Source organism: Brasilonema sp. UFV-L1, from assembly GCF_012912105.1.
Taxonomy (GTDB): domain Bacteria; phylum Cyanobacteriota; class Cyanobacteriia; order Cyanobacteriales; family Nostocaceae; genus Brasilonema.
The window spans coordinates 1-57,671 of record NZ_QMEA01000023.1 but is presented as its reverse complement, the minus strand read 5'-3'; the positions used below and the strand labels follow the sequence as shown (position 1 = coordinate 57,671).

Sequence of the window (57,671 nt, the reverse complement as noted above, 5' to 3'; positions counted from 1 at the left end):
CAACCTTGCATATCCAAAGAAGTAACATAAGGACCAATAAGGTTTCGCACTATTTGCAGTCCCTTCTTTTCGCAGATTTCAGCTAATTTCCGGTAAACAATGTAAAGTTCAGAAATAGGAGTACCCCCCATACTGTTAACAAAAGCTAAGACTTTATCACCTTGCTGAAAAACCGGATTCGTCAATTCTACATCCACCCATTCGCCTTTTTCTTCATCCCACTCGCGCATTGTCCGGGTGTAAGGTGAATCCTCAATAATTGATAGCGCCAATATTTCAGTGATCTCATCAGCTGATTTCAGGTTCATGCGTTCCCGTCCTGGTTCACCGTGGATACCAATACCCATTTCTATTTCCTGGCTTCCCAATTCAAATGTAGGCGTTCCTCTGGCGGGTACCGTACAGGAAGTCAGCGCTATCCCCATACTCCGACCATTTCTATTGACAAAACGACACAAATCTGCTGTTTTCTGTAAATTATACCCTTGCTGTGCCGCAGCACCACAAATTTTCTCTGCTAGCACTGTCGTACCTACACCACGACGTCCCTGAGTATAGAGGCTGTCTTTCACCGCCACATCGTCATCAATCAATATACTTAATACCTGGATACCTTCACTACGGGCTAATTCCGTTGCCATTTCAAAATTCATCACATCGCCACTATAATTCTTAACGATATAAAGGATACCAGCACCACCATCGACTTTCTTTGCAGCTGACAACATTTGGTCAGGTGTAGGAGAAGTAAAAACCTCTCCCGGACAAGCAGCATCCAACATTCCCATCCCTACAAACCCAGCGTGCATTGGTTCGTGACCGCTACCACCACCTGAAACAATTGCGACTTTACCTTGTATAGGTACATCGGCTCGATAAACAAAAGCAGGTTCATAATTTACTTTAATAAAATTGGGATGAGCCGCAGCCATACCCTTCAGAATTTCATGTATAAAGTCTTCCGGTTTATTAATAAGCTTTTTCATAGTCTTGTCGCTCCTCATTCAGAAGTTTCTAAAATCAAGAATAAAGCACCGTTGCTGCTTCGTCTTTTCTGAGGGATTTGTAAAGTTACGTAAAAGTCAAGGAATTTTGTTAATAAATGTTGCAGATAGTTGATCCCCTTGCTAGCGTATGCAAAGAAAGTTGGTTCTGGTAGACACTTAGTATCAAAAAGAGGTGCCATCCATGCTACGCGTCAATGTTGGCTTTTCACTGATTCACTGATTCTAGTATTGTCCAAAAGATATTTCTCTGCTTTATACCCATTTTCCCGCAAGATAGCTAAGAAATATCTTTGTTGCTCGTTTGACTACACTAAGGACAACTTAAGACGGTTGCTTAATTCGCTTGACTCCTACGTATTGCCAGTCCAACTCAAGGTTTACTGAAATCTGACTAAAGACATATCCAAAGTTTTTCTCCAAAAATGCGGTAAGACAAGCAAGTTTTCTCAGAAATTTCTTACTGCCAAGGGTTTAATTCAACTTATACCCCAATCACAAGTCTCTTTCGTCTCACTCCACGCTGAGGATGTCATAGGTTGCACAATCTTTCTACTCGGCACTGGCGTGTCAGCACAGTGAGACTTCAAATCTGGAGGTTTTAGCGATGAATATTCAAGGAAAGACGGCTCTTGTTACTGGAGCCTCACGTGGTATTGGGCGGGCGATCGCCATCGAATTAGCAAGGCAAGGAATCAAACGCTTATTGTTGGTAGCACGGGACAGTGCTTGGTTAGCCCAAGTCGCTCATGAAATAGAGATGCTTGGTGTGGAAGCTGTCACCCTGCCTTTGGATTTGTCGCAAGTGGTAGAAGTCAATATTGCGATCGCCCAAGCTTGGCGAGATCACGGGCCAATTGATCTACTTGTGAACTGTGCTGGAGTTGCACACCAAACACCCTTCTTAAAGTCTCGACTGCCAAATGTACAGGTAGAGATAAACGTTAATTTAATCGGAATGTACACCATGACTCGTTTAGTTGCCCGACGCATGGTGACACAAGGCTCAGGAACAATCGTTAACGTTTCTAGCTTAATGGGTAAAGTCGCTGCACCAACAATGGCAACTTATTCAGCCACTAAGTTTGCAATTGTGGGCTTCACTCAAGCCTTGCGCGGCGAACTCGCCGCACACAACATCCGAGTCATAGCTTTGTTACCATCCCTGACCGACACTGATATGGTGCGAGATTTACAGTGGTTTCGGTGGGTGGTACCGATGACTCCCCAGAAAGTGGCTCAGGCACTTATTGCTGGACTACAAAGAGATTCACCTGAAATCTTAGTAGGATGGCAAAGTCATTTAGCCGTGTGGTGTAACCGCATTGCTCCTTGGTTGTTGGAAAAAGTTTTACTAATGGCGGCTCCGCAAGAGAGACAACCGCGTTATCAAAGATTCAGAGACGCCAGAACAGCTTCACGTTGAGGCTTTTTTAGAGCTTCTTATTCCGTTGGTTATACAGTCGGAATCCCTCCCCGGCTTTTGTTGTTTCCATGCTCCGCTTGGGAATGAGTTAAAAGAGGCTCTGCCTCAAGTTATACATTTCCACTACCCTGCTCCAAACTTCGGGCAGGGGTTTTTTGAAGCTTGCTAATTATGTTAATTGATTAACTTTGATTCCTTAAGAAATAGCCTTTCAATTAGAATTTTTTTTATAAGATAAACAACCATTTTAAATTTATGAAATATAATTGGCGATCGCGCCCTGCGCGGCTCCCAAGGGGAGGATCGCGTAGCGGCTGCTTTGCAGTATTGCCCCTGTCAAGCGGCTCTTTTGGAGCATCGTGTAGCGTAGGCAAAGTGCATTTGCTCTTCTTACTCACTTTACCCCTGTGCATCATAGGGAGTTTCACTTTTATAAATACAGTCACAGCGCAACAAGTGACTTCTGATGGAACTGTTTCTACCACAGTTACTACTCCTGATGGCAAAAATTTCAACATTGATGACGGAACCAGAAGGGGAGGAAACCTTTTTCACAGCTTCAAAGAATTTTCTGTTCCCAATGGTGGTTCGGCTAATTTTAATAATGCAACTGATGTGCAAAACATCATCGGTCGAGTGACAGGTGGTTCTGTTTCTGATATTAACGGTTTGATTCAAGCGCAGGGCAAGGCAAACTTATTTTTACTCAATCCAGCAGGGATTATGTTTGGACCAAATGCACGTTTGCAAATTGGTGGTTCATTTTTGGGGAGTACGGCGAATAGTTTCGTGTTTGACAATGGATTTGAGTTTAGTGCTACAAATCCGCAAGCACCACCGTTGTTAACTATCAATATTCCGATTGGGTTGAGATATCGGGACAATCCTGGAAACATTACCAATCAGTCTGCCGCTCTTAAGGTAGATCCGAATAAAACCTTAGCACTTGTGGGTGGCAATGTGCAGCTTGATGGAGCACGTTTACTGACTCCAGAGAGTCGTGTCGAGTTGGGAGGAGTGTCAGGCGCAGGGACAGTAGGACTAGAAGTTAATAACAATGCCTTACGTTTGAGTTTTGCAGATAACGCAGTACGAGCTGATGTATCTCTAACCAAAGGGGCGGAAGTGAATGTACGCGGTGGAAGTGGCGGTAGTATTGCTGTCAATGCCCAAAATTTCAAGATGACGCAAGTAAGTAAACTGCGAGCTGGGATAGCATCAGGGCAAGGTTCACCTGACAGCAAGGCGGGAGATATTGACATTGATGCGACAGGAGCAATCACTCTTTCTGATGGGAGCTTTATTGCGAATGCGGTGCTCGGTGTAGGTAAGGGAGGTGACACTAACATTAAGACGGGATCGCTTTTCTTGACAGATGGTGGTCAAGTAAGTACTTCTAGCGCTGGGAAGGGAAATGCAGGTAACGTGACGATTCAAGCTAGGGATGAAGTCTCTGCTAATGGTGTGGGTAATGGATTTTCCAGTGGTGTATTTAACTCAGTGAATCCTGGAGCGGTGGGCAACAGTGGTGCTATTAATATCACGGCTGGTTCTCTCTCTTTAACTGGCGGCGCTCAAATCAATGCCAGTACTTCTGGACAGGGAAATAGTGGTGAAGTGAATATTGATGTGCGTGATGCTGTCAACATGGCTGGAGAAAAAAATGGGTTCTTTCCTGAAATTGTCACCGCAGTCTTTCAGGGAGGCAAAGGAAATGGTGGCAACATTAGTATTAAAGCTCGCTCTCTTTCCCTCACAGATTACGCTGTAATAGATCCTATGGTTTATGGAGAAGGAAATGCTGGCAGCGCGTTTATCGAGACTAAGGACTTTGTCTCTCTCTCCAATACGGGACGCATCTACAGCAGTGTAAGTTTTCCGCCAGCTAAAGGTAATGGTGGCGACATCAACATCAAAACTGGAACACTTTCCCTCACTGATGGTTCTTTCTTGAGTGTTAACACGTTTAGCGAGGGAAATACTGGTAGAGTGTTTGTCGAAGCTAGGGACGCCGTCTATATCTCTAATGCCAGTATTGAGAGCAATGTAGGCAACTATAATGACTCTGGCAATACGAATGTCAGAATTGATAGTAATGTAGGCAATGTATACAAAGCAGTAGGTGATAGTCGTGATATCGATATCACGACTGGATCACTTGTTTTGACTAATGGTGGTCAGCTAACTGCTAACACCTATGGACAAGGAAATGCAGGTAATGTAAGAATTACTGCCAAAGATATTGTTTTTGATGGGCAGGATAGTCAGGGAAATCGCAGTGGTGTGTACAGCACACTACAACCTGGAGGTATAGGTGATAGTGGTAACATCAAGATTACCAGCAGGTCACTTTCTATCACCAATGGCGCTAGACTATCTGCTAGCAGTGAAGGAAATGGCACAGCAGGCAACCTAGAAGTTTCAGCAGACTCTATCCGTTTAAATAACCAAGCAGCCATCAGCGCCGACACCACAGCGGGGCTGGGTAATATTAACTTGCGTTCTGGAGATTTGGTATTGCGTCGCGGCAGCAATATTACCACCGATGCTACTGGCACAGCTACTGGCGGCAATATTACTATTGACACTAATGTCTTAGCCGCCTTGGAAAATAGCGATATCCGTGCCAATGCTCAAGGCGGTAGTGGCGGAAAAATTACAATTAAAACTCAAGGTTTGTTTGGATTAGTGCTACGTACTCAGACAGATATGCAAAGGTTACGTCCTGATGATTTAGATCCCAATCAATTACCAACAAGCGATATTACTGCTATTTCCCAAAACAATCCAGACTTGAGTGGTACTGTCAACATTAATATCCCAGATGTTGACCCCACCCGTGGGTTATTTGAATTATCAGAAACTGTCATTGACCCTGCACAGCAAATTGCTCAAAATCCTTGTCTACGAGGAGGTGGCGAATTTATCATTACTGGACGTGGCGGATTTCCAACTGATCCAAATAAAGTCCTTAGTGGTGACAATGTGCGTGTTGATTTAGTCAAGCCTGTCGCCAGTAAAGTGAGTTCAACAAGTACAACACAAAAGCAATCATCTACCAGTGCAACTGCCAAAGAGATAGTACCGGCTCAAGGATGGATATTCAATGAAAAAGGTGAGGTCGTGCTGGTAGCTTATGATCCCACCAAGACTGGTATACAACGGGAGCAGCCAACACCTGCAAGTAGTTGTGCTGCACTGAGATAATAATGAACGCGAATCCAATGTAGGATGAGGACTCTACCTACTTTCCTCGTTCCTTGGCTCTGCCAAGGAATGCATAACTTGAGACTCCGCTTCAATATAATAATTGGGAGGTGGAGCCTTCTTTCAGGCATTCCCATGCAGCTTAAGGGGCAAAGTCTAAATCAAGGCTCTTTAGTTGACTGTACTTGACTTGTAGCGTGCAGTTTTATAAAACTATCAAAAGCATACCAAGCCAACACATACCAAGGAATAATTTCTAACTGCAACCCTCTAGTCACTAACTGCCGAATAGAAAACATACCCAGTCCTAAAGGAAAAAGAAAGCGCAAATCAACAGCATTATTTGTTGCTTGTCTAACTCGCTTATTCAAGTCAACAACTGCATTTGATACTTCTGCTGCTGCTTCGGATTTTCCTAGTGTAATATCACCAAAAATAATTCCTAAATCACGCAACGTCGCTAAAACATCCTTCAGACTATCCTTACCATCGTGATTGATGACAATACTGCCATTTTGAACATTAGTCCGTACCTGATTAATATTAGGATGTGCTTGTAGCGCATTGGCAATTTTTTCCATCTGCTCAGATTGACGATGGGAATGTGCAACTCTCAAACGCAGCCTTCCTGGGGTAGAACTGACAACCCGTGTAGATATAGGTTGAAAAGCTTTTTTTATAGATTTTTCATCAAGAATTTGTGGCATTTTAGTGAGATTAATATAACCATTTTTTGACACTTAACTACCCTCCTAATTAAGAAATTCGTAATTCACAATTGAGCAGAAAAATGATTACGAATTACAAATTTCCTTGAGTGTTCCCTGGCTCAGCCAAGGAACACCAAATGAATCAAAAGTTATGCACCGTTATCGGACACATTGTCCATAGAGGTACTAGCAACATCAACTGCTGGTAGCTGTCTTCCTTCGGCAAGTTCTGCTCTTGCTTCAGCTACCATGTCTTCCCAACTTTCACCAAATTCTGCAACAGCTCCCTTGCTTTTTTCAAAAAGAACAAGTCCGCCTTTGATGATTGACTTGGCAATAGGTTTACCAATACCTGCGACAACTGGAATCACGACAGGTGCTAGAAGTACTGCTCCAATACCGGCTATAATGCCAGGTGCGCCAGCGTCTTCAACAAAATCAGTAATTTTGGGTGCCATGATTATTTTCCTCCTGTGATCTGAAAAATTTTACAAAGTTTTTAAGTGTACTGCCGTTAAGACAGCCATCTCATCTTGCTGATGGTAGAGTTTTTTGCTTGCGGCTTTTGAACATTGGGCGCAAACCATTCACTCCCGCCACAACTGTCGAGCCATTGTTAACCATCGTTGCTGCTAGAGGGTTAAGACCAAACAAAACTGCCGTCACTAATGCTGCTATGTTAGGAACAGCAATCAGACCTGTATTTTGGTGAATCAATTGCCTAGCATTACGGGCAATTTCAAGAGCCTCCAACAAACCATGCAAGTCATTCTGCATGAGTACTACGTCTGCTGTTTCGCGAGCGATGTCAGAACCGTTGGCGAAGGAAACAGAAACATCAGCGTAAGCTAAAGCTGGCGAGTCGTTGATTCCATCTCCAACAAAGGCAACTGTCTTACCTTGTTCGTGCAGTTGACGAACAACAGTTGCTTTTTGCTCAGGAAAAGCTTCTGCATGGGTATTGCTTGGAGGAATTCCAAGTTGAGCAGCCACAGCGCTTGCAGTTCGTTTGTTATCCCCAGTCAGCATGTGAACTTCCACACCTTCGACTGTTAAAAGCGCTGTGATAACTTCTTGGCTTTCTGGACGAGGTATATCACTATATTCTATTATACCTTGAAGTTGACCATTGCTAGCAACATAAATTGCCGAAGTTGCCTGCTTTTGATACCCATTGAGATTCATCTCAACGCCTTCTTGACGCAGATAGCGTTCACTACCCACATAAACAGTTTCCCCATCAATCTCTGCGCGCACACCCAAGCCAAGTTGATAGTCCCACTTACTACGAGAAGGCGCTTCTACTCCTTGTTCTTGAGCATAGCGTACGATCGCCTCTGCTACTGGGTGAGTCAGACGTTGCTCAGCAGCCGCTGCGAGTTCTAGCACTCGTGTGATTGATGTTGCTTCATTCAGACTTGCGACACCAACAACTGCCACTTCACCTTTGGTCAGTGTGCCTGTCTTATCAAACACGATGGTGTCAACTTCTGCAAGCTTTTCTAGCGCTCGTCCGCTACGGATCAGAACACCACGCCGCGCTGCATAAGTTAACGCTGCTAAAACTGTTGTCGGAACTGATACACGAATACCGGTAGCAAAGTCTAGAGTCAAGACGCTGGCTGCTCTTGCTGGATTACGAGTTACGGCAAATACTGCTCCGCCAAGTAGCAATGTTGGCACGACTGCTTTTTGAGCCATTTTCAAGGCATGGTTTTCCAGTCGGGTATCGTGGACGGGAGCTTCTTGCATTAACCGAATGCTCTGTCCAGCGCAAGTATCATTACCCACCCGTTCTGCCGAAATATAAATTCGTCCCTCACGCATGAGAGTTGAAGCATAAACGGTTTGTCCCTTTTTCTTTAAAACTGGCATAGATTCACCAGTCAATTTCTGCTCATCTAGGAGTGCTTGACCCCGCACGATGGTACCGTCAACTGGGACTTGTTCACCGGGGTAAACAATAACTGTATCGCCTGGTTGTACGTCTTGGATAGGAATTTCCACTTTTTCGCCATCACGTTCCACCCAGACAAACTGTCCGAGAGAACTTAACAAATCCAAAGTTTGCTGAGCTGAAGAACGAGCTGTGCGATCGCGTATATTCTCACCTATTTCAATTAAACTCAACATCAGCGCAGGCGTGAGAAACTGACCCTGGACTGTGGTAATGGCAATAGCCATAAAATCTAGAAAGTCAATATTCAGTTTTCGCTCATCCCAAATCCCCTCCCAAGCTCGTTTGACAACAGGTAATGTCGCAAGGGCTATGCTTCCTGCAACCATGATAGGCGGAATAGACAATCCGAAAGGTCCACCCAATACAGCTAAAGCCGTAGCTAAAACCGAAAATTGCATTCCTGGCCAAGATTTTTCTTCTGCATTTGATGCAGGTTGTGGCTTGGGGGGTTTGAGAACGATGACGTCACTAGCTGCTTGAATTAAATAACCCAGGTGCAAACGTATTTTAGTCTCTGAAACTTTGCTGGATTTATAAGTCACCGTGAGTGACGCCGCTGCACGTTTGATCCGTACACTTGTTACAAGGGCGTCAGCTTCTAACAAGACTTGAAGACGCTGTGCATAATCTGCATCACGACGCAAGCGAGGTACTCGCAACCTAACTCTTCCTGGAAGCGTATGCACAAGATTGTATGGAACTTTGGCAGATTGGCTCTGTGAGTGTCCATTTGAGTGTCCATTGCTCTCAATAACAGACATCCCATTTTTTGCTGCTACAGCTACTTGGGATACATGGCTTCCGGAAGATGGTAGTTGCACACTAAGTTTTGGCATTTCTTATCTCTCATACAAGATTGGTTCAATTTGGAATTTTTGAAAGTCTGCTCAGCAAGACCCAGATAGAGTGCATAAGGCAGCTCAAAGACAACAGCCTTCAAGCATGGGACTTGAATTCAAAACTCAAAGTTATAAACTCAAAAATTTTGAATGTGTTAGTAGCGTGCCGTAGGCAGCGAATGCGTGAATGCGTGAATTTGAAGTGCTCTACTCCCAAAACAGAGCTTGTTTATTTTCTAGTTAACTGATAGAAACTACAGCATCACTAGCAGCAGACTGAATCAGACTGGATAAATACGATGTGACTTGTTCGAGAAGGCTCAAAGAACGCTTTTTGGAATTGGGTATTGTTCCAGAGTTGTAGGTAATGACAATTGAGGCTGCATTCGTATTAATGCGATCGCCACTGACTAAAGGATCTGCTTTCAGCAACGCTTTTAACCTTTGGACGTATTTTGAGTCTTTGGCTATTCGAGGTATACGAAAACGTATTCGTCCTGGAATTGCATGAGCAATGCTGTATGCTACTTTTGCTGGTTGCTTTGCTCTTGGCGAAATTTTTTGTGGAGAATGATTGGACTGGTTTTGTGGAGTCGGGATTTTGCACGCCTCCTCGAATTTAGGTTCAGGAGATACTCCCTCGCTGACGAGTTTGGGAGCACAACAAATGCCTGTCCATTCTAATTTAGAGTCTAACGATGTTTTGATCCCAACTAATTCGGGCTCAAACAAGACATTTGCCTCTACAGGTTGTTCACCATTCTCTTTTTCTTGTGCAACACTTGGACGAGTGGCTGTTTGGGATACAGAGGATGAACTGACTACGTTTTCAGGTTCTGGTATTGTCACTTCATTGCTCGCAGATTGAATCAGACAAGCTAAATACAGACGCATTTCACTATCTGACATGATCCCAGGTTTGTAGTCTATGACAACAGATCCTGCAATTTCATTGATTTGCTGAGTGATAACTTGAGGATCACAAGCAAGCAAAGTCAGCAAGCGCTGCACATATGTGGGATCTATCGATATCTGAGGCACACAGAACCCTACTCTGCCAGAAGTTGCATAAGTTATGCTGTAAACGACTGTAGAGTGTGGCTTTGCGATTGAATGACTATTCTGTTGTTCTACAACCTGAGATTTTCCGTTTGAGTCGAGTGCCAATTGCATTGCCTTTTGGGGGGCTGCTTTTGTCACTTCGTTGCTAGCAGATTGAATCAGACGAGCTAAATACAGACGCATTTCACCATCTGACATGATCCCAGATTCGTAAGTAATGACAATAGAACCAGCGATGTCATTCACTTGCTGAGTGATAACCTTTGGTTCACTAGCCAGCAAAGTCAGCAAGCGCTGCGTATATGTGGGATCTATCGATATCTGAGGAATACAAAATCCCACGGTACCGCTCAGCGCATAGGTCATACTGTAAACGACTGCAGGGTGTGACTTTAGTGTTAGATGACTAGTCTGTTGTTCTACAACCTGAGATTTTTCGTTTGAGTCGAGTGCCAATTGCATTGTTAAACCAGCCATTTTCGTCCTCCAGTGTTCCTCAGTATGGAACTAGGTTTAATGGAAAATTCGCCATGAAGGATAGAGCCGCACCTAAAGCTGGAGACTTGAAATCAGACCACATACCAGCTGTTTCCAATGTAGTCGGTTGCTCTTTTTGCCTTGTTGATTCTACTGGTTTTACAAGTTGATGAACTGGCTGTGAAGGTGGTTGCTCTGTTGTTGTCGCTGTCTTTGTGAAGTTTGTTTGATCAACTGGCTCGCAAATTGATTGCTCTGTCGTCGTTGTTTTTATGGGCTTTATTTGCGGGATTGTTTCGTCTGCCAATTGCATCAAACCAACCCAATGAGAGACTGGAACCTCTGATTGATAGGTAATTGCAATGGATGCAGCATCGCAATTGACGCGTACGTTTGTCACTTGGGATTCTGTTTTGAGTAACCTTTCGAGTCGTCGCGCATAGGCGCGATCGCCTGCAACTCGAGGCACATTCAACCGGATACGTCCTGGAATGGCATGAACAACACTATAAGTAATTTTTGAAGTAATTTTTGCCGGCTGTGCTGCGGCTGCGACAGATGTATGCTCCACTTTTGATGATGAAAGTTGGTCAGTTGTATTATGTTTTGTAGAAGATTTCTGCTCGTTCTTTATTGGTTGGGAAGAGCGAGGCGCACTTGTTTGTGATTTTGGCTGTTGGAGTTCGTCAATTACCCGACGAGTGGCATTTGTTGTGATCAAGTAAACTGGAATCGATGCTAAACCGCTGATTCCCAGTCCTCCCGTGACTGCTAATCCCGTAAATAAGGGAATAAACGAAATGCCTTGCTCCTTCCAAAAATCAAGAGATTTCCAAGCGGCAAAAGGGTCTTTTTGACTCCCTGCTTGAGGCGAAGCTTGCAACTGGTATATGTTAAATTGCTGGAGTTGCTCCAACATTTGGGGCAAGGGCAGTTTTTTTGCATCAAAGTGAATAACTAAACTGCTTGTTTCCTGATTGACGGATGCTTCCTTTACCCCATTTTTTTTTCGTAATTTTTGAGAGATGGTTTCAAGTATCGAGTTATGACTACCGTCAGTAGCACGGATTCGGACGCGCCCTGCTGTTGCATGAACAACTTGCAATCCACCCACAGGCGGCTGCATGGGTGACTGTGCAACAGATTTTCTGGTAGTTTCACTTGATTCATCGCTTTGTTGCTGAGACGAAAATAAATCCACAGGCTGCTTTTCCCGAGGACTTAATCTCTCGCGACTACTGAGAGTTTTGGTCATTTACCCGATAACTGCGTCAAGCCAGATGGTTAACATTAGGTTAAGTGTATCTTAATTTTCCGGGTAAATTCTCATTCTTTAGAATTATTTATAATTGGGTATTGTTAACCAGTTATTAGTTATAAGTACACAGGCTAATAATTACTGTGTACTATGTGCTGTGTACTGTTTGAAGAATTTGTTTTTTATATTCCTGCTCTGTGATTATGTCTAGAGTATCTTTTAACCTATCTAAAAAGATGATACCATCTAGATGGTCATACTCATGTTGAAAAATACGAGCGACAAAATCACTTAACTCTTGTTTTTGTAGTTTGCCATTTCGGTCAGTATATTCGACTTCAATGGCTTGATATCTGGGAACTAGTCCCCTAATCCCTGGAACACACAAACAACCTTCCCATCCTTCGACTATCTCCGTTGAATGAGCAATGATTTTGGGATTAATCATAGCACTCGGTTCCATTTGCGGAGCATTAGGATACCTGGGATTTGGGCGCGAAGCAACAATAAATAAACGACACGATTGAGCAACTTGAGGTGCAGCAATACCGACACCGTTAGCCTGAACAACTGTCGTCATGAGATCATCAATGAGTTTTTGAAGATTCTCATCATTGATATTTTCAATCAAGGAAGCTTTTTGACGCAGTACTGGATTGCCTAATTGAAGAATTGATAGCAATTCACCCATAATAACTCCTATAGATAAATTTATGAAATATAAAATATGAATCAGAAATAGTTTTTCTTCATAATTTATACTTCATGTTTTTTACTTTAGCTGCCACGTTGAATCGGTAAAAGTGCAGGTTTAACGGCTATTTGTGTGGTTTGCCCATTACGTAGTACTTGCAATTCCAAAGGAGAACCAATTTTACTATTTTCAACTATTTTTTGCACTTCTTCTATTTTAGTAACTGGCTGGTTACTAATGCTTTGAATCACATCTCCTGCCTTTAGTCCAGCAGCTTCTGCTGGAGAACGTGGTACAATATCAATTAACAAAACTCCCTTATCCGTTGCTAAATTAACACCTAATCTAGAATTAATTTTTTCCTTGACATCTGGAGTCAAAGTCACCATTTGAATACCTAAATAAGGATGGTCAATCTTACCTTTTGCGATTAATTCCTGAGCAATCCGCTGTGCTGTGTTGATAGGAATGGCAAATCCTAAGCCTTGAGCGCCACGGATGATAGCCGTATTCATCGCAATGACATCTCCACGATTATTTAACAGTGGTCCACCAGAGTTACCAGGGTTAATAGCAGCATCAGTTTGAATATAATCAACACGTTTATCAGTCACACCAATATCACTGCTAGAACGACCAGTCGCGCTGATAATCCCAGATGTGACTGTATAGTCCAAACCAAGAGGGTTACCAATCGCAATCACAGCTTCTCCTGGTTGTAAGACCTCAGAGTTACCTATAGAAACAGTTGGCAGGTTATTTGCTTCTATTTTGATGACAGCAACATCTGTAACTGGGTCTTCGCCCAGTACGCGTCCCTTAAAAGAGCGACCATCTTTCAATTTTACTGTCACGCTTTGGGCACCGTTTACCACATGAGAATTAGTCAAGATTTGACCAGCAGAATTAATAATAAACCCAGAACCGCTACCCTGCTCAACTCTTGGTCTTGGCTGTGAGCCAAAAAATCGCCGAAAAACTGGATCATCAAACTCGTCAGAAGCAATAGTTCTTGCAGCATCAATCCGAACAACAGCAGGTCCTACCTTTTGTACAACTCCAACGACGAAGTTAGGATTATCGGATGAAGAAGTAACAGGTAAAATATTTGAGGAAGTCTTATCTGTTGGCTCTTGGGTTGGCTTTTGAGACTGAGCATCTGTTTTTCCAGCATCAAGAGTACCAGTAGGTATGGAACAACCCCCAACAGATATCACTACCGTACCACCAAGCAGTACAGCCAAAATACCATTTATTGACCTCCTTTGGGACAACTTCTTTTCCAAAGAAGTCCAGATGGGGAATAAGGAGGATAGGGAGAGAACTGCTCCCCAGCTCAAGAGTTCTTGAGCTCCTCTTGTTGGCTGAGAGTCATCATGGTTTGTCGTTTTCATTTGTTTTTACTTCTCCGTATGAATCTATGGGTGTTAAGATCTTGGCTACCGAGGGAAGACCAAGAAGAATGACAACTCAAAGGCTGATTTGAGGTCTAGAGTATTGTTTGCTAGATTGGTGCTTGCTCATATCTTCATTATTATTGTGACGATTGCCGAGCATTGGTGGTAAATCATGGAAATGCCCATAGAAAGTCTGTGGAGTCAGGTGTTGGAGCGCTTACAGCTAGAGCTATCCCGTCCCACCTTTGAAACTTGGATCAAAACAGCGAGCGCCGAACGATTGGAAAATAATTGCTTGGTCATTTGTACTCCCAATCCATTTGCTCGTAATTGGTTACAGAAATATTACATAAGAACAATTGCTAATGTTGTACAAGATATTCTTGGTTCTCCCGTAGACATTTATATCACTGTTACTCAAGGTGATGAAGCTTCTGGTGTCAGCGAACAAGAAGTTTCTTGGGAATTTCCAACTCAAGCCAGTTCCTCAGAAATCCTTCCTCAAAATCGATTGAAAACGACAGAATTAAACCTCAAGTATGTTTTCTCTCGATTTGTTGTCGGTGCTAACAACCGTATGGCTCATGCTGCGGCGTTAGCAGTTGCTGAATATCCTGGAAGAGAATTTAATCCTTTATTTCTGTGTGGTGGTGTGGGTTTAGGGAAAACTCACCTTATGCAGGCGATTGGTCATTATCGATGGGAAATTAGTCAAGATTCAAGAATATTTTACGTTTCTACTGAGCGATTTACGAATGATCTCATTACTGCTATCCGTAGGGACAGTATGCAAAGTTTCCGAGAGCATTACCGTGCTGCTGATGTCCTTTTAGTGGATGATATTCAGTTTATTGAAGGTAAGGAATATACTCAAGAAGAATTTTTTCATACTTTTAATACTTTACATGAAGCTGGTAAGCAGGTGGTTTTGGCTTCTGACCGTCCTCCTCACCAAATTCCTCGGTTGCAAGAACGTCTGTGTTCCCGATTTTCTATGGGGTTAATTGCTGATATTCAACCGCCAGACTTGGAAACGAGAATGGCAATTTTGCAAAAAAAAGCTGAGTACGAAAATATCCGTCTACCGAGGGATGTCGTTGAGTATATTGCTTTTCACTATACTTCTAATATTCGCGAGTTAGAAGGAGCCTTAATTCGTGCATTAGCGTATATTTCTATTTGGGGTTTACCGATGACGGTTGAAAATATTGCACCCGTTTTACAACCATCAACTGAGAAAGTAGAAGCAACACCAGAAGCAATTTTATCAGTTGTATCGGAAGCTTTTAATCTCTCAATAGAAGACCTGAAAGGGAGTTCGCGGCGACGAGAAATTAGCTGGGCACGTCAAATCGGAATGTATCTCATGCGGCAGCATACGGATCTCAGTTTACCAAGAATTGGAGAAGAATTTGGTGGAAAAGACCATACAACGGTTATGTACAGCTGTGAAAAAATTACCCAACTGCGAGAAACAGATCAAAACTTAATACAAACGCTACGTCAGTTGAGCGATCGCATTAACATAGCTAACCGTCCCCACAAATCATATTGATACAATCAAAATATCTCAGAGTGTGGAAGAACAAGAAATAAAACATTGTGTTTTCCACAAGAAGCGGCTTATGACAAATGTTGAGTTAAGACAAATGTTAACTTCAGTCTAAAAAATCTTTAAGATAAGATTACCTTTTAAAACTTTTTTTATTTTTTGTGGAAAACTTACAAAAAATCTGTGGAAAACTTGTTCGTTTCAGTGGAAAACTTTATCTAAGTATAAGTACTCTGTGGAAAACCCCCCTTGTTTTTCCACAAGTTTTCCACAGCTAACAACTTGCTAAAACATGGTTGAAAAGGATATGCATGAAGTTTTCCACAATTTCCACACCCGATGACGACTTTGAATAAAAAATAGTGATGTTTGGTACTCGTTTAGCACTGAAGGACACGCATTACAAGCGCAATACCTTGCGCTCGTGCAAGCTTAATCCGACTTTGCAACAACGGTGCTAACATATCCAACACAGAAGCCACAGTTGATCATGAAATTAGTTTGCACCCAAAGCGATCTCAGTACTAATCTTTCACTTACGAGCCGTGCTGTACCCTCCCGTCCAACACATCCGGTACTTGCTAACGTGCTACTACAAGCGAACGCTGAAACGAACCAAGTCAGCTTAACAGCCTTTGACCTTAGTTTGGGTATTCGCACTAGTTTTAGCGCCGAGGTGTTACATTCTGGAACAATAGCAATTCCTGCTAAGCTGCTGAATGACATCACAACTCGCCTTGGAGAAGGTGAAATCACTCTAGAAAACGAATCAACTTCCACAGATGATCCCCTAGGAGAAGGCTCAATTGTGACTTTGACACCCCAAAGCGGGCGTTATCAAGTGCGAGCAATGGGACCACAAGAATTTCCAGAACTCCCCGTCATCGAAAATGCTCAAGCGCTACACATTGCTGCTGGTGCATTAATTGAAGGATTGAAAGGTTCTTTGTTTGCAACGAGTGCAGATGAAACAAAACAGGTTCTCACCGGCGTGCATTTAACACTTCGACAAGATACGCTCGAATTTGCAGCAACTGACGGACATCGTTTAGCTGTTGTACAGACGATGAATGAAAGTTCAGATACAAATACGGAAACTCAGTTAGAAGTCACAGTACCAGCTAGAGCATTAAGGGAACTAGAGCGAATGCTGGCTCATACAAACTCACAAGATGAACCTGTGGCGTTGTATTTTGACCAAGGTCAAGTTATTTTTGAGTGGCAAAATCAACGTCTGACAAGCCGCACTCTTGAAGGACAGTATCCTGCTTACCGTCTACTCATTCCTCGACAATTTGAGCGAGAATTGATTTTAGATAGACGACAATTCTTGAGCGCTTTAGAAAGAATTGCTGTGTTCGCAGACCAAAAGAATAATGTCGTTAAAGTCAGTATAGATAGTGAAGCACAGGAAATGACTATATCCTGTGAAGCTCAAGATGTTGGCAATGGACGAGAGTTAATGTCAGCACAGATATTAGGAGAGAGTATAGATATTGCCTTTAACATTAAGTATTTAATGGAAGGTTTAAAAGCACTGTCCTCGACTGAAATTCACATGCAGCTCAATGGAAATTTAACCCCAGTGATTTTCACTCCAGTTGGTGGTTTGAAGATGACTTATTTAGCTATGCCTGTTCAACTTAGAAATTAAAATCTTGACGTTGTTTGCGTCTTTGTTTCTTATTCCCAGGCTAAGCCTGGGAGTGCTATCCAAAAGTTACATATCTTGAAGATATGCTTAAGCGATCCCGCCGTTTACACGGATGTTTTGCCCAGTTATCCACCGCGCTTCATCGCTAGCAAGAAACGTTACCACATCGGCGATGTCTTGCACTTGTCCCAATCGTCCCAACGCCGCCATTTGAGCGAAACGATTGATTTGTTCTTCTGTTTTGCCTTCTCTGAACAATTCTGTATCGGTTGGACCTGGAGAGATAACATTAACTGTAATACCCCGTCCTCCCAACTCTTTTGCCACAACCCTTGTGATTTGTTCAACAGCACCTTTTGTTCCCACATAAGCACTATAAGTGGGGAGCATCATAGCAGTTGTTGATGAAGAAAAATTGATAATCCGTCCACCATCTGCCATGTGGTGTGCAGCTTGTTGACAAGTAAAATAAGTGCCTTTGACATTAATGGCAAAAATCTTGTCGAAATCTTCTTCTGTCACCTCAATCATTGGCTTATAGAAGGCGACGCCAGCGTTGTTGATCAAAATATCGACTTTGCCAAAATGTTTAATTGTCTGCTCAAAAAGTCGCTGGATATCAAGAACTTTGCTCACATCGGCTTGGAGTGCAATTGCTTGTACTCCAAGATTTTCAATTTCTGTAACAACTTCCTGTGCTTTGTCTACATTACCTGCATAGTTAACCACAACTGATGCACCATTACCAGCTAATTTTAATGCAATTGCACGTCCAATTCCTCGTGATGCGCCTGTCACGATTGCAACTTTTTCTGCAAGAAGTGCCATAGATTATTTCCTTTACTTACCTTTACTAAACATTAATTTTGCTCCTAGGTTAAACCTAGGAGCAAAGTTGGGAACTTTTATGTCCCTAGAAAATTATAAAGAATGAGTGACTGCTGATGAAGAGTTTTTATTTCTTCAAATGCATCTCATGCCAAATCGAAAAGCAAGATTTCTGAACCGATGTTAGTGGTGATTTCAAGTTGTTCTTCGCCACTTATTTGCACTCCATCGCCTGCTCTAAGTTCTTCACCATTTAAGGTGACTATGCCTTGAGCTATTTGCAACCAGGCATGACGATTGGGTTTCACGTGATAATTGATAACGTCACCAGGTTCCAAAATAGATGTGTATAAGTCAACATCTTGATAAATAGTGATAGCACCATCACGTCCATCTTTGGCACCAATTAAACGTAGTTTTCCACGTCTTTCTTCAAGAGAAAAAGCTTTTTGCTCATACCTTGGTTGCAATCCTTGTTGCTCAGGAAGAATCCAAATTTGTAGAAAGTGGACTGGTTCAGTTTTAGATGGATTGTATTCGCTGTGCATAAGACCAGTACCAGCACTCATAATTTGCGCTTCACCCGGACGTATGACTGAACCATTTCCCAAGCTATCTTTATGTTCTACAGCTCCTTCTAAAACATAGGTGAGGATTTCCATATCTCGGTGTCCGTGGGTTGGGAATCCAGCACCAGGAACAACACGATCATCATTGATGACTCGTAGAGAACGAAATCCCATGCGATTTGGATCGTAAAAACTACCAAAGGAAAATGTGTGGTAACTATCTAGCCAGCCTACCTTGGTATGACCACGTGCATTTCTATCATGAATGAGGTGAGTTTTGGTATGAGAAGTCATAAGTTGTACCTCCATTTTTGATGTTTTTTGTGACAAAATCAAGACAGTGTTTGGCGACTAATCATCAATTTTTGTTAGTAATGTTCAGTCATAAATTTTTTTATTTAGTGAGATTCCTGTACAAAAAATTATCCTTGATTAACTGAAAAACTAAGAGACTTTGTAAAGAAATACTCCACATTAGTCTTGTTGAATACTAGGTGACAACAGAACGATTGACATAACGAGGAAAGAAACTTTTTCTTGAAACTTCTTCAATCGCACTTAGTTTTTAACTATCTCAATCTTAAAATACTTATATATAAAATGAAAAGTACGCACAAAAAAGTGCCATACTTACCAAAAAGATACCAGTAAATTATTGAGTTTTCATTTAACAATAACCATTATTCCGGCTGAGATTAAGCTAAGCGTTTTCTAACAGATAAGCTGGGTTTTACAACAAAACCCAGCCTACAAAAATCATTCTGTTAATGACTATTAGCTATTAACAATAACAGACTTATCTAACAGCAGCAGCTTGCTCTTCAGTTTTAATAGTGGCTGTACTACCATTTCCAGCCTGGGTAACAGCAGCTTGCAGATGCGCTTCTAAGAACCACAGTCGCTTGTCAATTGTGCGAGACACTTCGGTGTACAAGTCAGCAGTATCCAAATCACCTAAGTCATCGGTTTTTTCAATAGCTTCCCTAAGGTGCTTAGCATAAGGTGCAAAACGATCTGCCAAAGCTGTGACATGATCCATACCCATCAAAATATCAACAGGATATTCTGGCAATATTGAAGCCGCAGCAGACATACGAACAGTTCCACAAGCATAACCACCTAAAGCGGTGATGCGTTCGGCTAACATATCAATGTATTCTTCCAACTCTCCTGCCATCTCATCAAACATTTCGTGCAACTGGTAGAAGTCTGTACCTTTGACATTCCAGTGCGCTTGCTTAACTTGGGTTTTTAAATCCAAAGTCGCTGCTAAAGTCTGGTTGAGAATTCCAGCAATTTGCTTGCGCGCCTCAGCAGGAATGTCAATGCGGGTTGGATATAGACGTGTTGATAGGTTCTTGTCGCTCATGGTTCTGCCTCTCTCATTAGCTCTCATTAGTAAGACAACACAAGTTTACAGATACTATCGTGGTGTGGGAAACCCTCTACCGACAGATGGAATTTCTGCGCAAATAATTATAATTTTTCTTAATCATTTGTTGTTTTTTGAATTGCGGTGTTTATCTATGGCATTAAATTTACTACCGTCAAAGCGTTCTTTGTAGCGTGCGTTAAGGTGTACTTAGCTCACAGGAAAAATATCTAGACTTTGGAGGCACAGATTATGATGTTAAATTTTAATCGTTCTGAGCGTGTGGTTAATGATAACATGGGAGAAGTTAGAGATAGAAGGACGTGAGACGACTGAATCTGCTCTGGTTGCAGGTGATGAGGTGCTGATTGGTCAGACTGTGTTAGAATCATCAGACTTACTGGTAGATTGCAATAATCAAAGGTTAATTCCAAATCCGAAAAATCCTGAGTATCCAGTATTCAGAATATAGTCAAAATCATGCCAGAGTTGCAAAGTTTATACTTTAACTTGTTTTCTATACGCTTTTGGTGTTGTACCTATAAATTTGCGAAAGACGTTTGTGAAATGGCTTTGACTCTGAAAACCTACTTGCTGACAAATTTGATCTATTGCTTCCTCTGTTTTCGTTAATAACCTTTTCGCTCTCTCTATTCTACAATTCATAATATATTGGTGCGGCGAAAAACTCGTGGATTGTTTAAACAGGCGCGAGAAATGATACATACTCATTCCAACTGCTGTCGCAATCTCAGCTAAGCCTAAATCTTTTTCTAAGTTTTGATTGATATATTCAATGGCTTGTCGTAACTTCAAACGGGAAAGTCCTTCCGCTTGTATGTCTATATTTGGGGAAGATACAGAATAGTGTTTGAGTAAATGAATGCACAAAGTTGTTGCCAGGGATTCTATATAAACACGGCTACCCATGCCATCTGATTTCAGTTCTGACTGGAGTGCTAATCCAATTTGTTGAATTAACGGATCTGAGTCAGCAAAATGTGGTATGATTTCCATCTGTTGTAATTCTACTGAATCATAAGCAGCACGGGCAAACAAAGCTTTTTCTAGACTCAGGACTAAAAATTCAGCTTCTGTGTCCCAGCTTAATTTGTGATAGCTACTTGCTGGAATGACTACAACATCGCCGTATTTAATACACTCATGCTGGATGTGTCCATTCAACGCCCGTTCTACATTGATAGGCTGCTTTGTAAGGCTGACACTGATGACGTGCTGTTGAGGACTATGTTCTGGTGTCTCGTAAGCAGGCTGTTGGTGATAATCCAGGCGAAGACTATCCCAATTAGCATCGTAACTGCTCCTGAGAGGCGATCGCGGAAGAATCTTAGAATATGGATCTTCTTGAGCAAAATCAACACTTATGATTTCCTCTATTGGCATCGCTTTCACCCCAGAAACGATTGCTTTTAAGATAGACTTTAATGCTTGCTTTCTTGAACAACTTAAATGCTGTCTTCAAAAGCAAAAGTTTAATGCTATAAATGTTAACACACTAACTAACACATCTAGTGCTTGAATAAAATCTGCGACTTTTATGAGTTACTTAGTTATCTACGATGGGAATTGCAATCTCTGTGTTACAGGAGTGCAAATACTGGAGACTCTTGATAAAGGACAACTTTTTCGCTACGTTCCCATGCAAGACGAGTCAACTCTCCAACAATGGGGAATTACACCCCAAGATTGTGAGTTGGGTATGATTCTCATAGATGTAGATGCACCAGAAAGACGTTGGCAAGGCAGTGCAGCTGTTGAGGAAATTGGGCGATTGTTGCCTAATGGTAGTGTATTTGTAGATATATATCGTGCTTTACCAGGAGTAAAATGGGCAGGCGATCGCTTTTACGAACAAATCCGAGATCACCGCTACACTATCTTTGGTAAGCGTTCTAGTATTTATGAATCTGCATATTGTATTGATAGTGGCTGCAAGGTTTTTAAAAAGGATGGATGACTATCAAACCACTCGACAGTCAACTTCAGTAGCTAATTTTCCCAAGCGCTTGAAAATAGTGAGAACTGAATATAACTCGTTTCCTGGATTGAAGATGTAGAATAACCGAGATAATCCATACTTTGGCGTTTCTTGCTTGATTAATTTCACAAACAGGAAGCTACCGCCATTAGTGATTAATCCGTATACTGGCTTATCAGAATGAGAAATCGCTAACAAGTAAGATAAAAGCTGCGGTTTGCCAACCTCCACAGAAAAAACCGCTTGCTTGGATTCGATCACTACTACAGCTAGCTGTTTAAATAAAACTAAGACATCGATATTACCTTTGACTATTACACCTTCATCTTCAGTGGAAATTTGCACAGACTTTTCGGATTTGATGTGAAATGGAGACAAATAAAAGCCTGCTAAATCCAAGAGTGGAGATAACACCACCATCTTGACAGTGTTTTCGAGTAAAGGAGGATACTTGAGCAAATTTGAGTAACTTGCCTTAACCCGATTTAGTTGTTGCTTTTCTACGTCTGTAATTTCTGGTAAATTATCTTGCCACTCCCTAAAAAATTGCTCATCCTCAATTAACTGAAGTCCAAAATTAGTCTCTAACTCCAGAAGAGTAATATCTTTAGCTTGTATCGCCTGCACCATAATCTAGAAAACATCCATAAAATAAACATTAAATTCTGTAGAGTGCGTTAGCTGAAAGTACCGCACCATCCACCAATTTTCGGCGGTGCGTGATGCCTGAAAATCATAAAACTCAACATCAGTTACCAACGACAGGAGTAGAATTAAAAATTTCCAGTATTTGCCTGCAAAACTGTTTAAGCTTTTCCCCAACTTGTGGGGAAGGAATAGATGTTCCCATGAAACCCCAGTTTTCTACCGTAGAAAGTCGCCATTGTTCACCAAGATGGCTGAAACCAGCAACTTCTACACCAATTGCACGACGTGAACCGTTTAAAAAATCTTGATAAAGACGGATTTGTATTAAAATACTGCGGCTTTGCCATGATTTACTGATGCCAGGAAAGTGAAAGCCAATGTCTATTGAATCTGGATCGACTAACTCTCTGGTTTGCGGATCATTTTTCCAAGGCTTGAGATCCGATCTAGCATCTGGAAACTCAGATTTGAATAAATTCACTACACTAGCAATCTTGCTGGCGAATTCAAGATTTGTTGCCATCTCAGCTGCGTTCACTGAAAAACTGTTCCTTATTTACTAGACATCTTTGGACATCGTTCAACAATTCCTGCTTCAACCAAGGCAGCCCCTACGTTATTTCACCAGAGGCGTAAAGATGTAAGGCCCATGACCTTGCACCTGTACAGATGTGAAGAGGGGATTACGATTTTTACTATAGTATAAATATATTAAGCAATTGTACTCAAATTTTCCAGAAAAAAACATCAAAATATGCCTTTTACATAAAAAATTAAGTCAAGATAGAAGTTTTTCAACAAAATCCTTCCTAAATCAGGACGATAGGATACGCTAGCGATCTAAAATGACACTGATCATTGGTAAGTCAAATAAGTTCAGCGATTATGGCGCGTCAACGCTCAATTCTGTCATTTATTCTGGTACTGTTGGCAACATTTCTTATTAGTTGTGGCGGTCCTAACGTCGCAACACCACCTCCAACATACACACAAGATCAACTAGTGAAAATTCAGGAATATGTTTCCGACATTCAGGGTGTAAAAGAACGCTCACAAGAACTCGAAAGGCTCATCCAAACCAAACAATGGGTGAAAGTTGGAAACTTTATACACGGTCCTATGGCAGAAGCAAGGCTGTCGATGAATTACATCACATCCAATCTGCTACCCAAAGACCAACCAGCAGGGCGTGAGTTAGTGCGTGATTTGTTAGATAAGCTAATAAAAATCGGTCAAGCCACTGAGATTGGTAACACAAATGGTGCCTTGAATAACACCGTAGCTGCTTTCACTGATATTGACAAATTCTTGCAACTGCTTCCCGAAACAAGCAGCCCGTCAGAAGAAAGCGAAGCATGATAGGGTGAAGAGGAAGATGGGGGATACATCAATTCAAAATTCGCTCATTCGCTCATTCAAAATTTTGGATATTTTTTGTGTCTCCCCATCTTCTCTGTGTTCAGTAGCACCAAATATGAATGATGTCGTTATCATCGGTTGCGGTGTGGTTGGAGCAACTATTGCTTATGAACTTAGCAAAGTCAAAGGGCTAAAAATCACAGTTGTTGATCAACAACTACCTGCACAAGCTTCTACAGGAGCAGCATTGGGTGTTTTAATGGGTGTCATCAGCCAAAAAACCAAGGGGAAGGCTTGGCAGATGCGACAAACAAGCATCCAGCGTTATGAAACTCTGATCACAGAATTAGAACCCCTGACAGATCGTACAATTCACTTTAACCGTCAGGGAATCCTCATGTTGCTGTCTGAGGGTTTTATGTCTGACTCAGAAAAAGAAGATGCAGGAATCTCAGAATGGAAAAAATTACAAGAAATCCGCCAGTCTCAAGGTTTCTCCCTAGAAATTTGGGATACTGCAAAACTCAAGCAAGTTTGTCCTCATGTGAATAACGATCAGATTGTGGGGGCTGTTTACTCTCCGTGCGATCGCCAAGTTGATCCAACAGCACTCACATTGGCTTTGATTGATGCTGCAAAGCATAATGGCGTTGATTTTAAATTTGGTGTTCAGGTTTCGGGTACACAACCCCAGTCTGTGTCACCGTCTGAGAAAGAAGATTCTGAAAAATATTGCTCTCAACTTGAAACGACAGAGGGAAAAATTACTGCTGATTGGTTTGTTGTAGCGGCTGGGCTGGGTTCTTCTTTGCTGAGTACACAATTAAAGCAAATGATTGATATTCGCCCTGTTTTAGGGCAAGCTTTGTGTGTTCGCTTAGGAGATTCTTTAGGAAATCCCGACTTCCAACCAGTCATCACCGGTGATGATGTTCATATCGTCCCTGTAGGTGGTGGAGATTACTGGATAGGTGCAACTGTTGAATTTCCGACGAATAAAGATGAGCTTATAGCTGATAGAGAACTGCTGGAGTTGGTTAGAAAACAGGCGATCGCCTTTTGTCCAGACTTAGCAACAGCTACAACTATCCGTACTTGGTCAGGGTTACGTCCCCGTCCTGAAAGACGTCCAGCACCAGTCATTGGTAAGCTACCTGGATATCGTAACATCCTTTTTGCGAGTGGACATTATCGCAATGGCGTTTTACTGGCACCAGCAACAGCTTACGCAATTTGTGAGATGATTATTGCTAAGCAATCATAATTAATAACTCAATCTGAACCTGATGATGAGAAGTCGTGCTCATAAACAAATGTCAATTCGCGGACAAAGTGAAAAGGTCGCAGACTAAATGAAAATTACAGGGGATAGAATTCAATAGGGAAAAAACAGACGAGTTACTCAAATCATTTAATATGGGGGAAAGCCCTATGTGGGAGAAACTAATCGAATTAATTTATGACGCTTTAAAGTCGAGTTTTGAGCCACGGAAGCAACTAGCTAAGGCAATGACCCGACTTTACACCACCATGTACAGTTGTCAGGAAGCCTATACTCAATATAATCAAGAACCCACAGACCAAAACTTTAGAGTTTGGGCAACAGAAATTGACAATTTAGTTATTACTCTTCAGCGTGTGCAGCATACACTGAAGATATTTCATCCTAGGGTACTCGATAGGCTGAATCATTACGCCCAAGATGAAGCAAGACTTGCTTATATATCCCGCCCAAATAAAGATTTAGTCAAACATGGAATATCTACACTAAAATGGCTGGTTAAATTTGAAACTGGGTCTGTCCTCTATCAAAATACAACTGATTTTAATGAAGACATGGCGGATTTTGATAAGGCGTTAGAACAATTATCAAATTTGATTCAAGCTGAATTTAAGATGGATGAGATTTTTTGAGATGATATAAATGTCTTAAATCTTCCTCTGAATGTCAAAATTCTCAATCAATTCGCAAATATTAAGAGTTTTTTCACTTAGTCTGCAACAAATTTTCATAAGTTAATTCAAATGTCAATAACAGAAAATAAAATTCAAGTTGGATCCTTAGAATGGTTTTATCGGGAAGCTTTACCGACTGGTAAAAGTGAGTTACTTCCTGTCTTACTGCTACATGGTTTACCATCACAAAGTTACAGTTGGCGCAATATCATGCCAGCTTTGGCAAACCAAGGAACAAGAGCAATTGCACCTGATTGGATTGGCTTTGGTTTTTCTTCAAAACCAGACAAAAGGGATTTTGCTTACACACCAGATGCTTTTCTGACAGCTTTAGAAGAATTTATCAAATCCATAGAACTTGAACGTTTTTCTTTAGTTGTGCAAGGTTTCTTAGGTTCTATAGGTTTACAATATGCCTTGCGTCATCCAGAACATATTGCCAATATAGCTATACTAAACACACCCATTTCCAGTCGCGCAAAGTTACCCTGGAAAATTCAACAGATGGGATTACCTTTTGCAGGTGATATGATTACCCAAGACCCCTTGCTAGTTGACCGGACTCTTGAAGGAGGCTGTCGTTACGTCATTGCAGAAGAACATTTAAATATTTATCGTAAACCCTTTTTAAAAAGTTCTGCCGCTGGCAGAAGTCTCCTCGCAACTATCCGTAATTTACAGCTAAGCTCAGCAATGACAGAAATAGAATCAGGCTTTAAACAATCGCAACAAGAAATTTTAGTTCTCTGGGGAATGATAGACCCTTGGCTACCTATAGATATAGCTCAAGATTTTGTTAATTCCCTCGAAAATGGAAGTTTAATTAAACTTAACAATGTTGGTCATTATCCTCAAGAACACTATTCTGAAACAATTCTTGAAGACCTTTTGCCTTTTGTTCGTGTTAAAAATAACTAACAATAATAAATAATAGCAATTTCAATTCAAGAGTGATATTACCTTTATATCTTTTTAAGATTTCAGCATTTGTCTTGTGAGTATTTGATGCTCATCTATTTTGCAGTTCATTAAATAACCAGAGTTCAGTTTCATAAATTAGATAGGATTTCTATAGCACCTTTAGATGATTTACGTGTGCCAGAAATTCATTAATGGAGAAAAAGATTTATGGCTTATTCCTGGTTTAAGGCTTTTCACATTGTCGGTATAGTCGTTTGGTTTGCCGGTTTGTTTTACCTCGTGCGTCTTTTTATCTATCATGTTGAAGCTGAACAAGAACCGGAACCAGCACGCACAATACTGAAGAATCAGTATCAAATCATGGAAAAGCGTCTCTACAGTATCATCACAACTCCGGGGATGCTGGTAACGGTAGCAATGGCGATTGGTTTATTAACTACAGAACCAGATGTTCTTAAAGAAGGATGGTTACACGTCAAACTGGGTTTTGTTGTCCTTTTACTTGGCTATCATCATTACTGTAAGCGTCTGATGAAGCAGTTAGCCCAAGACACCTGCAAATGGAATAGTCAGCAGTTGAGAGCGTTAAATGAAGCACCGACAGTCATGTTAGTTGTGATTGTGTTGTTAGCTGTGTTCAAAAACAATCTGCCGACTGACATCACGGCTTGGGGTATTGTCGCTATGATTATTGCGATGGCGGCGACTATTCAACTTTATGCGAGGAAACGCCGTAAAGATAAAGAAAAGCTGACAACAGAAATGGTACAGCAACAAAGCAGCTAATTGACACTCCTTGTCCTCAGTCGTCAGAATACATTCTGTTTCTGTATTCTGACGACTAACTCGGTGAATTCTTTCTTGAGAGATATGACACTGGTATGAATTTTGAATAAAAACATATTTGTGTACATTAAGTCTTATTAAAGAATAATACATTATTGTTAGGCTAATAATTATTAACCCACATTCCGCACCTCAGGGTGTCACACAGTATAAACATTTAGTCGTTCTGATTTTAGAGTTGCAGATTATGCTTTTTACTCTGCAAGCTTCAGCTTAAAACAGTACACAGTTATCAGTAAACAGGCGTATGGTGGGGGATTTAAAGATGCTACCAACATCTATGCCTGCCTTCGTCTTGTGACGAACGACCAATTCACCGGACTAAAACCCAAGCGCGCTTCGGCGTTCTTTACTGATAGCTGATAACTGAATAACTGTTAAAAACAGTGGAAGCCGATTGTGACAGTTGAGGGTGTGGAATGTCGGTACTAAGCAAGTAAGCTGCTGGCAGATAAAATTCTGACCCTAAATTTTGCTTACTGTATTTCAAGGTGCAAGATGACATACCACTTTTTAGTTTTTTTCAGAGATATGAGAACAGTATTCACTCATGAGTATAAGTTACATTTGTCAATTATTGACAATCTGGTTCTTCGTAGAACTCTCACTGACTTTAGGCTTATCTGCTCAGGCTCAGTCACAATTTAAACCCACAAACACCACTTCCATAGAGCAGAGCAGATCGCAAGCAAGTTTTAGACCGCCAAAACAAGGAAAACCAAGAGAGACCTATGGTGCAGGTTCTCGCAGTAGACTTATATGTTCTACAGAAGAACAACCAATTCGACCTTCAACGCTAAAACAGAACTATAAATTCACATTTCAGGAGCGTCCAACACCATTCGTTGAGATACCCAAAACATCAGCACCTGAAGTCGTATTCATGTTTCGCAGAGCATCTTTACTCATGAATGCTGAGGCTGAAAAGGTATATTTTACACAACAAAACCCAAAACAGCCCTTAGAGATGAGCAACAAGGACCAGTGGTTCTCATTGATTGTTTGTGGACAAATTGTACAACTCGATGATTCTATGTTTCCTATCTGAGGCTTTTGTCTATTAATAGTTGAAGTCATGATGTCACGGAAGTTCTTGGCGAAGTATCTGCTCAATTAACGCCTGATTATCAGGACTTTCTGCTTGCTTGAGATATTCAAGAGCAATTTGTCCTACAGCTGGTTGTTCCCTAGAAATGGCAATTAACAACTCTACAGTTTGACAAAGTTGAGTTTTTTCTAATTGCCGATTCGTGACTATCGGCAGAGTTCCAGCAGCAATGATAAGTCCAATCATTGAAGGAACAGTAGGAATCCACCAACCTTGTAAAAAGGCAAGGTAGGCAATTGCTATGAGTCCTCCCTCTACAAGGACAACAGTAGTCACCATAGATTTCAGTGACTTTATCTGCCAAGCCAACGCAGCTCCTACCCCAGACCAAAGCAAAATCCAAAGCCATTCAACTGGTTTAGACCAAACCTTTAGCAGTGGTCGCCCCTGTAGCGCAGAACTCAAAATCATGCTTGTAATATTAGCATGGACTGTGACTCCTGCCATTTGTTTTGGAGAACCAAAGTTGCGATCGCTGTAGGGTGTTTGAAAAAAATCGTTGACGCTATCAGCAGTGGAGCCGATGAGGATAACGCGATCGCGCATCTTTTGTTGTGGTATCTTATTTGCTAACAAATCTGTGAGCGAGAATGTCTGAAACTGTTGCTCGGTACCATGAAAGTTAAGCAAAATTTGATATCCTCCAGCATCAGCTCGGACATAGCCACCGTCATCAGATTGAAAGGGAATAACCACTGTTTTGCCGAGCTGAATTTGATCGCGATGGTTGGTTTGGGGTTGAGGGGTGATACCTTCAGCTTCTAAATAGCGCAGTGCTAACTGCAAACCAAGATTGAGGTGTAATGAAGAATCTGGCTGTTGAACTGAAAGCAAAGCTCGACGTAGCTTTCCATCTCCATCTAAAACCTGATCAGCAAGACCGACTTGACCTAATTCAGCTAAAGTTGGTGGTGGAGCAATCTGACTACCTACTGCCTTTTCAATACCAATTAGATTCTCTGTTGTTTTATAAACTTCTATGAGTTCTTTATGACCTGGTTCTCTAGGCAAATCTCGGTATAAATCCAGTCCGATAGCTCTAGGTTTATAGCTTTTTATGATCCGGATTGCTTGAGCTAACACTCGATCCGGTAGCGGATGTTGACCAATTTGCTGAATATCTGGCTCATCAATCGTTATGATCGTAATACGAGGGTCAACTTTTGCTGGAGGACGCGCTTGAAAAAAAGAATCTAGCATCGACCATTCCATCCCCTGTAGGAGTCCAGTCAAACGTACAAGAATCACAAAACCCGTCACTCCCCCAGCAATACTCCCAATCCAAGCTTTACCCAGACGTAGTTTTTGAGCCTTTTGTTTTGCGGTTTTCCGTGCGTTTGCCAATATTTGATTCGCTTGCTGAGCTGCGAGTAAGGCAAATTGAGCTTTTTCTCGTTCAATTAGTCGGGCACGTTTTTCGATGGCTAAATCGGTTTCAATTTGTCGCTTTGTCAGTTCCTGACTAGCAGCGAGAAAGCGATAATCTAAGTCACTAAGCCTTTTATTTTTTGACCAAACTAATGCTTGCTGCAATGCTATCCCTACTAAAAGTTGCGACTCATCTTGCTGATTTGAAGCAATCCAAGCCTTGAAGTGTTGCGCGTAGGGACGCCTATTCTCCATCTGTAGAGCAACCCATTCTGAATTAAAAACTGCTTGATAGATTGGGTTTTTCACTCTCAGGTATCCCTGCTGGTTGACAACCAAACCTGACAGAAGAAGCTCAATCTGTTCTCGGCTATCATCGGTTGGGACGTCTTCCCCAGCCAAAATGTGTTGATAAATTCCCAATAAACGCCCGATAATTTGCTCGTTAGCAAGCAGGCGATCGCTAATCGTCCGCAAATGTTCTGGCTCATCTTGAGATTCCCACTTGTGGATGATGCGTGATTTAACAATATTTTCTACCCAAAACTCCTCAGTCCCAGGAGGAATCATCAGCGTCTGACTCACTGAATCTTGACTCGAATTTTGTATTAAATGACACAGTTTTTGCGTTAAAAAGGGTTGCCCCCCTGTCCAGGATAAGATTTCTTTAAGAATTGCCTGAGCATTTCCTTGTTTAACTTCTAGTCCTTTTACCAATGGTTGCACTTCATCTATTGTAAAACCGTGTAATTCTATGGCTTTACCAATATTAAATGGAGTGCGCTTTGGATCTTGAATTAAATCTGATGGTGTTGTCACTCCAAAAATAACAAATGTAATGCGATTGTATTCTGGGTCAATAGCTCTGTGGTTATAGCAAAACCGAATCAAGGCAAAAAAGTCATCAACGGAAAAATCAAGACTCTTGATACTATCAACTTCGTCAATGAAAATAAACAGTCTTTCGTTCGGAAATTGAACCAACAGGACTTCAGAAATAAATCGACTCAGCCTTTGGAGGACAGGAATATCTTCTTGCTCTCGCCACCAAGCTTTTAAGTTAAATTTTCCTAACAGTTTGAAACCTAACCATAATTCAGCAATCACTCCTTTGTACCACTGCTCTGGTGTAATATTTTCACAACCAATGTTGGTCATATCCACAGTGGTGCATTTAAACCCATCTTGTTGTAAACGATGTCGAGTTCTGACGAGAAGCGAGGATTTGCCCATTTGCCGAGAGTTGAGAACATAGCAAAATTCGCCCTCTTGTAATGCTTGATACAGTCGCTTGTCAGCCTGTCGTTCTACATAGCTAGGAGAATTAATGGTTAGACTACCACCGACTTGATATGTATAACGGTTCATTTAGAAATGGTGAAGGTGTAGTAGATGAAATATTTTAGCTTTAAATTATACAATTATGTACACATGACTCAATCCACTGATTGTGCAGCTATTAAGAAAAACCACGTTGGAGCTTCTAGAACACCGATTCAGTATTCATATATATAGTGTCTTTGCTTTGCAAAGCTCCGCTCAGTATAGCTCCAACTCACTTTAGAAATAACCTTTAATACCAATTATGTGTGAAGTTGTGCCTTATCGCTCGCACTTCGTGCGACTTTGCTAACAGGCTAAAAGCCTGGGGCTACAGAAACAAAGCCCACCTTCGTGGGCTAATTAAGTGCATCTTCATATAGAAACGGTATAAGATGATATTCACTGGAGTTTAGGAAAATCAAACTAGAAGGCTCTCTTATTTTGTGTACTTCTTCATATACACTTTTGTCAATTCTTAGCCTTCCCACTCTTTATCAAGATGGAAAAACCCGTTGATTCAGGAAAGGAAATGAAGTGTCCTCCTCTTATAGTCATTAGTACTATTGCCTGATGAGTTAAAATCCTTTACTAAAAGCCTGGAATTAAAATTATTTCTTGAGAAAAAATCATGTTTTAATCAAGTTAGATTTTGACCTACTTTTCTTACTTTTCCTACTATTTATGTTTCCAAAAAATCTGAACCTACTAATTTATCCTAAGATTTAAGAAAAAGAAATTGATTGCTTAATAAATATCCTGTGGTGTATGATAAATGACGAGAATTAAGTACTTAAGAAGAAGTATGGATACTGTGCCATGATCGCAAACACAATAGGATTTAAGAAAAGTGTTCCACAGATGCTGTGCGCATGATTTTTCAGTGAGACACTCTGTCTTAGATAAAAAATTGAACAAGAAAGAACGAAGGTGTCAGTCGCCAGGAGCAGAGAGCTTGAGTTGCTCCGCCTCTGACCAGAATGACGAGTGTGCGTTTGAAGGATGAGTAAACGATTCAGTCGCCCACCACAATATGTAGACTTGGTGGTCTTGAATCACCAGCAAAGATCATCAATACCCTACTGATTGCATTTTGGATTCACCAATTCTGTCTTCTGACTTCTTCTTCAATAATTAAGTTTTCGGTCTTGTGAAGCGACTTTGAAAGTGGCTTAACCACAATTTTCAAAGTAAACAAACAAGTAAACAAACAAAAGTCAGTTGCAAATTCTTAAAGCACTTATCTTGCAAGGATTCTGAAGTTCTTGTGTGCTAAAGGTGTATTCTACGTAATTCAAAAAAGTAAATGTCAAATAATGTATGGGAGCTGATTAGATTACTGAATGTTAAAAGAGCGGGTTTAACAGACAAATTATGGTTTATGCAGTCCTGTTCTCATGAAGCTTTACCTTAACTTTTAACAAAAGGAGAAAAACTTGATTTTGCTTTCACAGAAGTTTTACATTATTTCGACTATACTTTTATAGACTTCTTCTACATTGGCAAATTATTACAATTAGGAGGGTATGTTGTTTTTGATGATATCTGGATGCCTGAAATGAGAAAAATCGTGTCTTGTATCATAAGAAACAGAAAATATGAGTTGATGAAGATTGATACGAACATCAGTGTTTAGAAAGGTTTAGCGATATCTACACAACGTTTTCTTCAAAATCCTCTTGAACGAGACTACGGAGAAATAAGACTTATCTCCAATCATATTTATGTACTTAAAAGAACAACCCGTATGTTTTTGGAGGTTTTTTCAGTAGATATCATCGCCTGTTAGTGACTAACTAATACAACGTGGTCCAAATAGAGCTACCATTCACTCAGAGCGCGAAAAGTTCGTGATGTAAGCATTTTGAACGCTCCGTGTGGCACTTCGTGCCATATTTTGAATGATCAAATTCCGCATATCCCTCAGTTGAACCCCTTGGAACGCTAGTCATTTGAGTTCAAACTTCAGATATTTCTGGTTTCAGTTTTCTTTATCTATATGTTTAAAAACTCGTCACACAGTAGGCGTCGTTTTTTGTACGTTGGTTTATCAGGTTTAGCAGGGGCTACCGCTGTCGCAGTGGGAAAAAATATTAAGCCAATCTACTACAGTCATGTATTTGACAAACCGAAAAGAGATTTTCGAGTCACAGGGCAAAATCCTTTAAAAAAGCGTGCTGCAGCTAAGGGATTAATTTATGGAGCAGCCTGTGGGCGAGATCTTCTTGCTTCAGACAAAAACTTAGAGGCTTGCATTATTCGTGAATGCGGCGTCTTGACACCAGAGAACGAGCTCAAGTGGCAATTTTTGCGACCTCGTCCAAACGTATTTGACTTTAGTAGGGCAGATTGGATGGCTAAATTTGCCCGTACTCACAATATGCTTTTTCAAGGACATACTTTAGTCTGGCATTCGCAACTACCTGACTGGTTTAAGGAAGTCGTTAACCGCCAAAACGCAGAAAAATTTTTGGTGGAACACATTACAACTGTGACCAAACACTACGCTGGTCAAATCCACTCTTGGGATGTAGTCAATGAGGCGATTGAACCAAAGGATAGACTAAAAGCAGGTTTGCGACAAAGTCCGTGGCTCAAGTTTTTAGGTCCAGATTACATAGAGCTTGCCTATCGGGTTACAGCGCAAACTGACCCCAAAGCGATGTTAGTCTACAACGAGAATGACTTGGAGCATGACACTCCTGAACATGAAGCCAAAAGAACTGCTGTTCTAAAACTGCTAGAACGTTTGAAATCTCGAGGAACACCAATTCATGCTCTTGGTATTCAATCTCACTTGTTAGGTCACAGTTCTTTGAATGCCAAGAAATTACGAAATTTTTTGTCTAACGTGACTAGTTTTGGTCTTAAAATTCTCATTACTGAACTAGACGTGATAGACCAGAAATTACCTTCAGACCCTATTGTGCGCGATCGCATGATTGCTGGTATGTACGAAGACTATCTTTCGATAGTGTTAGATGAGCGAGCAGTGATTGCGGTTTTAACCTGGGGATTGAGTGACAAACACTCTTGGCTTCCAATGTTTCTTCCCCGTTCAGATGGTTTACCAGTTCGTCCTTTACCATTTGACTCAAACTTCAAACCCAAGTTGGCATGGAATGCCATAGCCAGAGCGTTTGATCAAGCTCCAAAGCGTTAACCAATCGCTACTCAAAGATTCTAAATTGCAAAAAGCAATTTGAAGTCGTGAAGGTTTTCACATTTGAGAATTGGGAATTGATGACTTATTTGATTCCAAGTATGGAAAAGATGCTTGTCAATCTATGAATTGTCATGATTTGACGTCAGCTATGCATACTTACTGCCTCAATATTCTGTTGAATAAATTGCCGAAAGAAAATGGTATTTCTTCTTAGCAGTTATCGTAGAAAATCATTGGAGGAACTATCTAAATGACGCAAAAATTTGATGAAATCGCTTTACTAGGCACCAGATTTCATAAAATTCAAGTTAATGAACTCATTGACTATGCTGTCAAAGCGGCAAAAATTCAGAAGAAAACAACCATATGCCATGTCAACACTCGGGCAATGAATTTTGCCTATGAGCTTCCTTGGTATAGAGAGTTTCTCAATAAATCTGATTTAGTTTTCTGCGATGGATTTGGTGTCCTGTTAGGAGCAAAACTCTGTGGTGGGTGTGTGAATTCATCTCATCGTATGACTTGTCCAGATTACATAGAAGATTTTGCCAAAGCCTGCGAGAGAGAAAATGTTTCTTTGTTCCTGCTTGCTGGTGAACCAGGAACTGTAGATAAAGCAATCACTAAGCTAAAAGTGATTGCACCAAATTTAAGAGTCAAAGGACATCACGGTTATTTTAATAAGTCTGGTGAAGAAAATGAATCTGTTATTCAAGAAATCAACAAATTCAAGCCAGATATTTTATATATTGGCTTTGGAATGCCGTTACAAGAAAGTTGGATTTTAAATAATTCAGAGCGAATAGAGACAAAAGTTTTTCTGCCTCTTGGGGCATGTCTTGATTTTTATACTGGTACCGTCTCTAGAGGTCCGCGTTGGATGACTAATAGCGGTCTAGAGTGGTTAACAAGATTAGTAACAGAACCAAAACGTTTGTGGAAACGCTATGTGCTTGGTAATCCGCTGTTTTTTTATCGAGTCTTACAAGAAAGGTTGACAAAGTTTTTGAGAAAACGCTCTCGAACTTCATCCCAATATTAAGCTGATGTATTCAGATTTTGCATTTTTGTCAAGGTAATACAGAATCTAGAATTATTAATCAGTCTAGATTTTTGTTGACCTCAGTAGGTCATTCCACCAATTAAACATGTGAAAAGTTTGAGTTGTTACGCACTTAATTTGCAAGTTGATTTTTGATTCTGTCAATACAGGGGTAAGAATAATCGTGACATCTAAATCTTTGTTAGTTACAGGGTTTAAACCAGATTTAAGGTCAGCAAATGGCACAAGGATACAGAAAGGCTTAACTACCAAAGTTATGCGGGTAGGAACGCTTGTTGTGCTAGATATTATTTCTTTGACCTTAGCATGGAACTTAGCAGTCATTTATGGCACTCCATTAGAATCGCCTTGGACACAAAAAGCATCTTTCCTATTGCTCATTCTGGCAGTTGCAATCGGCGTGATTAGTACCAAAGGACTCTACAAATCAGGTAATAATCGTCGTAATTATTTTAGTTTGTTCAAAGCAATCACACTGTCAGAAACTTTACTTTTGCTAATTGCTTTTCTTTACGAGCCAGAGAGTTATATCTCGCGCTCAACTTTTCTACTGTTTTGGTTTTTGTCTGTTGTTTTCATCTGCACAGCTCGCTTTATCTGTGATCTGGGTACTAAATTGCTTCGTAGTAGAGGAGCAATTCGTCACTCGGTTTTTCTGATTACAGATCCGGAAGACAAAGAAAACCATATTAGGTTAATAGAGAAGGAGAATTGCTACACTGTACAAGGCATTTCTGGTTCTAGCAGTTTGGATTTGATGAACCGGGAGGCAACATTTGAATATTTACGCACAGAAGGTATAGAAGAGGCTTTTGTTTCTTGGAACGCTATTAAGAATCGTCTGTATGTTTGCTGGCGTTTCCAAACAGCTGGGATTACCTTACGAATACTACCCACTGAAGGTGAAGTTCGTCATCCTAAATCCGTATTTTGGATGATTGGCGAAGTTCCTTGCATGACAATTCCAGCACCAATTATCGCAGGCAGCGATTTTTGGGTAAAACGGAGTTTTGATCTTTGTTGTTCAATTATCTTGTTACTTTTGTTGTCTCCTGTCTATGTTGTGATCGCCACACTGATTAAGTTAGATTCTCCTGGTTCAGTATTCTTCCAACAAAATCGAGTTGGTTTGCATAGTAAGAATTTCAAGATTTGGAAATTTCGCACAATGGTGACTAATGCAGAAAAGTTGCAGGCAAAGTTAGAAGCAAAGAATGAAATCAAGGATGGGGTTCTTTTTAAGATGAAAGACGACCCTCGTATCACACGGATAGGCAAATTCCTGCGCCGTTACAGTTTAGACGAGTTACCCCAACTGTTTAATGTTCTTCTTGGAGAGATGAGTTTAGTTGGTCCTCGTCCTCTCCCTATGAGGGATGTTGAAAAATTCAAAACAAAGCACTTTATCCGACAAGAAGTTCTACCCGGTATTACAGGATTATGGCAGGTGTCTGGTCGCTCTGATATCGATAATTTTGAAGATGGGGTGAAATTAGATATCACTTACATAGAAAATTGGTCTATATGGTTAGACCTGCAAATTTTGCTGAAAACTGTCAAAGTTGTCTTTAGTAAGACAGGTGCTTACTAAAGCATTGACCAAAAAGAACGAAGGTGCCAGTCGTTAGGAACACTCCTTCTCTTAACCATAAAATCTCCAGCCGTGTCAAGCACCCTGTGGATGCTTGACAGCCTCAAAGCAAAGATTTGGGAAAATCGATAAACTAGACGGCTGGCTGGACATTTTATTTTAAGCTTATCTACTAAAGTGCTGGAGGAACTGAGTTTTATCAGGCACAAGCCTCCCTCTGTTTCTTATGAATTTTGAACCAGCGAATTTTAAACGTTTGAGAAGGGAAAATGAATAATGAATAGCAGAAATATTTCAAATAAAATGTGTCTGATTATACGTCTGAAAAATGCTCATCAATTTCTGTAAAATCGTATTCTAATTAGCAGAAATTAAAAAAAAGAAAGTTTTTTATATATTCATCTTTCAGAAACTAAGTAGATAGATATATACAAGTTAATCGAACTACATTAAGAAATGTAAAAAATCCGAAAACTCTTACTAACTAATGACTAATGACTGCCTCAACGAGTACACTTTATTTTTACCTACCTACTGATTTGTTATGAATTTGATTGTTTTTGATTCAAAAGGCTAACAAAACATACTTTTCCTACTTTTCTCACGGTCATTTTTCTATCCAATTTACAATATTATCCCGCAAACTTTACACTCTCTTTAAAAAAGATTCCGGATGAATACTTGTAATTACTGAAAAATAAAGCTATATTTAACTTCGTTAGAGAGTAACAAGAAGACCTCAATAGAAAACATCCTTCAAAGATGTCTAAAAAATGGATAAAAGATACAACATATCATTTTGAGTGTAACGAAGTAAAGGATACCTCCTGCACAGACGCCCTCGTCGTCAAGCAAAACACTTCGCAGAATTCTCAAAGAGATGCGCCCATAGTATGTGAGAAACAAGCAAAATCTCTCATTGATAAACTCGCACACTTCGCACTCTCTTCACCGTTTCAAATATACGTTTGCCATGATGTTTTGAGTAAGATACTAACAGCCAAAAATGTACGCATTTGCTACGCTGTTAGTTGATGATGCATAACATATTTAATTTTTCAAACATCCTCTTACCTAGAATTAAACAAACTACGTAATTGTTGCCAATAATTCAAGAAAAACTCTATCTTGTCTTTGTATTGAAAAGACATAGAAAATATTTTATCTTTCTGACAAAGATAGCCTATACTAAGAAGCTAGTGTATCTACATCGAATTTCGTTATTGGCTCCAACTTAGTACTGAATTTATGATTAGGAAACTTGTATGGAGACTAGAGGCTATCAAGAAGAAGTAGAGATTCAAAAATACTGGCTGGTTCTGAAACGCCGTTGGCCAATTGTTGTAGGAGTTCTTCTAGCTTCTGTGGGACTATCGTCATTTCTAGTGTTCCTACAAAAGCCTGAGTATCAGGCGAGTGGAATGCTTCTTTTTAAATCAGACAGAACCTCATCGCTGACAAAAGTGGGAGAAAAGATAGGAGATCTTGAATCCTTAATGCGTGAGGGTAATCCGCTGGAAACACAGGCTGTCATCTTGAGATCTGAGCCAATTTTAAAAGAAGTTATCGATACTCTAGGGTTAAAAGATAAAAAAGGAAATGCCCTTGAGCCAGACTTACTTAAGGTCAAGGTTGAACCTATAGTAGGTACAGATGTATTAAAAGTTTCCTACACTTCAGGAAATCCTGAATTGGCAGCATCAGTCGTCAATCAGGTGATGAAATCGTACATAGAAAAGAACATTCAGTTCAATCAAACTCAAGTCCTCGCAGCAGGTAAATTTCTCGAAAAACAACTACCACAGGCTCGATTAGAATTAAACCAGGCAGCAGAGGGATTACGTGAGTTTAAAACTCGCAATAAGATTATTGAGCTTCCAGAAGAAGCAAGCGCCGCTGTTCAAAATCTTGCTCAAATAGATAATGAAATTAACCAAACTCGGGCGGCGCTAGCAGATATGATTGCGCGGGAAGAAAAAATGCGCACTCAACTCAATTTGGCTGGGGAGCAGGCTGTAGAAATTACTTCCATAAGTCAAATACCTGGTGTACAGGAAGTTCTCAGTGAGTTACAGAAGGTACAAACCAAGCTAGCGAATGAAAAAGTACGCTACACCAGCGAACATCCAGCTATTACTGAATTAAAAGATAAAGAAGTCACCCTAAATGCTTTATTACAGCAGCGGATTGAGCAAGTTTTAGGACCATCAGGAATGCAACAAGTTTTAAATAATCAACAAAAGGTTGCTCCGGGTAAATTACAGATAGGGAAAATCAAGGAAAATCTGGCGAATGAATATGCAATTATACAAACGCAACGCCAGGGTCTGCAAAACAAAATACAGGCATTATCCAATATCCAAGCAGCTTATAGGCAGAGGCTTGAAACCATGCCAAAATTAGAGAAAAAGCAAGGAGATTTAGAGAGAAGGTTATCTATAGCGCAAAAAAACTACGAAAATCTTGTTACCAGACTACAGGAAATTAAAGTAGCAAAAGAGCAAACTGTTGGTAATGCCAAAGAAATTCAACCTGCTCAGGTTCCCAAAAAACCATCTCCATCCAAAGTCACATTCCTTTTATTAGGAGGTAGCGTGTTTGTGGGGTTACTACTGGGGACAGCAGCGGCATTCTTTGTAGACTTAGTAGATAGAACCTTGAAAACGGTTAAGGAAGCAGAGAAATTTTTTGGTTATACTTTGCTGGGACTGATTCCTAAGTTTGGCTCGAATAAAACATCCCCTTCGGTTAACCTGATATCAGAAAAAGTCTCTGGTCGAGTGATTGTAGCAACCTCTCCTCGCTCGGTCATTCATGAAGCTTATCAAATGCTTCAGGCAAACTTAAAGTTCATTAGCCATAAGAAAGTTCGCACAATTGTAGTCACGAGTTCTGTTCCTGGAGAAGGGAAATCAGAAGTTTCTGCTAACTTAGCGGCGGTACTGGCTCAAGCAGAACGGAGAGTTTTGCTTATCGATGCAGACATGCGTAAACCGTCGCAACATCACCTGTGGGGTCTGATAAACTCAGTCGGTTTGAGTAACGTCATTGTTGGTCAAGATGACTTTTCGCAAGCTGTGCAAACAGTGACAAAACACCTGTCTGTCCTCACGGCTGGAGTACAACCTCCTAATCCCCTTGCTTTGATTGACTCTGATCGCATGGCTTCTTTGATTGAAACGTTCTCTGACAGATACGATTACATCGTATTTGATACTCCTCCTTTAGTTGGGACTGCTGATGCAGCAGTTCTCGGAAAAATGGCAGATGGAGTTTTGCTAGTCGTTCGACCAGGTGTTGTGGATTCATCAAGTGCGACAGCAGCAAAATCTTTGTTGGAACGTTCTGAAGCTAAGGTTTTAGGGATGATTGCAAACGCTGTAAATGTGAAACACGAACCTGATAACTACTTTTACCACTCGAATCCTCGAGGAGGACAAAGTGGTGCAGAAACTGAAATTGGGATTGAACAATGGACTTACAAATAATTTTATGTCATAAACAACATTGCCTCGTGCTTTCGAAATGCGACGGTTTTTTCGAGAGCGATCGCTCTCAATCAACAGCTTAACAGCTACTTTTATTCCTCTGAGTGTCAAGCAGTACTAAGTGTCGTAGAAACTGAAATTGGGATTGAATAATGGGTATACAAGTAGAGTTGATAACTAATACAAACCAAGCCAAAGCATCTGCGGTTCTGTGCAAGATTCCAGCAGGAGCAACGGTAGTTGAGAAACCTTTAAAAATCATTTCTTCAAAAAAACAAAGGTAGAGAAACAAGGAATGTCTAAACCACTTCGGATTCTGTACGCAGTTGCCCCTGAAGATGTGATAGAGTCTTACAATTATTGGAGTCAGGGTAAGGATGCTCCTTCACAGGTGTCAGTTTTCTTCTCGAGTCAGTTCTATGAAGTTTGTAAAGCTCTAGATGCAAAGGGTTACGTAATTGCACAGTCTAGTAAAAAGGAATTTTTGCAGAGTGAGCGATTTACGGTAGAACGCCGTCCAGTTCCATTTAGTAAAGCTTCAGGTATCATATACCACTTGAGGCAGATATGGTGCGGATTGTGGTTGTTGTCCTCTGCGCTTCGCTTTCGGGCTAATGTCGTCGTTGCAGATACTGGGACAACACACTGGTTTGTTTTGTCTCTCTTTCACTGGCTAGGAATAAGGGTTATATTATCACTGCATTGTGTCCTTTGGTGCAAATATCTCCCTCTGCGACTGGGAGAGAAAATCACTTTTCAACTCAGTCGTCCTTTGTTCTCTTCTCAAAGTCAAGCAATGCTAGCGGTATCGCGAGACATCACACAACAGATTATCCAGCTGACGGAGGGTAAACATCCACCAATTTTTGAATTTTTTCCTACATATCGTCCCTTTTATTTTGCAGACATCGCTGAACCTGACACCAAGAACTCGGATGTCTTCCGAGTTTTATTTGCAGGTCGAATAGAAACAGACAAGGGTGTGTTCGACTTGCTGGAGATTGCCAAACGTTTTTCCTTTGAAGGCAGAAAAGATATTATTTTCGACATTTGTGGGGAAGGTTCAGAACTAGAGTCTTTGCGTTTTGCAGCTCAAGAATCTGGAGTTGATGCTTCTTTTATCTGTCACGGTTACTGTACTAAGTCACAAATGAAAGAAATGTTTAATAAAGCGCATGCTGTGATTGTACCAACTAGAACAGAGTTTATAGAAGGTTTTAATCGAGTTGTGTCTGAGAGTATTTTAGCAGGTCGCCCAGCAGTGACTTCATCTGTCTGTCCAGCTGCATTTTATGTTCAAGAGGCTATTATAGAGGTGCCGCCGAATGATGTAAAAGCTTACGGTGACGCGGTGCTGAAATTGTGTGACAATCTCGAACTTTACGAACAAAAGAGATTAGCATGCTTGCGAGTGCGAGAGCAATTCTACGATACAACTAAAAGTTGGGGAATGGGTCTAAAACATATCCTTCTGGCAATTCAACAAGAGCTCTAGGATAGGATATGAACTTAGCAAAAGATACAAAGATTAGTGTGAAAAAATCCACCAGTGTAAAGACATCTCCAAGGTTTGCAGATTGGGTTTTTGCTATCTTAGGTTTTCTTTGCTTATCATCGATACTTTTTGCATTGACCAGGGCTGGTTTACTTCCACAATTCGTCTTCGCACTCATCAAATATTTTGTTTGGGGAATGTCAATCATTCTCGTTTGCATCTTCTGGAAAAAGACAATTGTCGCCGTCACTCAAAACATAACAGTCTGTTTACTAGTAGGATTGTGCCTTCTATCATTTTCCTGGTCAGAATTTCCAAATTATACCTTATCTATTGCCACAGAGGTCTTGATAATGGCCTTTTTTGGTTTATATTTCGCTATACGATTTAGCTTGAAAGAGCAGGTACAACTTCTTGCCGTAACTTTATTGATAGTGTGTTTTTTGAGTGTTATCTTTGCCCTTGTATTTCCTGCAGTTGGTATACATGGAGCACACGAAGAGTATCCAGGAGCATGGAGAGGAGTATACGGGCAAAAAAATGCTTTTGGCAGCGTGATGGTTTTAAGTTCATTAACATTTTTTGCGTTGCCCAAGGAAAATTCTACTCTATACAAGTGGTTTGGTTTTAGCTTTTCACTGGTCTTGATACTGCTTTCAACTTCAAAAACCTCTCTTGTTATTTCTTTTCTACTTATATTAGTAATGATGTTTTATAAAAACTTTCGGTGGCAAGGTAAGATAAGCATAATTTTCATAGACATTGGAATTCTGATTTTGGGATGTATCGCTCTATTCGTTTTCAGTAATTGGATAGAACTCATCACTGGTTTAGGAAGAGACCCAACTTTAACTGGACGGACACCTTTATGGGGTTATGGATTATCTAGATTAATGGAAAGACCATTGTTGGGTTATGGATTTGCTGCATTTTTTGCACCTAACAGTCACTATGCAGTCGAAGCAGGTTACGCAGTCGGCACTAACTGGATTGCACCTAATGCTCACAATGGCTTTTTAGATATATCACTCGATCTTGGCTTGATTGGTTTATCACTTTTTTTTATCACTTATTTCATAGCCTTTGCTCGAGCATTAAAACTAGCTTACGCATCTGAACATCCAGAAAATGTTTGGCCATTAGCTTATCTTACCTACCTGGCACTGAATAATGTCACAGAGAGTAGTTTGATGGCTCAGTTTAGTACAAATTGGATGTTATTTGTGGTCGTCGTTGTGACTTTAAATAAAAAAATGAAATCTGAAAAATTAACATTTTGAGGAAAAATGATTGACTTGTAAATCACAACAATTCTTCTGAAGTTATGTACTCCGAAATTGATTTTTTATTTGAGGTTGCAATGCCATGTCAATGAGTCAACTGGTGCCTGTGTTTATTGATGTTGTTCTGTTAATCAGTGCATCCAGTGTTTTTGTCATCTGCCTATTTTTTCTGATTGAATGTACTGCTGCTCTACTCCCAAACACTTCTGTTGCAAACGAGTATAATTGGCAAGATGCAAAAGTCGCTGTCTTAGTCCCTGCTCACAATGAAGAACTTGTTATCGGTTCAACACTGGAAAAACTCATTCCAGTGTTAAAGAAACAAGACCGTTTGGTTGTCGTTGCTGACAATTGTACTGATGCAACTGCCAAGATTGCCCGTGCAGCAGGTGCTACAGTTGTTGAGCGTCACGACCTTGAGTGCAGAGGTAAAGGGTACGCTCTAGATTATGGCTTACAGTTTCTTGAGTCAGATCCTCCGGATGTTGTTGTGATTATTGATGCTGACTGTACAGTCCATCCAGGCGCAATTGAACAGCTTACTCAGTGTGCGATCGCCTCTAGCGCACCTGTCCAAGCTAGCTACTTGATGACTAAACCTAAAAACTCTCAGTCGTCAAAAGACTTTGTTTCACAATTTTCTAACATCGTCAGAAATTTAGTTCGTCCCCGTGGATTAGCTTGCTTGGGACAGTCTTGCCCGTTGCTTGGTACAGGTATGGCTTTCCCTTGGACAGTTATTTGCTCAGTAAGTCTAGCCAACGGTCATCTCCTTGAAGACTTAAAATTAGGTTTGGACTTAACCCTCGCTGGACATAAACCAGTATTTTGTTCAGAAGCGAAAGTCACTGGCTGTTTACCACAGCATTCACAAGCTGCCAAAACTCAAAAAACTCGTTGGGAACACGGTCATTTACAAATCATGCAGACCTATGTCCCTATCTTACTAAAACAAGCAATATCCCAAAAAAGGTTCGACTTGTTGGTGAGTGTTCTGGATCTGTGTGTACCACCTTTATCTTTGCTGGTTGTGATTTGGTTAGGGCTAATGGCAGTGACTCTACTGTTTGGAGTCTTGGGAACATCATGGCTACCAGCAGTTGTCGTCGCCACAGCAGGACTTTGTTTCCTCATGGCAATTCTGACAACTTGGACTAAGTTTGCTCGAAAAGACCTTCCCCTGCGCGAACTCTTAACTGTTCCTTTTTACATTCTCTGGAAAATTCCAGTTTATTTCAAGTTTTTAGTGAAGCCTGAAAACGTATGGATTCGTACGGAAAGGGACAAGGTATCATGAGACTTCGTTAATTCAATCAACTTTTACTATTGTCAGAGAATTCATGATTTAATATCTGTAGATTTGTGGATAATCAACTATGGCTATCATCGAAAAAATTTACGACCATCGACATCAGGACTCATTAGCTACCAAGTTAAGAAAAAAACGATTTGCTTTATTTAAATCTCTTCTTGACTCTGTCCCAACACCAATCAGAATACTCGATGTCGGAGGAAGAGTAGATTTTTGGCAAAATACAGATTTTTGGCGTGAAGCAGACAAAGATGTAGAAGTCACTATCATCAACCTAGATTTTGAAATAGACGATTCAGTCTATGCAAACATTAAACAAGTGAGTGGTGATGCCAGAAATATGCAACAGTTTCGAGAGCAAGAATTTGATGTTGTGTTTTCTAATTCTGTCATTGAACATGTAGGAGGTTTTCAAGAACAGCTTCAAATGTCTCGTGAAGTTATGCGAGTGGGTAAAAGATACTTTATTCAAACGCCTAATTTTTATTTTCCAATCGAACCCCATTTTGTTTTTCCTTTGTTTCAATTTCTTCCTGTAGGAGTGAGAGTCTTTCTCATCAACCATTTTAACCTTGGTTGGATTCAAAAGATTTCTGATAAGAAAAAAGCGAAAGAGTTAGTGACTGGCATTAAATTACTGACAAAAAAGGAGTTAGTCAAGCTGTTTCCAAAATCAAATATGTATGAAGAAAAGTTTTTGGGTTTAACTAAGTCCTTTACAGTTTATGGTGGGTGGAATACTTAGTGATAATTTTACTTCTCTAGGTTTTGTGCTGCCAAGAGCTATTTCGATGTTATTTCAAACTGTGTGAAACATAGACGAATATTATAGGAGGTTTAACTTTGAAATCTATTGGAGTTGTTGTCATTGGACGCAACGAAGGAAATCGCCTCAAGGCGTGCTTACTATCAGTGATAGCAGAAGGGAGAACTGTTGTTTACGTTGATTCCGGCTCAACAGATGGTAGTGTAGAACTGGCTCGCTCTCTTGGTGTCCATGTTATTGAACTCGATTTATCTATTCCTTTCACCGCAGCCCGTGCTAGGAATACAGGGTTTGAGCACTTGTTGCAAATACAACCAGAGTTGGAATTTGTCCAGTTTGTAGATGGAGATTGTCGGGTTGTAGAGGGATGGTTGGAAGCTGCTGTGCATGAATTAATGACTCAGCCCGATGTTGTCGTAGTGTGTGGTCGTCGTCGAGAAGAATTCCCTGAGAACTCCATTTATAACCGCCTGTGTGACGTTGAGTGGAATACTCCTGTAGGTGAAGCAAAAGCTTGTGGTGGTGATTCCATGATGAGGGTGAGTTCCTTTAAAAAGGTGGGAGGGTTCAATCCGACATTGATTGCAGGAGAAGAACCAGAACTGTGTGTGCGGCTGCGTCAGGCTGGTGGCAAAATTTTACGCATTGATGCACAGATGACATTACATGATGCTCAAATTACCCGTTTTGGTCAGTGGTGGAAGCGGGAGATTCGCAATGGTCATGCTTATGCTGAAGGGGCTTGGCTACATGGTCGTAGTCCTGAACGGCATTGGGTGAAAGAAAGTTTGAGGAGTTGGTTTTGGGGTTTTCTTTTGCCTTTGCTGACGGTTGCAACTTTATTGCCAACTAGGGGGATAAGTCTATTCCTACTATTGATAGCTTATACTTTCTTAGTTTACAGAGTGTATCGAATGACACGGTTTAAAGGTTTTCAGAAAAAGGATGCTATTTTCTATGGCCTGTTTTGTGGTGTGTTAGAAAAATACCCAAAACTACTGGGTCAAATCCAATTTCATATCAATAGGTTGTTGAAACGACAGCGCACCCTAGTGGAATACAAAACTATACCTTCAGCCAGTTAAGACAACCTGTGTTTTGCAATGTATTGAATCTGACGCGAAATTGATAACTAGAATCATGGCAATACTTCCTTACAAAAGCTTTACTTGAGAAACATAGAGTATCAATGGGAACCAAACTTAAATCAGCAGTTATAGGCACAGGAGCAATCTCCAAAGAGCATCTCAGTTTTCTTTCCAAATCTGAGCGCGCACACTTAGCCAGTGTTTGTGATCTTTCAAAGGCGTCTGCTAGATATGCAGGACGACGATTTGGTGCAGACTCGACCTACACTGATTACCGCCAGATGCTTGATGACGTCAAGCCTGACATTGTACACATTCTAACTCCGCCTCATACACACAAGCGGATTGCCAAGGATTGCTTAGAAGCTGGTGTACACGTGTTCTGTGAAAAGCCGATTACACCAACCTACGATGAGTTTAAAGAACTTTGGAGTTTTGCACAATCTCACCATCGCTGGTTAATTGAAAACCAGAACTACTGCTTTAACGAATCAATTCTTGCGATCGAAAAATTAGTTGCAGATGGTACTCTTGGTGAAGTGCAAGAAGTTGAAGTCCGCATCGCGCTTCCAATTCGCGATGGTGGAGCATTTGCAGACGAAAACTTGCCTAATCCGATTCATAAAATGCCTGCAGGCGTCATTCATGATTTCTTGACACACTTGTGTTCAATGGTCGTGCGCTTCATACCAGATTTTGAGCGTGTGAGTGCTGCATGGAGCAATCACGGCGGTGGAGACTTATTCCGGTATGATGACCTTGATGCGATCGTCATTGGAGGTTCTGCACACGCTCGGATTCGATTCAGTTGTCACACATCACCCAAGTCTTTTGCCGTGACGGTGCGAGGTTCCAAAGGTTATGTTGAAACGGATTTGTTTCAGCCTCATCTGCGTTGTGTCATACCCCGCTCTGGAGAACTGCTATCTCCGATCATTAATCATTTTATGAATGGATGTGACTTCATTGGAGCATCATTCACGAACTTTCGTAACAAAATTATGCAAAAAACAGTTTATGAGGGTATTCATCGACTCTTGGATAAAACCTATGAAGCAGTCATCGAAGATAAAGCGCCACCAATCAGTTTTGAAGATATAGAGCGTACACATCGATTAATTAATGCCCTACTATTGGAGGCCAATCGCGTATGAAGTTATTGATAACAGGTGCGTCCGGTTTTCTCGGACAATATGTTGTTACTGAAGCACTGCGACGAGGACATAAAATACGTGCAGTTGTGCGACCATCTAGTAATGAAAAGCGCCTCGGATGGCACAATCACCCAGATGTAGAGCTTATCCGTATCGATTTGCGAGGCAAGAATGGTATTGTTGATGCTCTCCGGGGTGTGGACGCGGTTATTCATTTGGCAGCTGCTAAAGAAGGCGACTTTTACACACGCTTTGCTGGTACAGTCATAGCTACCGAAAACTTGCTCGATGCAATGATTGAAGCTGATGTGCTACGACTAGTTGACATTAGTACTTTCTCAGTGTATGACTATCTTCGCACAAAATCTGGCACAACAATTACTGAAGATACACTCGTAGAGTCCGATCCTCTTGAGCGGGATGAATACGCCCAAACTAAGCTTCTTCAGGAAGAACTTGTTCGCGAATTTGAGCAAAATCACAAGGCGCAAGTGACAATTATTCGTCCTGGATTGATCTATGGACGAGATAACCTCTGGAGTACTCTGCTTGGAGGAAAATTAACTAATAATTTATGGTTGCGAATCGGTGCTTATGCAACAATGCCCTTGACATATATTGAAAACTGTGCTGAAGCAATTGTCAGTGCTGTGGAACGTGAAGAGGCTATTGGTCAAACCCTGAATATCGTTGATGACGGATTGCCCACTCAAAGAGCTTATGTCAAGAAACTGATTAAACACAAGTACTCTTTGCCCCGATTGATTCGTATTAATTGGACACTGATGCGGGCGATCGCCTGGATATTCTGGATGTACAACAAAAAAGTGCTTAATGGGCAAGCAAAGTTACCTGGCATATTCAACCCAATCATACTGGATGCTCGCTTTAAGTCATTTCGCTATAGTAATGCCCGTGCCAAGAAAGTTTTGAACTGGAACCCCAGATATTCACTCGACACTGCACTTGAGCGCACCTTTAGCGATGCTGAATTGTTGCAAGTCCCGCAGCCGACACCTTCGTTGCAACCTTTAGGAAGCTGAAGAAAATGCGTATTGCTTACCTAACTGGTGAATATCCCAGAGCAACAGATACTTTCATCCAGCGAGAAGTCACAACCTTGCGAGAAATGGGTGTGGACGTCCACACATTCTCTGTTCGGCGAACAGGAGATGAACATATAGTGGGAGAAGAACAGAAGCAAGAGCGCGATCGCACTTTCTACATTCTTCCTCCCAATCCCATCATTTTACTATTGGCGCACCTCAGTCTATTACTTGCTTCCCCAACTCGATACTTACAAGCAATTAAGCTTGCATTCTCAACCAGTCAACCTGGATTGCGAGGTGTACTTTATCAATTGTTCTACTTTTTGGAAGCAGGCGTACTTGCCAAACAAATCAAACAAAGACAAATTGTACATCTACACAACCACATTGTAGAAGCGAGCGGAACTGTAGCAATGCTTGCCGCCGAGATGGGCGGTTTTACTTATAGCTTCACTTTGCACGGTCCGTATATCTTCTTCCGTCCCCATCAATGGCGACTCGATGAGAAAATCAAGCGATCGCTGTTTGTTTGTTGTATCAGTCATTACGCTCGTAGTCAAGGAATGATATTTGCACCCACCGACAAGTGGAATCGAATGCATATTATTCATTGCGGTATTGATCCAGCTTTATTCGATGTCGTTTCCCACAACGACTCAGGAAAACGCCTGCTTTTTGTGGGACGGTTGGCTGCGGCGAAAGGTTTACCGATATTATTAGAAAGTCTTGCCACCTTAAGGCGATCGCATCCAGATACATCATTAACAGTTGTTGGTGATGGTCCAGACCGTCAAAAATTAGAACAAATCACTGCTGAGTTGGGATTAAGTCAGAATGTCAATTTTGTTGGCTATAAGTCCCAAGCTGAAGTACGCGACTATTTTCAGCAAACCGATGTTTTCGTTATGTCCAGCTTTGCTGAAGGAATACCAGTCGTGCTGATGGAAGCAATGGCGGCTGGTGTTCCTGTGGTCGCCACCCAGATTGCTGGCATCAGTGAGTTGGTCAAAAATGGTGTCAACGGCTACCTTGTTCCACCTGGAGATACTGCTTCTTTGACAGAGCATATCGAAAAATTACTGAATGATGCAAAAATTAGAGCAGCATTTGGCACAGCAGGTCGAGCAAAAGTAGAGAAAGACTTCAACATACACCATGAAGTTGCACGACTGCATCGCCTGATGACTAGTACACTGCAAGGTCATGTTGAACCTATCCGTCCCGATTACCAACAAAAGCAAGTTTTGCTGACCCAATATGAGATGGTAACAACCTCTGGTCACGAGTCTACCAACCCTCTTTAAAAAGGGCAGCGCTGATATCATCCGAAAAATACTTCCCAACGCTTTTGTAGACATGAACCCGAAAGTCTCATCAACAACTTCAGGTGCTAAGAAGACCAAAGAGTATTTCTATTTCCTTGACGCACTACGTGGTATTGCTGCCTTATGGGTCGTTTTGTTCCATGCTATCTTAGATGGGCGTCTTGCTTTATTAACCAGCTCTTTACCTCACTGGTTTGTAACTGTCGTCTTCGACGGGGGTAGCTTAGGTGTACCCATCTTCTTTGTCCTCAGTGGTTTTGTGATTGCACACTCGCTACGTGAGGCAAAGATTAACTTAGACTACTTTGGGCGTTTCAGTCTGCGTCGTTTTGCCCGACTCACTCCACCTTATTACTTCTCAATTGTCATAACTCTGTTGTTTGCACTGCTATCTTCGCAAATCAAAGGAGAAGCGTTTGCGCCAGGAAAAGAACCTCTCTCTTTGCAGAGGTTGTTCGCACATCTATTCTATTTACAAGATATTTTTCGAGTCCCACATATCAACGAAGTTTTCTGGACGTTGTGTATAGAATTACAGTTCTATTTAGTCTTTTGCGCGCTATTAGGACTAGCACAATGGCTTAATTCTTCGTGGAATTTGCGTTATGCTCGAGCAGTTGTGTTTGTCCCTGCCACTGTCCTCGCGACTCTTTTTCCTATAGGTGTATTTGAAGATAATGGCAGACCTTTTTTCTTTTTGCCGTTATGGTATGGATTTCTGCTAGGGGTCTTTGCGTATTGGTCATGGCGCGATAAGTTGAAGCCTATCTTCTTTTACTTCTATTCGGCGCTGTTGTTGACTTCTGTCGTACTAAATTATACACTATTTGTCATCGGCTGTGTGATTACTGCCATACTCCTACTAGAAGTTGCACGAGCCAATCGTCTGCAAGTTTGGTTAAAGTGGCGATGGCTACAATTTCTCGGTCAGATTTCATACAGTCTGTATCTGATCCATGTTCCCGTTTATGGAGCAGTATTTTTCGTCGGTATTAAGCTGCTTAATAATAACGCTTTCAGCCAAGCGTTTTGCTTATTACTAGGAATCATTGCCAGTGTAGGGTTTTCTGCTCTCATGTGGCAATTCGTAGAGAAACCATCCATCCAGTTGAGTCAAAAAATTAAGCTTGTAAAAAATAAGGAGGTTCTTCGTGTATAAGCAATCCCCGGATTGAATCCAGGGGCTTCAGCAAACTCGGTTTTGATGAAACTTCTGTATCAGAAGTCGTAAAAATCATTGAAACCGCACGAGATAGTACGCCAATCCTAACTGAAGTTAAGACTACCACATCATAAAATGGGGTCTGCCGAGATAACGGTAAAATAGGACACCTTGTAAAGTTAACGCTAAAACTGCTGTTCAGCACCCTTACCTTCAACCGATCTGTGAATAGTGGTAACGTGTTCAATAATACTCGTGGCTCTGCCAGAGTAGGGAATACGATAATTGCCACAAACCTTTGAGGTGCAGGTCGTGTTAATCCCGACGTGGCTGGTAGCTTTACAAGCAATAGCTACAAGGCGATGGCTTCGCCGACCAAACGCCCCCAACCGTTCTGAAAGAGACACAGAAGGGGTTTCCCTTCTGGAAACCCCTTGGGGCTATACGGGCGATCGCCTTTATGTGGTTCGCATGGTTCATATTCTCATTCGGCAACGCCAATTTATTTGTGTTGAAACTATGGCATCTCTAAAAAAACTTGCTATCCGTGGTGCAATTTGGACAATCCTTGGTTTTGGAAGTATTCAAATCCTACGATTTGGGAATAATTTAGTTCTGACTCGCCTACTCAAACCAGAGTATTTCGGTTTGATGAGTTTGGTGACAACCCTCAGAGTTGGTCTAGAACTTTTTTCAGATGTTGGTATTGGTCAAAACATAATTAATAGTAAACGAGGCGATGAACCTAGTTTCTTAAATACTGCTTGGACTATACAAGTTATTCGTGGTGTTGTCATTTGGATTCTTTGTTTATTGATGAGTTTTCCGATGGCAAATTTTTATAATGATCAACGCTTAATATGGCTAATTCCTATTGGTTTACTGTACTCAATTTTCGATGGATTTAGCTCTACCAGCGTACATACTCTACATCGACGAATGGAACTCGGTAAAATTGCCCTGTATGAACTGATATTGCAAGCCAGTTTTTTATTTACCTTATGTCTGTTGGTTTGGTTATATCCAGAAGTCTGGGCTTTAGCTGTTGGGATGGTGATCGGAGGAATATACAAATTAGTCAGCAGCTATTGGTTAATACCAAAATATTCTCACCGCTTTGCATGGGAGCCAGAAGCAGCCAGAGAAATTCTGTCCTTTGGTAAGTGGATGTTTATTGCATCAGGGCTGATGTTTGCGGCTGAACAATCTGATCGCCTAGTTTTGGGTAAGATTCTGTCATTTCAAATGCTAGGCGTTTATACAGTAGCTTATACTCTGGCAAGCATACCTCGAGAAGTGATTAAACAACTTAGCTATAAAGTCATTTTTCCTGCGATTTCTCAGCAAGCTGATTTGCCAAGAGCAAGTTTGCGAACAAAAATTATCCGTCAACGGTGGATTCTACTCATAGGATGTGCGATTCCATTAGCAATTCTGATTACTATTGGTGATTTAGCTGTCGCCATGCTGTATGACCAAAGGTATGATGCAGCTACCTGGATGATGCCGATTTTATGCAGTGGTATTTGGTTTTCCCTGCTATTTTACAGTATCAGCCCTGCTTTATTGGCAATTAGCAAGCCCTTATACTCAGCTCAAAGTAATTTTGCTCGATTTGGAATCATTGCTCTGGGTGTACCTTTAGCACATAACAGTTTCGGTGTACTGGGGGCTATTATCGTCATTGCACTCAGCGATTTGCCTTTGTACATAGTTAATCTTTATGGACTGTGGCGGGAAAAACTCACTTGCTTCGCCCAAGATATTCAAACAACAGTCTTTTTTATCGGAGTACTTGCTTTATTTTTAACGATTCGGAATTATTTGGGGTTTGGTTTACCAATTCAAACACTAAGTGGGTGGAATTGACCAAATAATTACTAATTCGTAATTCGTAATTTGTAATTAGAGGTACAAGCCTCCACCATAATCTTTGATTTGGTGAACCAGCGCGGTGAGGCAGTACGGTCTTGGGGAGCCAGTGCGCCCTTGGAGGTTCCCTCCGTTGTAGCACCTGGCGTGTCTCCCCAAGTGAAGTAACTGCCGAACCCGTAAGGGTCTTGGGGAGCCAGTCCGTTGCGCAGAGAAGTCTGAGCGGAGGTTTCCTCCGATCAGAACTTCGGAGGGTTCCCCCCGTTGAAGGAACTGGCGTGGTCTCCCCCATGTTAGCGGAGCGAGCCGTAGGCTGCGACTGGTGAACCCGTAAGGGTGGTCTGCAATCAAGGATGATGGCACGCGCTCTCACGCTCTTGTAATGACGAATTACGAATTATGAATTACCAATTATTTTAACGCTCTCCCCTACAAATTAAGATAAGATGATTTTTTTGGTAGTCTAATATCGTGTGCGGTTAAAGACTTATCATTCAGACCGTAGAAGACCAGAGAAACTCAGGGTCCCCTCTGGGCTATTTAGACCTTGTTACAATTTGCGATCGCCCTTCGGTCTAGGTTAAAACGTAGACATACATCAGACAACCAAGCGCAAAAACCATACGGTTTTCAAAAGGGGACAAATTCTTGAAAAAACCCCTTAGAAACTCTGTTGCCTTAAGAAGCGCGAGAATGTTAACATCCCACAAATTCCTGAATCATAACATGGACATCTTGAAATACCACATAGCTTTATGTCCTTCATGTGACTTAGAAGCGATCGCCCGAACTGCCCAAATTGGGAAGAATCCCCGGCATACAATGTGGGATATAACTCAGCTTTTAGGGGCTAATGTTCATCAACCGGCAAGTGAGGAAGTGTTGCCCGTAGATAAAATGCTTACTAAGATTGTAGGTACTCCTGAAAACTGGGGTTTAGCACGTAAGCTGTGTTTGCAGCTTCAAGAAGATGATATCATATATTGCACGAGTGAACACATTGGATTTCCAATTGCTGCGCTTTGCGCTGCTAAAAAGAAGCGACCTAAAATAATAGTTTTTGTGAACAACATTAACCGACCACGAGCTCGTTTAGCGTTGAAGCTTTTTCACTTAGCAGACCGGATTGATTTATTTGTAACGACAACCTCTGCCCAGGCTAAATTCCTTCATCACAACCTGCACTTAAACGAAAACCGAGTCTATCTACTTCCTTCACTACCTATAGATACATCCTTCTTCACACCAGGACTAGCTTCAGCAAATAAGTTGCGTCCAGTTATTAGTAGTGGAGGTTTGGAGAAACGAGATTATCGGACTCTGGCTGATGCAACTCGAGACTTGAATGTTGATGTCAAGGTTTGTGCTTTCTCGCCTAGCACAAATGCATTAAGACGGTCGTTTCCAAAAGTTATACCCAAGAATATGTCGTTTCGCTTTTACGACTGGTGCGAATTATTGCAGCTTTACCGCGATTCTGACGTGGTTGTTTTGAGTCTTTTTAAGAATAATTATCAAGCTGGACTCACAACTCTATTTGAAGCTATGGCTTGTCGGCGACCTGTAATAGTCACTCGTTCGTCAGGAATAATTAGTGATCTGATTGACTCAGATATTGTGACTGGTGTGAATCCGTGTGACCCCATCGGGCTGAAGCAAGCAATCCAAAGTTTGTTAAATAATTCTCAAAAAGCTGAGATTCAGGCTCAAAGAGGTTATGAACTGGTACACAATCAATACAATCACAGTAAGTATGTTCAAGCTTTAGTCACAAAACTTATCTCTACATTTGGGCACGCAAAGAACTTGACTTTCCATATACCGTGAAAAGTCAGGTTTTTCTCAAACATCAAGTGTTTGTTGGGTTTAGCTTACGCTCTACCCAACCTACCATTTTCTTCACAGCAATCATATTGATAACGGTTTTTAAATGTGTTTCTAGAAAGTTTTGTAAAAATCGTTCTTTTAGATGTATATTATGGTTATGTAGAAAAATATACGTAAATTTACTTAACTTTCACTTTTAAATAATCGTGGAGCAACTACCAGAAGCTTTAGGACAAATTCTCCAAGGCAAGCCTCTTGGTTCCATTCAGCAGTTTGTACTTCATCAATCATGGCTGGGGAAAACTTATGGTGAAATGGCGAAAGGCTCAGGTTACCGTAGCGATTATATCAAGGAAGTCGGTTCCCAATTGTGGCAGGACCTTTCAGACGCACTTGGTGAAAGGGTAACCAAGAAAAATCTGCATCTAGTTTTGAATAGACTCCAACAAGATAAAAATGTTCAGCACAACAACCAGTCCCAACAAGAGTTTCAAGCAAACTTTGATGCACAAAGAAGTTCTCTAAATTTAGTTACACTAAGCAAGCCAGAATTTCCCAGCGGTCCTGTACCATTAGCTTCTCCTCTTTACATCAATCGCCCTCCGCTTGAAGAACTTGTTTGTACGGAAATCATGCAACCAGGTTGCTTGCTGCGTATCAAAGCACCCAGGAAGATGGGGAAAAGTTCACTGCTCAACAGAGTTATTGATCACGCAAAGGTACAAGGTTACAAAACCGTTTATTTAGACTTTCAGGAAGCTGATGAAGCCGTTTTTGCATCAATAGAGAAATTTTTGCGTTGGTTCTGCATCAATGTTAGCAGGCAGCTGAACCTCCCTCCTAATCTGGATGATTATTGGGATGCAGAGATGGGCAGCAAGGTGAGCTGCAAAATCTACTTCGAGGGATATCTACTGCAGCACATTGATTGTAGTGCTGTAGTCTTGGCTTTGAATGAAGTCAATCGGATTTTTGAACATCCCAAAATTGCTCAAGACTTTTTACCAATGCTCCGATTTTGGCACGAACAAGCAAAACAGGATCATCTTTGGCAAAAATTACACTTAGTGGTGGTTCATAGTACAGAAATCTATATCCCGCTCAAACTTAACCAATCTCCTTTTAATGTTGGCTTAACAGTTTCACTACCACCATTTACTCTCAAGCAAGTACAGAATTTAGCACAAAGTTACGGCATAGATTGGGCTACAGACTCCGAAGGAGCACAACGCCTTGCACCCTTACAAGAAATGATGGGGGGACATCCCTATCTAATCAGTCTTGCGCTTTATCACATCTGTCAGGAGGAGATAACCTTAGAGGCGTTATTACAAAAAGCTCCTACACCAAGTGGAATTTATAGTCAGCATATAAGAGAACTGTTGACCATGCTCCAAGCTGACCCACAATTGATGTCAGCTATGCAACAAGTTGTGACTGTCCAACAAAGCGTACAACTCGATGTGCTCGCTGCTTATAAGCTAGAAAGCATGGGTCTAGTTCAACTAGATGGTCATCAAGCAAAGCCAAGTTGTGAACTGTATCGCCTTTTCTTTAGTCAGCAGTTTGGCAAGCAAAATGAGGTTCATGGTTATTCACAGTCGTTAGAGGAAGAACCGCGAGAATCTAGTCACACAACTGAAACTGATGCCCTAAGTAACTTCGTTAATCCACACAACTTTACCAAATACTTGGAAATCGAGTGGCCGCAGTGGCAAACACAGGCTTCAATACTATCCTTGATAGTATGTGAAATTGACTATTTTAGGTTTGACAGTGACACTCACGACTCTCAAATTCGCATGGAGAGTTTACAGCAAATTGCCAGTACTATCTGTGACGGCTTGAACGGTCAAGCTACTCGCATGACACACTATGAGGGAACAAAGTTTACTGCAATCTTACCTCAAACACCCGGCGATGTTGCTGTTGAAATTGCAGAAAATGTTCGCAAGAAAGTTATGGAATTGGCGATCAGCCGGAGGCTTGACACCCAGCCCCACAGAGACACGCTGCAAGGGACGCATATCGCCCATATCAATGATCTTGGGTTACCAAAAGATAACTTCTATCCTGTTGTGGGAAGAAACAGAGTCGCTATGCCTTTGGAAAGATTGAGCAATGCTCAATTGAATGGATTTCCTGCTCCATTTCTCACTGTGAGCTTAGGAGTTGCAACCGCAAGACCTAACCATCAAACCTCACCTGGAATGTTAATTGCAGCTGCTGAAGAAGCTCTTTCTCAGGCGAAAAGAAAGGGGCACAATTGCGTGATTTTCAACTCTATTTTATGTCAAGCAATTTAGAGTGCATAAACAATCCAAAATGATTCTCAATAAAAGCACAGATGAGGAAGATGCTTTCTCATCCTTTTCAGCCCCTCATCCAATACCTTGGAACTCGTGGCAATTGTGACTTTTGCAAGAGTTGGGTAAAGGGGAAAGGTTAAAGGTTAAAGGGTTTTTATTTTCCCTTCCCCCTGCCCCTTATCCCCAG

The 57,671-nt window shown here is 41.1% G+C and carries 43 protein-coding genes (1 of these 43 running past the window's edge); 28 read left to right on the top strand and 15 right to left on the bottom strand.

The annotated features are described in order from the left end of the window. Window positions 1-986, bottom strand: partial view of a dihydroxyacetone kinase subunit DhaK gene (dhaK, locus tag DP117_RS10170; RefSeq protein WP_169218198.1) — the 5' portion only. The gene continues 88 nt to the left of window position 1, outside the view; only the first 986 of its 1,074 coding nucleotides appear in the window; it begins with the start codon at window positions 984-986; its stop codon lies off the left edge, out of view. 625 nt (window positions 987-1,611) lie between these two features. On the opposite strand from dhaK, the gene DP117_RS10165 reads away from it, so the two are divergent. Together DP117_RS10165 and DP117_RS10160 are read left to right on the top strand one after the other, a co-directional pair. Further along, window positions 1,612-2,430, top strand: coding sequence for an SDR family NAD(P)-dependent oxidoreductase (locus DP117_RS10165; RefSeq protein ID WP_169218197.1), 819 nt, complete (start codon window positions 1,612-1,614; stop codon window positions 2,428-2,430). A gap of 456 nt (window positions 2,431-2,886) precedes the next feature. After that, window positions 2,887-5,637 (top strand): filamentous hemagglutinin N-terminal domain-containing protein, encoded by a 2,751-nt coding sequence (locus tag DP117_RS10160; RefSeq protein ID WP_348982995.1) that lies wholly within the window; start codon window positions 2,887-2,889, stop codon window positions 5,635-5,637. A gap of 161 nt (window positions 5,638-5,798) precedes the next feature. Here the strand turns inward: DP117_RS10160 and DP117_RS10155 are convergent, their stop codons facing one another. The 7 genes from DP117_RS10155 to DP117_RS10125 all read right to left on the bottom strand — a co-directional run bounded on the left by DP117_RS10155 (window position 5,799) and on the right by DP117_RS10125 (window position 14,031). Continuing rightward, entirely contained in the window at window positions 5,799-6,377 is a 579-nt protein-coding gene (locus DP117_RS10155) for a heavy-metal-associated domain-containing protein (protein WP_169218195.1), read from the bottom strand. A gap of 119 nt (window positions 6,378-6,496) precedes the next feature. Beyond that, entirely contained in the window at window positions 6,497-6,805 is a 309-nt protein-coding gene (locus DP117_RS10150; RefSeq protein WP_169218194.1) for a DUF5132 domain-containing protein, read from the bottom strand. Window positions 6,806-6,875: 70 nt separating this feature from the next. After that, a complete protein-coding gene (locus DP117_RS10145; RefSeq protein ID WP_169218193.1) occupies window positions 6,876-9,143 on the bottom strand; it encodes a heavy metal translocating P-type ATPase in 2,268 nt (755 codons plus the stop codon). A 243-nt stretch (window positions 9,144-9,386) separates the two neighbouring features. Next, window positions 9,387-10,685, bottom strand: coding sequence for an HMA2 domain-containing protein (locus DP117_RS10140; protein ID WP_169218192.1), 1,299 nt, complete (start codon window positions 10,683-10,685; stop codon window positions 9,387-9,389). Window positions 10,686-10,704: 19 nt separating this feature from the next. After that, on the bottom strand, window positions 10,705-11,940 hold the full coding sequence (locus tag DP117_RS10135; RefSeq protein ID WP_169218191.1) for an HMA2 domain-containing protein: 1,236 nt from the start codon (window positions 11,938-11,940) through the stop codon (window positions 10,705-10,707). Between the two features lie 151 nt (window positions 11,941-12,091). Next, window positions 12,092-12,634: a peptide deformylase gene (gene def, locus DP117_RS10130; RefSeq protein ID WP_169218190.1), complete on the bottom strand. Its 543-nt coding sequence runs from the start codon at window positions 12,632-12,634 to the stop codon at window positions 12,092-12,094. An 86-nt stretch (window positions 12,635-12,720) separates the two neighbouring features. Next, entirely contained in the window at window positions 12,721-14,031 is a 1,311-nt protein-coding gene (locus tag DP117_RS10125; RefSeq protein ID WP_169218189.1) for an HhoA/HhoB/HtrA family serine endopeptidase, read from the bottom strand. Window positions 14,032-14,206: 175 nt separating this feature from the next. Here DP117_RS10125 and dnaA point away from each other — a divergent pair, with 175 nt between their 5' ends. Together dnaA and dnaN are read left to right on the top strand one after the other, a co-directional pair. Continuing rightward, the gene (dnaA, locus tag DP117_RS10120; protein ID WP_169218188.1) at window positions 14,207-15,589 is read left to right on the top strand and encodes a chromosomal replication initiator protein DnaA; all 1,383 of its coding nucleotides are present in this window, start codon (window positions 14,207-14,209) and stop codon (window positions 15,587-15,589) included. 487 nt (window positions 15,590-16,076) lie between these two features. Next, a complete protein-coding gene (dnaN, locus tag DP117_RS10115) occupies window positions 16,077-17,240 on the top strand; it encodes a DNA polymerase III subunit beta (protein WP_169218187.1) in 1,164 nt (387 codons plus the stop codon). 87 nt (window positions 17,241-17,327) lie between these two features. On the opposite strand, the gene DP117_RS10110 is transcribed toward dnaN, so the two are convergent. The 3 genes from DP117_RS10110 to dps form a co-directional block, all read right to left on the bottom strand. Continuing rightward, window positions 17,328-18,068, bottom strand: a complete 741-nt coding sequence (locus DP117_RS10110) for an SDR family oxidoreductase (protein ID WP_169218186.1) — start codon at window positions 18,066-18,068, stop codon at window positions 17,328-17,330. A gap of 146 nt (window positions 18,069-18,214) precedes the next feature. Next, complete coding sequence (locus DP117_RS10105) at window positions 18,215-18,931, bottom strand: pirin family protein (RefSeq protein WP_169218185.1); 717 nt, start codon at window positions 18,929-18,931, stop codon at window positions 18,215-18,217. Window positions 18,932-19,433: 502 nt separating this feature from the next. Next, window positions 19,434-20,006: a DNA starvation/stationary phase protection protein Dps gene (gene dps, locus DP117_RS10100; protein ID WP_169218184.1), complete on the bottom strand. Its 573-nt coding sequence runs from the start codon at window positions 20,004-20,006 to the stop codon at window positions 19,434-19,436. 292 nt (window positions 20,007-20,298) lie between these two features. On the opposite strand from dps, the gene DP117_RS10095 reads away from it, so the two are divergent. Next, window positions 20,299-20,481 (top strand): hypothetical protein, encoded by a 183-nt coding sequence (locus DP117_RS10095; RefSeq protein WP_248277606.1) that lies wholly within the window; start codon window positions 20,299-20,301, stop codon window positions 20,479-20,481. Window positions 20,482-20,507: 26 nt separating this feature from the next. Here the strand turns inward: DP117_RS10095 and DP117_RS10090 are convergent, their stop codons facing one another. Beyond that, window positions 20,508-21,413 (bottom strand): AraC family transcriptional regulator, encoded by a 906-nt coding sequence (locus DP117_RS10090; protein ID WP_169218183.1) that lies wholly within the window; start codon window positions 21,411-21,413, stop codon window positions 20,508-20,510. Window positions 21,414-21,567: 154 nt separating this feature from the next. Between DP117_RS10090 and DP117_RS10085 the strand changes: the two genes are divergently transcribed. Next, the gene (locus DP117_RS10085) at window positions 21,568-21,987 is read left to right on the top strand and encodes a DCC1-like thiol-disulfide oxidoreductase family protein (protein ID WP_169218182.1); all 420 of its coding nucleotides are present in this window, start codon (window positions 21,568-21,570) and stop codon (window positions 21,985-21,987) included. Between the two features lie 3 nt (window positions 21,988-21,990). Here the strand turns inward: DP117_RS10085 and DP117_RS10080 are convergent, their stop codons facing one another. Continuing rightward, window positions 21,991-22,638, bottom strand: coding sequence for a restriction endonuclease subunit R (locus tag DP117_RS10080; protein WP_169218181.1), 648 nt, complete (start codon window positions 22,636-22,638; stop codon window positions 21,991-21,993). Between the two features lie 118 nt (window positions 22,639-22,756). Continuing rightward, the gene (locus DP117_RS10075; RefSeq protein ID WP_169218180.1) at window positions 22,757-23,194 is read right to left on the bottom strand and encodes a hypothetical protein; all 438 of its coding nucleotides are present in this window, start codon (window positions 23,192-23,194) and stop codon (window positions 22,757-22,759) included. Between the two features lie 347 nt (window positions 23,195-23,541). On the opposite strand from DP117_RS10075, the gene psbQ reads away from it, so the two are divergent. The 6 genes from psbQ to DP117_RS10045 all read left to right on the top strand — a co-directional run bounded on the left by psbQ (window position 23,542) and on the right by DP117_RS10045 (window position 28,786). Continuing rightward, a complete protein-coding gene (gene psbQ / locus DP117_RS10070) occupies window positions 23,542-24,015 on the top strand; it encodes a photosystem II protein PsbQ (RefSeq protein WP_169218179.1) in 474 nt (157 codons plus the stop codon). Window positions 24,016-24,130: 115 nt separating this feature from the next. Further along, on the top strand, window positions 24,131-25,279 hold the full coding sequence (locus DP117_RS10065; RefSeq protein ID WP_169218178.1) for an FAD-dependent oxidoreductase: 1,149 nt from the start codon (window positions 24,131-24,133) through the stop codon (window positions 25,277-25,279). 167 nt (window positions 25,280-25,446) lie between these two features. Further along, window positions 25,447-25,929 (top strand): hypothetical protein, encoded by a 483-nt coding sequence (locus DP117_RS10060; protein ID WP_169218177.1) that lies wholly within the window; start codon window positions 25,447-25,449, stop codon window positions 25,927-25,929. A 111-nt stretch (window positions 25,930-26,040) separates the two neighbouring features. Beyond that, a complete protein-coding gene (locus DP117_RS10055; protein ID WP_169218176.1) occupies window positions 26,041-26,889 on the top strand; it encodes an alpha/beta fold hydrolase in 849 nt (282 codons plus the stop codon). A gap of 210 nt (window positions 26,890-27,099) precedes the next feature. Next, complete coding sequence (gene hemJ / locus DP117_RS10050; protein WP_169218175.1) at window positions 27,100-27,678, top strand: protoporphyrinogen oxidase HemJ; 579 nt, start codon at window positions 27,100-27,102, stop codon at window positions 27,676-27,678. A gap of 610 nt (window positions 27,679-28,288) precedes the next feature. Next, complete coding sequence (locus DP117_RS10045) at window positions 28,289-28,786, top strand: hypothetical protein (protein ID WP_169218174.1); 498 nt, start codon at window positions 28,289-28,291, stop codon at window positions 28,784-28,786. Between the two features lie 33 nt (window positions 28,787-28,819). Here the strand turns inward: DP117_RS10045 and DP117_RS10040 are convergent, their stop codons facing one another. Continuing rightward, window positions 28,820-31,582, bottom strand: a complete 2,763-nt coding sequence (locus DP117_RS10040; RefSeq protein WP_169218173.1) for a CHASE2 domain-containing protein — start codon at window positions 31,580-31,582, stop codon at window positions 28,820-28,822. Between the two features lie 1,951 nt (window positions 31,583-33,533). On the opposite strand from DP117_RS10040, the gene DP117_RS10035 reads away from it, so the two are divergent. The 16 genes from DP117_RS10035 to DP117_RS09960 all read left to right on the top strand — a co-directional run bounded on the left by DP117_RS10035 (window position 33,534) and on the right by DP117_RS09960 (window position 57,481). Next, the gene (locus DP117_RS10035) at window positions 33,534-34,697 is read left to right on the top strand and encodes an endo-1,4-beta-xylanase (protein ID WP_169218172.1); all 1,164 of its coding nucleotides are present in this window, start codon (window positions 33,534-33,536) and stop codon (window positions 34,695-34,697) included. 253 nt (window positions 34,698-34,950) lie between these two features. Beyond that, window positions 34,951-35,742 (top strand): WecB/TagA/CpsF family glycosyltransferase, encoded by a 792-nt coding sequence (locus tag DP117_RS10030; protein WP_169218171.1) that lies wholly within the window; start codon window positions 34,951-34,953, stop codon window positions 35,740-35,742. Between the two features lie 184 nt (window positions 35,743-35,926). After that, entirely contained in the window at window positions 35,927-37,354 is a 1,428-nt protein-coding gene (locus DP117_RS10025; protein ID WP_169218170.1) for a sugar transferase, read from the top strand. Window positions 37,355-38,619: 1,265 nt separating this feature from the next. After that, the gene (locus DP117_RS10020) at window positions 38,620-40,842 is read left to right on the top strand and encodes a polysaccharide biosynthesis tyrosine autokinase (RefSeq protein WP_169218169.1); all 2,223 of its coding nucleotides are present in this window, start codon (window positions 38,620-38,622) and stop codon (window positions 40,840-40,842) included. 295 nt (window positions 40,843-41,137) lie between these two features. Continuing rightward, window positions 41,138-42,337 carry a glycosyltransferase family 4 protein gene (locus tag DP117_RS10015; RefSeq protein WP_169218168.1) on the top strand — a complete coding sequence of 400 codons (1,200 nt, stop codon included), beginning with the start codon at window positions 41,138-41,140 and terminating at the stop codon, window positions 42,335-42,337. 8 nt (window positions 42,338-42,345) lie between these two features. Continuing rightward, window positions 42,346-43,617 carry an O-antigen ligase family protein gene (locus tag DP117_RS10010; RefSeq protein ID WP_169218167.1) on the top strand — a complete coding sequence of 424 codons (1,272 nt, stop codon included), beginning with the start codon at window positions 42,346-42,348 and terminating at the stop codon, window positions 43,615-43,617. Window positions 43,618-43,702: 85 nt separating this feature from the next. Then, window positions 43,703-44,917, top strand: coding sequence for a glycosyltransferase family 2 protein (locus DP117_RS10005; RefSeq protein WP_169218166.1), 1,215 nt, complete (start codon window positions 43,703-43,705; stop codon window positions 44,915-44,917). A gap of 79 nt (window positions 44,918-44,996) precedes the next feature. Continuing rightward, window positions 44,997-45,677 (top strand): class I SAM-dependent methyltransferase, encoded by a 681-nt coding sequence (locus DP117_RS10000; protein ID WP_169218165.1) that lies wholly within the window; start codon window positions 44,997-44,999, stop codon window positions 45,675-45,677. A gap of 98 nt (window positions 45,678-45,775) precedes the next feature. Further along, window positions 45,776-46,783, top strand: coding sequence for a glycosyltransferase family A protein (locus DP117_RS09995; protein WP_169218164.1), 1,008 nt, complete (start codon window positions 45,776-45,778; stop codon window positions 46,781-46,783). Window positions 46,784-46,887: 104 nt separating this feature from the next. Further along, a complete protein-coding gene (locus DP117_RS09990; protein WP_169218163.1) occupies window positions 46,888-47,940 on the top strand; it encodes a Gfo/Idh/MocA family oxidoreductase in 1,053 nt (350 codons plus the stop codon). Next, window positions 47,937-48,983 carry an NAD(P)-dependent oxidoreductase gene (locus tag DP117_RS09985; RefSeq protein ID WP_169218162.1) on the top strand — a complete coding sequence of 349 codons (1,047 nt, stop codon included), beginning with the start codon at window positions 47,937-47,939 and terminating at the stop codon, window positions 48,981-48,983. Before DP117_RS09990 ends, DP117_RS09985 begins: the two co-directional genes overlap by 4 nt. 5 nt (window positions 48,984-48,988) lie before the next feature. Beyond that, window positions 48,989-50,293, top strand: a complete 1,305-nt coding sequence (locus tag DP117_RS09980; protein ID WP_169218161.1) for a glycosyltransferase family 4 protein — start codon at window positions 48,989-48,991, stop codon at window positions 50,291-50,293. A gap of 52 nt (window positions 50,294-50,345) precedes the next feature. Further along, complete coding sequence (locus DP117_RS09975) at window positions 50,346-51,473, top strand: acyltransferase (RefSeq protein ID WP_169218160.1); 1,128 nt, start codon at window positions 50,346-50,348, stop codon at window positions 51,471-51,473. A 522-nt stretch (window positions 51,474-51,995) separates the two neighbouring features. After that, window positions 51,996-53,345 (top strand): oligosaccharide flippase family protein, encoded by a 1,350-nt coding sequence (locus DP117_RS09970; RefSeq protein WP_169218202.1) that lies wholly within the window; start codon window positions 51,996-51,998, stop codon window positions 53,343-53,345. 729 nt (window positions 53,346-54,074) lie between these two features. Beyond that, window positions 54,075-55,175 (top strand): glycosyltransferase family 4 protein, encoded by a 1,101-nt coding sequence (locus tag DP117_RS09965; RefSeq protein WP_248277605.1) that lies wholly within the window; start codon window positions 54,075-54,077, stop codon window positions 55,173-55,175. Window positions 55,176-55,381: 206 nt separating this feature from the next. Further along, complete coding sequence (locus DP117_RS09960; RefSeq protein WP_211176018.1) at window positions 55,382-57,481, top strand: AAA-like domain-containing protein; 2,100 nt, start codon at window positions 55,382-55,384, stop codon at window positions 57,479-57,481. Window positions 57,482-57,671: the final 190 nt, after the last annotated feature.

Coding starts and splice junctions, on each gene's coding strand:
- DP117_RS09980 (WP_169218161.1), top strand. CDS start 48,989: ATGCGTATTGCTTACCTAACTGGTGAATATCCCAGAGCAACAGATACT.
- DP117_RS10090 (WP_169218183.1), bottom strand. CDS start 21,413: ATGCCAATAGAGGAAATCATAAGTGTTGATTTTGCTCAAGAAGATCCA.
- hemJ (WP_169218175.1), top strand. CDS start 27,100: ATGGCTTATTCCTGGTTTAAGGCTTTTCACATTGTCGGTATAGTCGTT.
- psbQ (WP_169218179.1), top strand. CDS start 23,542: ATGGCGCGTCAACGCTCAATTCTGTCATTTATTCTGGTACTGTTGGCA.
- DP117_RS10020 (WP_169218169.1), top strand. CDS start 38,620: ATGGAGACTAGAGGCTATCAAGAAGAAGTAGAGATTCAAAAATACTGG.
- DP117_RS10135 (WP_169218191.1), bottom strand. CDS start 11,940: ATGACCAAAACTCTCAGTAGTCGCGAGAGATTAAGTCCTCGGGAAAAG.
- DP117_RS10030 (WP_169218171.1), top strand. CDS start 34,951: ATGACGCAAAAATTTGATGAAATCGCTTTACTAGGCACCAGATTTCAT.
- DP117_RS10005 (WP_169218166.1), top strand. CDS start 43,703: ATGTCAATGAGTCAACTGGTGCCTGTGTTTATTGATGTTGTTCTGTTA.
- DP117_RS10040 (WP_169218173.1), bottom strand. CDS start 31,582: ATGAACCGTTATACATATCAAGTCGGTGGTAGTCTAACCATTAATTCT.
- DP117_RS10015 (WP_169218168.1), top strand. CDS start 41,138: ATGTCTAAACCACTTCGGATTCTGTACGCAGTTGCCCCTGAAGATGTG.
- dnaA (WP_169218188.1), top strand. CDS start 14,207: ATGGAAATGCCCATAGAAAGTCTGTGGAGTCAGGTGTTGGAGCGCTTA.
- DP117_RS10045 (WP_169218174.1), top strand. CDS start 28,289: ATGAGTATAAGTTACATTTGTCAATTATTGACAATCTGGTTCTTCGTA.
- DP117_RS10010 (WP_169218167.1), top strand. CDS start 42,346: ATGAACTTAGCAAAAGATACAAAGATTAGTGTGAAAAAATCCACCAGT.
- DP117_RS10085 (WP_169218182.1), top strand. CDS start 21,568: ATGAGTTACTTAGTTATCTACGATGGGAATTGCAATCTCTGTGTTACA.
- DP117_RS10150 (WP_169218194.1), bottom strand. CDS start 6,805: ATGGCACCCAAAATTACTGATTTTGTTGAAGACGCTGGCGCACCTGGC.
- DP117_RS10035 (WP_169218172.1), top strand. CDS start 33,534: ATGTTTAAAAACTCGTCACACAGTAGGCGTCGTTTTTTGTACGTTGGT.
- DP117_RS10110 (WP_169218186.1), bottom strand. CDS start 18,068: ATGGCACTTCTTGCAGAAAAAGTTGCAATCGTGACAGGCGCATCACGA.
- DP117_RS09990 (WP_169218163.1), top strand. CDS start 46,888: ATGGGAACCAAACTTAAATCAGCAGTTATAGGCACAGGAGCAATCTCC.
- DP117_RS10080 (WP_169218181.1), bottom strand. CDS start 22,638: ATGGTGCAGGCGATACAAGCTAAAGATATTACTCTTCTGGAGTTAGAG.
- DP117_RS10060 (WP_169218177.1), top strand. CDS start 25,447: ATGTGGGAGAAACTAATCGAATTAATTTATGACGCTTTAAAGTCGAGT.
- DP117_RS10065 (WP_169218178.1), top strand. CDS start 24,131: ATGAATGATGTCGTTATCATCGGTTGCGGTGTGGTTGGAGCAACTATT.
- DP117_RS10165 (WP_169218197.1), top strand. CDS start 1,612: ATGAATATTCAAGGAAAGACGGCTCTTGTTACTGGAGCCTCACGTGGT.
- DP117_RS10055 (WP_169218176.1), top strand. CDS start 26,041: ATGTCAATAACAGAAAATAAAATTCAAGTTGGATCCTTAGAATGGTTT.
- DP117_RS10145 (WP_169218193.1), bottom strand. CDS start 9,143: ATGCCAAAACTTAGTGTGCAACTACCATCTTCCGGAAGCCATGTATCC.
- DP117_RS09965 (WP_248277605.1), top strand. CDS start 54,075: ATGGACATCTTGAAATACCACATAGCTTTATGTCCTTCATGTGACTTA.
- dnaN (WP_169218187.1), top strand. CDS start 16,077: ATGAAATTAGTTTGCACCCAAAGCGATCTCAGTACTAATCTTTCACTT.
- DP117_RS10140 (WP_169218192.1), bottom strand. CDS start 10,685: ATGGCTGGTTTAACAATGCAATTGGCACTCGACTCAAACGAAAAATCT.
- DP117_RS10000 (WP_169218165.1), top strand. CDS start 44,997: ATGGCTATCATCGAAAAAATTTACGACCATCGACATCAGGACTCATTA.
- DP117_RS09985 (WP_169218162.1), top strand. CDS start 47,937: ATGAAGTTATTGATAACAGGTGCGTCCGGTTTTCTCGGACAATATGTT.
- DP117_RS10095 (WP_248277606.1), top strand. CDS start 20,299: ATGATAACATGGGAGAAGTTAGAGATAGAAGGACGTGAGACGACTGAA.
- DP117_RS09975 (WP_169218160.1), top strand. CDS start 50,346: ATGAACCCGAAAGTCTCATCAACAACTTCAGGTGCTAAGAAGACCAAA.
- DP117_RS10125 (WP_169218189.1), bottom strand. CDS start 14,031: ATGAAAACGACAAACCATGATGACTCTCAGCCAACAAGAGGAGCTCAA.
- dps (WP_169218184.1), bottom strand. CDS start 20,006: ATGAGCGACAAGAACCTATCAACACGTCTATATCCAACCCGCATTGAC.
- def (WP_169218190.1), bottom strand. CDS start 12,634: ATGGGTGAATTGCTATCAATTCTTCAATTAGGCAATCCAGTACTGCGT.
- DP117_RS10105 (WP_169218185.1), bottom strand. CDS start 18,931: ATGACTTCTCATACCAAAACTCACCTCATTCATGATAGAAATGCACGT.
- DP117_RS09970 (WP_169218202.1), top strand. CDS start 51,996: ATGGCATCTCTAAAAAAACTTGCTATCCGTGGTGCAATTTGGACAATC.